We start from the raw sequence: 56,452 nt of genomic DNA, 5'->3' as shown, positions 1-56,452 counted from the left end.
TGGATTGGAATCATGATCCGAGGAATCCCTACCATGTAGCTGTCTGAAATCTGTGGTGTATGAACTGACGCCATCGCGGGCAAGCCCGGCTCCTACAGGGTTTCGTGTACGACATAGATCACTGTAGGAGCAGGGCTTGCCCGCGAAGAGGCCATCAGCAGCACCGAAAGGCTCAAGGCTCCAACCCGATCCCCCGCAAAATCACGCTGGTCACCGTCTGCACCGCCCGCTCGAACTGCATGTCCGACAGCGGTTGGTGATCATTCAAGATATTCACCTGATGATCAAAGTCAGCGTAGTGTTGGGTCGAAGCCCAGATCATGTACAGCAGGCTCGAAGGCTCCACCGGCAAGATGCGTTTGTCGTCCACCCACTGGCGAATTTTCGCTTCCTTCATCTTCGCCCAGTCGTACAGGCTGGCGTCCAGCGCAGTACCTAGAGTCGGTGCACCGTGAATGATTTCGTTGGCCCAGACTTTTGAGCCGTAAGGCCGGCTGCGAGAGTGGTTCATCTTGGCGCGGATGTAACTGCTGAGCACCACGCGCGGATCGTCGAACATCTCGAAGCACAGCGCGTCCTGCTTCCAGACTTCCAGCAGATCAAACAATACTGCGCTGTATAGCTCGGTCTTGGTGCTGAAGTAGTAATGCAGATTGGAGCGCGGCAGTTGCACCTCGGCGGCGATGTCGGCCATGGCGGTACCGCCAAAGCCTTTTTCGGCGAAGACCTTTTCCGCCCCGAGCAGAATTTTCTCGACGTTACTGCGACGAATCCCGATCTTGTGATTGCCCATGAGGGCTCCCTGACACCCGCGTTGACCAAGACTAGCATCCGGCTCTACTTCGCGGCGACAGGCTAAAACGAAACTTCGACACTAAGCTTGCGGCAGGTAAACTGGCGCCACTTCGAACCTGCCCAAAAGGTATTCACGATGCTCAAGAAAGCCCTGACCACCGCCGCCCTCCTCGGCTCGCTGCTTGCCGCTTCGTCGGTATGGGCCCACGCCCATCTGAAAAGCCAGACCCCGGCGGCGGACAGCACCGTGAGCGCACCTGCGGAACTGCGTCTGGTGTTTTCTGAAGGCATTGAAGCGGCTTTCACCAAGGTCACGATCAGCAAGGACGGGGGTCCTGTACCCGTGAAGAGCCTCGCCACCGAAGGCAGCGACAAAAAAATCCTGATCGTTACACCTGCCGAGCCTCTGACGGCGGGTACGTATAAAGTCGAATGGCACGCGGTGTCCGTCGACACCCACAAAAGCGAAGGCGCCTACGGCTTCAAGGTTGGCCAGTAATTCATGACGAGCGCAATGGTGCTATGTCGCTTTGTGCATTTCACCGTGGTGTTGATGCTGTTTGGGGCCTGGGCGTTCAGGCCCTTGCTGCTCAACGGCAGCGCCGCACAGCTCGATCGCCGGCTGGCGCTGACAACCCGCTGGCTCGCGGCCGTGGCGCTGTTCAGCGGTGTTGCCTGGTTGCTGCTGATCACTGCGAACATGGCCGGGGCCTGGGAGGCGGCATTTGATCCGTCGACGCTGCACTTGGTGCTCAGTAATACGTTTTTCGGTCAGGTCTGGCGCTGGCATTTGCTGCTCAATACGTTGTTGGTTGCGTTGCTGATGAGCCGGTGGCGTGCGTACAAACCCCTGCGAATCGGCCTCGCCAGCCTTTTGCTGATGACCCTCGCCCCAGTCGGTCACGGCGCTATGCTAGACGGCCGGAGCGGCCAATTGCTGATGCTCAACCAAGTCGTGCACCTGACCTGTGTGGGCGCCTGGCTCGGTGGGTTGCTGCTGTTGGTGATGATATTGCGGGACCCGAAAACGCAGCCCATCAAAGCGATAATGCTGCGTTTCAGTGGTGTCGGTTACGCCATGGTGGCGGGGCTGCTGATCACCGGGCTGATCAACGTTCGGGTACTCACTGGGGTGTATTGGCCGACGCCATTGTTCAGCGGTTTCGCACTTATTCTGTTGATCAAAGTCGCGCTGATTGCGGCGATGTTGGGCCTGGCGCTATTCAATCGCCTGCGCATAAATCACTGCGAACAGCGTCTGTCGACACTGAGAAACAGCGTGATTCTTGAATGGATGCTGGGGATTGGCGCTGTGGCAGCGGTTTCCCTGCTGGGCACTATGCCTCCCATGATTTCCAACTGACACCCCCCGCCCACTGTGGGAGCGAGCCGGCTCCGGGCGGCGTTCCGACGATAGCTACCTCACATTCAACCTTGATGCTGACTGATAGTCCGCTATCGCGAGCAGGCTCGCTCCCACAGGTTTCTTCGACATCCGCACTGGCAGCGTCAGGTCATCGTATAACTTCTGATTGACAAGCCCTCAGACCCTCGCAAATAATCGCCGCACATGTTGTACGACGACGTATGACAAATAAAAACAACAAGAAGCAAGGGAGCGTCACAGTGAGCAAGCTCGTCCGCAATTCGTCCGCCCACACTCCACATCCAATGTTCAAACGCCGTCATACCCTGAGCCTCATTGGTTGCAGCGGCCTGGCCCTTGCCCTGCCGATGATCAGCCATGCCGAAGGTTTCACCGACGACGCCAAGGCCACGCTGAACCTGCGCAACGCCTATTTCAACCGCAACTTCGTCAACCCGGCCTTCCCCCAAGGCAAGGCTGAAGAGTGGACGCAGAACTTTATTTTCGACGCCAAGTCCGGTTTCACCCAAGGCCCGGTGGGATTCGGTGCGGATGTGCTCGGACTGCTGTCGGTCAAGCTCGATGGCGGCAAAGGCACCGGCGGCACGCAGTTGTTGCCAATTGGCAGTGACGGTCGCCCTGCCGACAGCTTCGGCCGTCTGGGAGTAGCCGGGAAGATGAAAGTGAGTAAAACCGAAGTGAAGGTCGGTGAATGGATGCCAGTACTGCCCATCCTGCGTTCAGACGATGGCCGCTCGCTGCCACAAACCTTCCAGGGTGGCCAGTTGACGTCCACCGAAATCAACGGCCTGACGATCTACGGCGGCCAGTTCCGCCAGAACAGTCCGCGTAACGATGCGAGCATGCAAGACATGTTCATGAACGGCAAATCCGCTGCCATCACTTCGGACCGTTTCAACTTTGGTGGCGGTGAATACACCTTCAACGACAAACGCACCCAGGTGGGTGCCTGGTACGCAGAACTCAGCGACATCTACCAGCAACAGTATTACAACCTGAACCACAGCCAGCCGATTGGCGACTGGGTCCTCGGCGCCAACCTTGGTTATTTCATCGGCAAGGAAAACGGCAGCGCCCTGGACGGCGATCTCGACAACAAAACCGGGTTCGCCATGCTCTCGGCCAAATACGGTGGCAGCACCTTCTACGTCGGCCTGCAAAAACTCACCGGTGACGATCAATGGATGCGCGTCAACGGCACCAGCGGCGGTACCCTGGCCAACGACAGCTACAACTCCAGCTACGACAACGCCCAGGAAAAATCCTGGCAGGTGCGCCACGACTACAACTTCGTCGCCCTCGGCGTGCCGGGCCTGACGCTGATGAACCGCTACATCAGCGGCGATAATGTGCACATCGGCACCGTCACCGACGGCACAGAATGGGGCCGCGAATCGGAGCTGGCCTACACGATACAAAGCGGGCCGCTGAAAAACCTCAACGTCAAATGGCGCAACGCGAGCATCCGCAAGAGCTTCAGCACTAACGAATTCGATGAAAACCGTATTTTCATCAACTACCCGATTTCGCTGTTGTAACACCGACATTTTCACGGATTACCACAATTCCCTGTGAGAGCGAGCCTGCTCGCGAAAGCGGTTTCCCAGCCAGTAATTTTGCTGTCTGATCCACCGCCATCGCGAGCAGGCTCGCTCCCACAATGGCGCTTTCCAGTCTGAAGGTTTACCGCTGTCGATGTATGAAATGACCCTCCGTCCATTTCAACCAATGTCGCGTTGACAAGACCCGGATTGCCTTACGATACTTCAACGAAGTCGTACGACAACTTACAACGATTTTAAAACAACAACTGTTTGTCCAGGATTCCCATGACTACTACAACCACCCGCCTCCCTTTCAATCGCCTGCTGCTGACCGGTGCCGCCGGTGGCCTGGGTAAAGTCTTGCGCGAAACCCTGCGCCCCTATGCCAATGTCATTCGCCTGTCGGACATCGCCGAACTCGCTCCAGCAATCGATGACCGCGAAGAAATCGTCCCGTGCGATCTGGCAGACAAACAAGCCGTGCATCAACTGGTCGAAGGCGTGGACGCCATCCTGCACTTTGGCGGCGTGTCGACCGAGCACTCGTTCGAGCAGATCCTCGGTGCCAACATCTGCGGCGTGTTCCACATTTACGAAGCCGCACGTCGGCATGGCGTCAAGCGGGTAATCTTTGCCAGCTCCAACCACGTGATCGGTTTCTACAAGCAGGACGAATTCATCGACGCCCACTCCCCACGTCGCCCGGACAGCTACTACGGTTTGTCCAAATCCTACGGCGAAGACATGGCCAGTTTTTACTTCGATCGCTACGGCATCGAGACCGTCAGCGTGCGTATCGGCTCCTCGTTCCGGGAACCGCAAAACCGCCGCATGATGAGCACGTGGCTGAGCTTCGGCGATCTGACCCAATTGCTGGAATGCGCGTTGTACGCCCCGAACGTCGGCCACACTGTGGTTTATGGCGTGTCCGACAACAAAAACGTTTGGTGGGACAACCGTTTCGCATCCGGCCTGGGTTATCAACCACAGGACAACTCCGAAGTATTCCGCGAAAAAGTCGAGACCCAACCGATGCCGGCGGCTGATGACCCGGCGATGGTTTACCAAGGTGGGGCGTTTGTCGCATCGGGCCCGTTCGGCGACTGACCCCCAACAACAAAAAACCAAGGGAATGAGTGGCCATGCAAGCCGAATTGATTGTCGATGCCCGTAACGCTGTCGGTGAATGCCCGGTATGGGTCCCCGAGGAAAACGCCCTGTACTGGGTCGATATTCCTGCGGGGAACCTGCAACGCTGGAGTGCCGACAGCGCTCATGTCCATTCGTGGAAAGCGCCGCAAATGCTCGCGTGCATCACCCGCCACCGTGACGGTGGTTGGGTGGCGGGGATGGAAAGCGGTTTTTTCCATTTGCATCCGCACAATGACGGCAGCCTCGACAGTCAATTGCTGGCAAACGTCGACCACGCCCGCAGTGACATGCGACTGAACGATGGCCGTTGTGACCGTCAGGGGCGTTTCTGGGCGAGCAGCATGGTGTTGAACATGGGCGCCAACGTCGCCGACGGCGCCCTTTACCGTTACAATGCCGGTCTACGCGGGCCACTTGAGGCACAACTGGGCGGGTTTATCGTCCCGAACGGTTTGGGCTTCAGCCCGGATGGCCGCACGATGTACCTGTCCGACTCGCACCCCTTGGTCCAGCAGATCTGGGCCTTTGACTACGACGTCGATAGCGGCACGCCATCGAATCGGCGGCTGTTCGTCGACATGAATCAGTTCCCCGGCCGCCCCGACGGTGCGGCTGTCGATGCCGAAGGTTGCTACTGGATCTGCGGCAATGACGCCGGGCTGATTCACCGCTTTACTCCCGATGGCCGACTGGACCGTTCTCTCGCCGTCCCGGTGAAAAAACCAACCATGTGCGCCTTCGGTGGCAGTCGACTGGACACGCTGTTCGTAACCTCGATCCGCCCCGGCGATGACCATGACGAACAGTCCCTGGCCGGCGGCGTATTCGCCCTCAATCCTGGCGTCACCGGGATGTCGGAACCCAAGTTCAACGCTTGAAATGTCGCCGAACATCTGTAGCAGCTGGCGGTTTTCTAATATTGGAGCCAACTTGAATGACGGCAACACTTCTCGAACTCGAAGACGAACTGACCCACCTCACCCTCGCCCCTGAACTCGGTGGCAGTATCGTCAACTGGACCGTTCTCAGCACCGGTCAACCGCTGCTACGCCACAATGATTCCCATGCACTGAACACCGGTCTACCGGGCAAACTCGGTTGCTATCCCCTGGCCCCCTGGTCCAACCGCATCGCCGAAGGTGGCTTCGATTGCCCCGATGGCTGGCTGGCCCTGACGCCCAACAGCCTCACCGACCCCCTGCCCATCCACGGCAGCGCCTGGCAACAACCGTGGCAAGTGGTGTCGCAATCAGCCAACGAAGTGGTCCTGCAACTCGACAGCACCACACCGTTCGCTTATCGCGCCCGGCAACGCTTCCATCTAAACAAGGGGCAATTGAGCATCGAGTTGCAGGTCACTCACTTGGCCGATCGCGCCGCGTGGCATGGGCTCGGTTTGCACCCCTACTTTCCGCGCACCGCGAACACGCAGCTACAAGCCAAGGCCGCGCAAGTCTGGCTGTGCGATGGCTCAAAACTGCCCACTGAGTTGATTGCGCTACCGGCTGACCGGGACTTTCGTCAATTGGGCGCCTTACCCGCTTCTATGGTCGATAACGGTTTCTGCCACTGGGACGGCCATTGCCTGATCCAGCAACCGGACCTCGGGTATGCGTTGGAATGCCAGGCCACCGGCAGCGATTATTACCTGCTCTACTGCCCGGTCGGTCTGGAGTTTTTCTGCATCGAACCGGTCAGCCACCCGGTCAACGCGCATCACTTGCCTGGTCGACCGGGGTTGCGATTACTGGAGCAAGGTCAGTCGGCTGAGCTCGGGTTCAGCTTGCAGTATCAAGGGCTGTAACGCTCAGGCGCGCACCAGCATGTACACGGCGACGATCAGGCAGACACTGGCAAAGCCCACCTGCAATGCCCGCGCCGGTATGAGCGCACAGATTTTCCGGCCAATAATCATGCCGACGATGCTGGCGACGATGAAACTGGCGCCGAGGCTATCGATGCGCACACCGGCGTGAAACGCGCCGATCACGCCGATGGCGGAAATCAGACTAATCACCATCAGGGACGTGGCGACGATCCCGCGCATCTGTACGTCGGTCAGTTGCTTGAACGCCGGGACGATCAGAAATCCGCCGCCCACGCCCAGCAGTCCGGACACCACGCCCGTTACCGCGCCGAGCGCAGCCAAGGTCGCGGTACATTTGGCGGTCCAGGAAAAACGCCCGGTCTGCTGATCGAGCATGCAGTTTTTCTGCCCCCAGTTGGCGTGACCGTGATCACTCGGCCCTGCTTCCTGCCGCTCACGGCGCAGCATCCGCCAGGCGACCATGACCATCAGCAGGCTGAACAGAATCATCAGGATTTTTTCCGGCAATTGATGGGCGAAGTAGATGCCCACCGGAGAGAACACCGCGCCCAGCAACGCGATCAGCAACGCCGCACGGTACCGCACCAGGCCATGCCGCAACCCGTCAATCGCCCCGACCGCCGCCGCACTGCCCACCGCAAACAAGGCGACAGGTGCCGCTTGGGTCATAGTCAAACCCAACCCCAGCACCAGGGCTGGCACCGCAAGAATGCCGCCACCGGCCCCGGTCAACCCGAGGACCAGGCCCATGACCACTCCAAAAAAACTTGCCAGCAACATAAACCACTCGTGATCTGCGGAAAAAGGCCGGGAACGCCCGGTATCGATGACTGACAGGATAAAGCCCGCGCAGATTTTTTCATCAATTGAATTGATTCGGGGCTGGCTAATGTTGGGAGAATGAATCTACGCTCGGTACTTGTTCAAATAGAAATGTCCACCATGTCCGCCTTGATTGAAGCTTTCCTCGACCCCGCCTCGTCGACCTACAGTTACGTGATCTACGAAGCCGATGGCGGCCTGTGCGCCATCGTTGACCCGGTGCTCGACTACAATCCGGCAGCCGGAAGAACCTGCACCGTTCAGGCCGACAAAATCATCGCTTTCGTGCGCGATCATCAGTTGCAAGTGCAATGGTTGCTGGAAACCCACGCCCACGCCGATCACCTGTCTGCCGCGCCTTATCTGCGCCGCGAGCTGGGCGGCAAAATATCGATTGGTGAGTCGATCAGCAAGGTTCAAGGCGTGTTCAAAAGCCTGTTCAACCTTGAGCCGGAATTTCGCATCGATGGTTCGCAGTTCGATCACCTGTTCGCGCCGGACGAGTCGTTCATGATCGGCAACCTCAAGGCCACTGCCCTGCACGTGCCCGGCCACACGCCGGCGGACATGGCCTATCTGATTGACGATGAGCAGATCCTGGTTGGCGACACGCTGTTCATGCCCGATGTCGGCACTGCACGTTGCGACTTTCCTGGCGGTAACGCCAATCAGCTGTACACCTCGATTCGCAAACTGCTGGCCTTCCCGGCCAGCGTCAGTCTGTACGTCTGCCACGATTACCCGCCCGAAGGCCGCGAAGCCCAGTGCATGACTACGGTCGGTGAGCAGCGCAAAAGCAACATTCACGTGCATGACGGTATTGATGAGGCAGCGTTTGTCGAAATGCGCACGCGGCGTGATGCCGGGTTGGGCATGCCGAATCTGTTGCTGCCAGCGATTCAGGTAAATGTGCGGGCCGGGAACTTGCCCCCGGCCGAGAGTAACGGCGTGACTTACCTGAAAATCCCCATCAACAAACTCTGACTCCCTACCCCTTGATCGTTCCCACGCTCCGCGTGGGAATGCCGCCAGGGACGCTCCGCGTTCCGCTTCAATTGGGGCTAGCTCGAGAGGGTCAGGCCATTGGCCGGCAATGGCAGTGCGGTTTTGTAACGCACCTGCTTGAGCGCAAAGCTCGATCGAATGTTGGCCACGCCGGGGACTTTGGTGAGGAAGTCCATCATGAAGCGCTCCAGCGACTGGATGGTCGGCACCAATACCCGAATCAAATAGTCCGGGTCGCCGGCCATCAAATAGCACTCCATCACTTCAGGACGATCCGAGATCGCTTCCTCGAAATGCTGCAACGCCTCTTCCACCTGTTTCTCCAGACTGACGTGAATGAACACATTCACGTGCAGCCCCAACAGGTCCGCATCCAGTAGCGTCACTTGCTCACGAATCAGGCCCAACTCTTCCATGGCCTTGACCCGGTTGAAGCACGGCGTCGGCGACAGGTTGACCGAACGTGCGAGGTCGGCGTTGGTGATTCGCGCGTTCTCCTGAAGGCTGTTCAAAATGCCAATATCGGTACGGTCCAGTTTGCGCATGAGACAAAATCACCTGTTTTTTATGCTCGTGCAGATTTTTTATCCTCAAATGATCTTCAGCGCAACGAAACAGAGATAAATATTCTTCTTCGCCGGGCCTATGATTGTTGTAGGACAAGAATTCTTCCACAGAGGAATGACGGTCAGCTCACTACAAGAAATTCACAAGATCGAGCGTAGAAGCCATGAAACAAGCGTACGAACCGCTGCAACTGCACGTTCCCGAACCCTCGGGCCGTCCTGGCTGCAAAACCGACTTCTCCTACCTGCGTCTGACCGATGCCGGCACGGTGCGCAAACCTTCCATTGACGTTGAACCCGCCGACACTGCCGACCTGGCCAAAGGCCTGATTCGCGTGCTCGACGACCAGGGCAATGCCCTCGGTCCGTGGGCTGAAGACGTACCGGTCGAGATCCTGCGCAAAGGCATGCGCGCCATGCTCAAGACGCGGATCTACGACAACCGCATGGTGGTCGCCCAGCGTCAGAAAAAAATGTCGTTCTACATGCAGAGCCTCGGCGAAGAAGCCATTGGCACCGGCCAGGCCCTGGCCTTGAACATCGACGACATGTGCTTCCCGACCTACCGCCAGCAAAGCATCCTGATGGCCCGCGATGTGCCACTGGTGGGCCTGATCTGCCAACTGCTTTCCAACGAGCGCGATCCGCTCAAAGGCCGCCAGTTGCCGATCATGTACTCGGTGAAAGACGCCGGTTTTTTCACCATCTCCGGCAACCTCGCCACCCAATTCGTACAAGGTGTGGGCTGGGGCATGGCCTCGGCGATCAAGGGCGACACCAAAATCGCCTCGGCCTGGATCGGCGACGGTGCCACCGCTGAATCGGACTTCCATACCGCCCTCACCTTCGCCCACGTCTACCGTGCGCCGGTGATCCTCAACGTGGTCAACAACCAGTGGGCGATCTCCACCTTCCAGGCAATTGCTGGCGGTGAAGCCACCACGTTTGCCGGTCGTGGCGTCGGTTGCGGCATTGCCTCCCTGCGGGTTGATGGCAACGATTTCGTCGCGGTCTACGCCGCCTCTGCCTGGGCCGCCGAACGTGCGCGCCGCAACCTCGGCCCGACCATGATCGAATGGGTCACCTACCGCGCCGGTCCACACTCCACCTCCGATGATCCGTCCAAGTACCGTCCTGCCGACGACTGGAGTTACTTCCCGTTGGGCGACCCGATTGCGCGCCTCAAGCAGCACCTGATCAAGATCGGTCACTGGTCCGACGAGGAACACACCGCCGTCAGCGCCGAGCTGGAAGCCGAAGTCATCGCCGCACAGAAAGAAGCCGAACAGTACGGCACCCTCGCCGGCGGCCAGATTCCAAGCGCCGCGACCATGTTCGAAGACGTCTACAAAGAGATGCCGGAGCACTTGAAGCGCCAGCGTCAAGAGTTGGGGATCTGACATGAACGACCACAACAACACTATCGAGCTGAACACGGAAACCGCCATGACTACGACCACCATGACCATGATCCAGGCCCTGCGCTCGGCCATGGATGTGATGCTCGAGCGTGACGACAACGTCGTGGTGTTCGGCCAGGACGTGGGCTACTTCGGCGGCGTGTTCCGTTGCACCGAAGGCCTGCAGACCAAGTACGGCACCTCCCGCGTGTTCGACGCGCCGATCTCCGAAAGCGGCATCGTCGGCGTCGCCGTGGGCATGGGCGCTTACGGCCTGCGCCCGGTGGCCGAGATCCAGTTCGCCGACTACGTGTACCCGGCGTCGGACCAGATCATTTCCGAAGCCGCCCGCCTGCGTTATCGCTCGGCCGGCGAATTCACCGCCCCGATGACCCTGCGCATGCCTTGCGGCGGCGGCATTTATGGCGGCCAGACCCACAGCCAGAGCATCGAGGCGATGTTCACTCAGGTCTGCGGTCTGCGCACGGTCATGCCATCCAATCCTTACGACGCCAAAGGCTTGCTGATTGCCTCCATCGAAAACGATGACCCGGTGATCTTCCTGGAGCCAAAACGCCTGTACAACGGTCCGTTCGACGGCCATCACGACCGCCCGGTAACCCCGTGGTCGAAACACCCGGCCGCCCAAGTGCCGGACGGTTACTACACCGTGCCGCTGGACGTCGCCGCCATCGCTCGTCCGGGCAAGGACGTGACCATCCTGACTTACGGCACCACCGTTTACGTGTCGCAAGTCGCCGCTGAAGAAACCGGCATCGACGCTGAAGTCATCGACCTGCGCAGCCTGTGGCCGCTGGACCTGGACACCATTGTCAAGTCCGTGAAAAAAACCGGCCGTTGCGTAATCGTTCATGAAGCGACCCGTACCTGTGGCTTCGGCGCCGAACTGGTCGCACTGGTGCAAGAGCACTGCTTCCACTACCTGGAAGCGCCTATCGAACGCGTCACCGGTTGGGACACTCCCTACCCGCACGCACAAGAGTGGGCGTATTTCCCTGGCCCGTCCCGAGTGGGCGCGGCTTTGCATCGGGTTATGGAGGTCTGAATGGGCACGCACGTTATTAAAATGCCGGACATTGGTGAAGGCATTGCAGAAGTTGAATTGTCGGTGTGGCACGTCAAAGTCGGCGACATGGTCGTCGAAGATCAGGTGCTGGCCGATGTGATGACCGACAAGGCGATGGTCGACATCCCTTCGCCGGTCCACGGAAAGGTGATTGCGCTGGGCGGTGTGCCGGGCGAAGTCATGGCCGTTGGCAGCATCCTGATCAGTATTGAAGTGGAAGGCGCGGGCAACGTTAAAGAGTCGGCGCAGCCTGCTCCCGTTAAAGAAGCGCCGGTTGCAGCGCCTACAGTTGCAGCCGTTGTCGAAAGCAAACCGGTCGCTGCCGCAGCGCCGCGAGTGGCGGTTTGCCAAGGCCCGATGGTGGCTCGCGAGGCCGACGAACGTCCGCTGGCCTCCCCGGCCGTGCGAAAACACGCGCTAGACCTCGGCATTCAATTGCGCCTGGTACGTGGCAGCGGCCCAGCCGGCCGTGTGTTGCACGAAGACCTCGACGCCTATCTGGCGCAAGGTCAGTCGAATGCATCGACCGTGACCTCCGCTTACGCCCAGCGTAACGACGAAGAGCAAATCCCGGTCATCGGCATGCGCCGTAAAATTGCCCAGCGCATGCAGGACGCTACACAGCGCGCCGCACACTTCAGTTACGTCGAAGAAATCGACGTGACAGCCGTCGAAGAACTGCGCGCGCACCTGAACGAAAAACACGGCGCAACCCGTGGCAAGTTGACCTTGCTGCCGTTCCTGGTCCGCGCCCTGGTGGTTGCCCTGCGCGACTTCCCGCAGATCAACGCCCGTTACGACGACGAAGCCCAGGTCATCACCCGCCTCGGCGCGGTGCATGTGGGCATCGCCACCCAGGCCGACATCGGCTTGATGGTGCCGGTGGTCCGTCATGCCGAAGCCCGCAGCCTGTGGGACAACGCCAGCGAAATCTCCCGTTTGGCTACCGCTGCACGCAACGGCAAGGCCAACCGCGATGAATTGTCCGGTTCGAGCATTACCCTGACCAGCCTCGGAGCCTTGGGCGGCATCGTCAGCACCCCCGTGCTGAACCTGCCGGAAGTGGCGATCGTCGGCGTCAACAAAATCGTCGAACGCCCGATGGTGGTCAAAGGCCAGATCGTGATCCGCAAGATGATGAACCTCTCCAGCTCCTTCGATCACCGCGTGGTCGACGGCATGGACGCGGCGCAATTCATCCAGGCCGTTCGTGGCCTGCTCGAACAACCCGCCACCTTGTTTGTGGACTGATTTTTGTTGGAGAGCACAATGCAAACTTTGAACACCACGCTGCTGATCATCGGCGGTGGCCCTGGCGGTTATGTGACGGCAATTCGTGCCGGTCAACTGGGCATTGCAACCATTCTGGTGGAAGGCGAATCGCTGGGCGGCACCTGCCTGAACATCGGCTGCATTCCGTCCAAGGCGTTGATCCACGTGGCTGAGCAGTTCCACCAGACGCAACACCACAGCCAGCATTCGCCCTTGGGCATCAGCGTTTCTGCGCCGACCCTCGACATCAGCAAGAGCGTTGAATGGAAGGATGGCATTGTCGATCGCCTGACCACTGGCGTCGCAGCGCTTCTGAAAAAGAACAAAGTCCAGGTGATTCAAGGCTGGGCCAAGGTCGTCGACGGTAAAACCATCGACGTCGGCGACACTCGCATTCAGTGTGAACACCTGGTGCTGGCCACCGGGTCGAAAAGCGTAAACCTGCCAATGCTGCCGATTGGCGGCCCGATCATTTCCTCCACCGAAGCCTTGGCACCGACGTCCGTGCCAAAGCGGCTGGCCGTGGTCGGTGGCGGTTATATCGGTCTGGAACTGGGGATTGCCTATCGCAAACTCGGCGCCGACGTCAGCGTGGTCGAGGCGCAGGAACGCATCCTGCCCGCCTATGATGCCGAACTGACTCAGCCGGTACACGACGAACTGAAAAAGCTCGGCGTGAAGCTTTACTTGAAACATAGCGTTCAAGGCTTTGATTCAACAAGCAATTTGCTGCAAGTACTGGGTCCTGATGGCGACACCCTGAACCTGGAAACCGACCAGGTCTTGGTGGCCGTCGGTCGCAAACCTAACACCCAGGGCTGGAACCTCGAAGCGCTGAACCTGGACATGAACGGCTCGGCGATCAAGATCGATCACCGTTGCCAGACCAGCATGCGCAACGTGTACGCCATCGGCGACTTGAGCGGCGAACCGATGCTCGCGCACCGAGCCATGGCTCAGGGCGAGATGGTGGCCGAACTGATCAGCGGTAAAACCCGTGAATTCAACCCCACCGCTATTGCGGCCGTGTGCTTTACCGACCCGGAACTGGTGGTGGTCGGCAAGACCCCGGATGAGGCCAAGACCGCCGGTCTGGACTGCATCGTTTCGAGCTTCCCGTTCGCGGCCAATGGCCGGGCGATGACGCTGGAATCGAAAAGCGGCTTCGTGCGGGTGGTCGCTCGTCGGGACAATCATGTGATTGTCGGCTGGCAGGCAGTGGGCGTCGGGGTTTCCGAGCTGTCCACGGCCTTCGCCCAAAGCCTGGAAGTGGGCGCGCGGCTGGAAGACATCGGCGGCACCATCCATGCGCATCCGACCTTGGGCGAGGCTGTTCAAGAAGCGGCGTTGCGTGCGTTGGGGCATGCATTGCACCTGTAACTAGCGCAATTGATGGCGGCAGTGATTGCCTCTTCGCGAGCAGGCTCGCTCCCACATTGGATTTGTGGCGTTCACATAACCCTGTGGGAGCGAGCCTGCTCGCGAATTCTCAAGGACAACACAATTTATCTGTCAGTCAGCCGATAGTCTGGACTGCGATTTCGCTCCGGAATGAAGTATTGTTGTCCCCATCCAAAAAACGTCAGAAGCCTTGAACCGTTTCGGCGGTTGTTCAGTGATAGAGGGTGTCATGGGTAACGAAAGCATCAATTGGGACAAGCTGGGTTTTGACTACATCAAGACAGACAAGCGTTTCTTGTCGTACTGGCGCAATGGCGAGTGGGACAAAGGCACCCTGACCGAAGACAACGTGCTGCACATCAGCGAAGGCTCCACCGCCCTTCACTATGGCCAGCAGTGCTTCGAAGGCATGAAGGCCTATCGTTGCAAGGACGGTTCGATCAACCTGTTCCGCCCGGACCAGAACGCCCTGCGCATGCAGCGCAGCTGTGCACGCCTGCTGATGCCGTTCGTCGAAACCGAACAGTTCATCGAAGCCTGCAAAGCAGTGGTCCGCGCCAACGAGCGTTTCATCCCGCCTTACGGCACCGGCGGCGCGCTGTATCTGCGTCCGTTCGTGATCGGCGTGGGTGACAACATCGGCGTGCGTACCGCCCCCGAGTTCATCTTCTCGATCTTCGCCATTCCGGTCGGTGCCTACTTCAAGGGCGGCCTGACTCCGCACAACTTCCTGATCTCCAGCTTCGACCGTGCCGCCCCACAAGGCACCGGCGCGGCCAAGGTCGGTGGCAACTACGCCGCCAGCCTGATGCCAGGCTCCCAGGCCAAGAAAGCGCACTACGCCGACTGCATCTACCTGGACCCGATGACCCACACCAAGATCGAAGAAGTCGGCTCGGCCAACTTCTTCGGGATCACCCACGACAATAAGTTCGTCACCCCGAACTCGCCGTCGGTCCTGCCAGGCATCACCCGCCTGTCGCTGATCGAGCTGGCCAAATCGCGTCTGGGCATGGAAGTGATCGAAGGCGACGTGTTCATCGACAAGCTCTCGGACTTCAAGGAAGCCGGCGCTTGCGGTACCGCGGCCGTGATCACCCCGATCGGCGGCATCAACTACAACGACCACTTGCACGTGTTCCACAGCGAAACCGAAGTCGGCCCGGTCACCCAGAAGCTCTACAAAGAGTTGACCGGTGTACAGACCGGCGACATCGAAGCGCCAGCGGGCTGGATCGTCAAGGTTTGATCTGAAGCGGCTGTTCGCTTGAGCAAAAAAGCCCGGCTATCAATTGGATAGCCGGGCTTTTTTTCGCCTTCTATTTTTTAGCGTTACCCTTCAAATTCAATGGGTAACGGAAATATCTTGATGCCTTTTATCAATAGATATCGATGATCCGCTTGAAGACGGCAGCGCCAGGTCAAACTGCGCACCAAGCGCCTTGCGCCCCATCGGCGTCAACGTCAACGCCCGGCTGTCCAGGTCCTGCGTCACCCACTTGCGTTTGATCGCGGATTGCAGCAACTCCGCCCCCAACGAGCCACCCAGATGTGGCCGACGCATGCTCCAGTCCAGACACGGACAGGCGAAACGGCGACGCAGCGTACTCAGGTCCTTGACCTCAATGCCCAATCCTTCAAACAGCGCCTCGCCGCTGTCGCTCAACCGATAAGCCTGCTCATCGGTTTCCAGCAACCAGCCTTTTTCCAGCATCCGGTCATGCAGCAGCACCGCCAACGTGCCGGCCATGTGGTCGTAGCAGGTGCGAGCGAATTGCAAGCGATCCGGCGTGCGCGAGTTGAACGTCGGCGCGGTGTTCTGGCCGATCACCATCAGCGCTTCCAGTGCCTGGGCCACGCGCTTGTCCGCCAGGCTGTAATAACGATGGCGGCCTTGTACGTGCAGCCGCACCAATGCCAATTCCTTGAGTTTGGCCAAATGCGCACTGGCGGTGGAGGCGCTGACTTCGGCAATCGCCGCCAGTTCGGTGCTGGTGCGGGCGTGGCCATCCATCAGCGAACAGAGGATTTTCGTCCGGGCCGGCTCCGCAATGGCTGCCGCTACCTGAGAGACGCCGATGTCGTGTTGTTTTGCGTTCATATTTCGCTCCCGGACGAATCAAGGGCCCTTAGGACTGGAGATAGTAGCAACACTTTCCCCGCCACAAACAAGGCTGCGACCCATGGACCCAATCATCGCTGCGACTCATACCGACCCTTATCCCTATTACGCGCAATTGCGTGCCCAAGGAGGACTGATTTTTCACGAAGGACTAAAAATGTGGGTGGCCAGTACTGCCCGAGCGGTCGCCGCCGTGCTCGCCCATCCTGATTGCCATGTACGGCCGACCGCTGAACCGGTGCCCAGGGCGATTGCCGACGGTATGGCGGGCAAGGTATTCGGGCAGTTGATGCGGATGAATGAAGGCGAACGGCAGCGCTGCCCGAGGACGGCGATTGAGCCGGGGTTGGCGTTGATCGATAGAAACGAAGTCAATGCATTGGTGGCGGCGCGATTGATCACGCCCGACGCCGACGGTTTGTACAACGCCATGTTTCGCGGGCCGGTGTGCGTGGTGGCGGCTTTGCTGGGGTTCACGCCGGCCCAGGGTCGGTCGATCAGCGAGCTGACAGCAGATTTCGTGGCATGCCTGTCGCCGCTCAGCGATCAGGCGCAACTCGACGCTGCGCAGGCTGGCGCTGAACATTTACGGGGTTACTTCATTGAATTGCTCGACGACCCGGACAATAAAAGCCCGCTGCTCGCCGGAATTGGCGGGCGCTTCGCTGGTGACCACGAAACGCTGATCGCCAATCTGATTGGTCTGTTTTCCCAAACGTTTGAAGCCACTGCGGGGCTGATCGGCAATGCGCTGTTGGCGGTGATTCGACATCCATCGCTTCAGCAGACCTGCGTAGATGATTTGATTGCCGAAACCCAGCGTTTTGACCCGTCGGTGCAGAACACTCGCCGGTTTGTCGCCGAGCCCTGTGAAATCGAGGGCGTGCGCCTGCATGCGGGCGATGTGGTTCTGTTGCTGTTGGCGTCGGCCAATCGCGATCCGCAGCTGAATGACAGCCCGGACGTCTTTCGTCTGGATCGCTCGCAGCGCCGCAGTTTTACCTTTGGCGCGGGGCGGCATCAGTGTCCGGCGCAAATATTGGCGCTGGGGATTGCCAGTGCGACGTTGAGGGAGATTCTGGCGCACCAGCCTGCGCTGGAGCGATTGGCCTGGGCATACCGGCCTTCGTTGAATGGGCGGATTCCGGTGTTTCGGGATGTGCCGTGAGATCGCGAAGACGCCATGACAAAGGACGCATCATTCAAAACCTGTCAATCAATTACACCAACGCGCGCTCTATCCGGCCAGAACAATGCTGCCTGTCCCCGATGTTCGCCGTGCTGATCGATCAGGGTCCAGACTTTGCCTTCGTAAATCATGAAGGCATTGCCGTCCCTGTCCACTCGCCAGCCGCTATAGCCATGAGCAATCCCGTTGGCCGTGACCTGTTCCAGCAGTGTCTGGCGTATGGCTCGGTCCAACGGCGAAGCGCTGAACCGTGACGGCATACCAAGGAACTGCGAGCGATCGTATTTGAAACAGGCCAGCGTCTGTTCATTGGCATAGAAGAAACAAGGATCGTCTTCAGTGCCATGGGCTAACAGGCTGTACGGCGCGTGCTCGTGCAACCAGTGCAAGCGTTCCGTTCCGGTCAGTGATTCAGGGGCCGGCAGACCCTGGCCGGTCCAGTGCCGAAAAGCCTCGTCCAGCAGTTGAACAGCTGCATATTCGTTGATTGGCGACACGCGCCCTCCCAAAACACGGCGTTGGTGATAGGACGCGCCATAGCCTATCTAAACCGATCAGACAAATCCTTTGCCATCTCACCCCAATCGACAACTGCTCATTCTACTCAGGGACACTCAAACCGCTGGGTTAACATATTCCCCGCACGCATTGGACAGAACATTAGCAACAAAGGTATTGCAGTTATACAAACCATCTGATCCGCCGCCGTATATTTGTTGTGTATTTTTTAGCATTTCCCCTTCCAAGCCGAGCGCAAACGCAACCCTGCTAAAAGTATTTAATTTATCAGATTGCAACTTTTGGCCGGTGCTTGGGAGGTGTATTTTATATGTATCTCCATGCAGAAAAAAATTATCTGGCTTTGTATCAATTCGCTCGCTAAGGCGTAGCCCCATGTGGTACCTATCACTATGCCATACCAAACAATCCATTCTGCCAGCCTCAACCATCTCTATCCTGTTAAATGTACACTCACCTCCGCCGACGTCTTTTACAATCAGCATTGAGCTATGCACCAAAAGATCATCGTGATGGTATTGGCTTAGGCTATTTTTGATACTGGACGTTCTAATGAGCACGTCGTTTTCTGAAATGAAGTCAATACTATCGATCTTCGTTGCAAACAACGCATTACTCAAAATTCTATGCATTCTACTTATAGAGCACTCATGACAAGGAATGGCATTGACCGCATCCAGATCCATCTGCAACCCTTGCGCCGCATCGAGTGGTCTAACATTGCCTATATGTTGTGCTATTGGATTTGTTTGTTGCGTATTGTTTGAGTGGATACACATAGTCCGCTCCTATCGCAATACCTGATCAAGCAGGCTTGCTGGATTCATTTGATCCTAATTTCGTAAACAAGGTTGTGCAACATAAAAAATCAGCGACGCCCGCTCCATTACGACGATACAAAACGAAGGATGGCCGCATTTAATTGCACAAGGAGACAATAGCATCCACATTTTGTTGCAATCTATCTGGATCATATTCTTGAACTTGAAATTTACTGGGCTTTCCCAACCGCAGGCGTTCTGCATTGAGGATGAGAGGGTTACCGTCAATATCAAACGGCTTCGCTATGCACCCCAGATCGATATTGCCCGAAGCCATGTTGTCGAAGTGCTCACAAACATCGTTCATGTCAATTAGGATATGTGCCTTTTCCCGCATCCAGTCAGTGAGCGAGACACTTCGGGTTACACCGCCACCGAGATCCGATTGATAGAGAAAAGCCGGACGTATTTTTTCATCACCGGCAGGGATATCAACTATATAAGCGTGACCGAGCCCACCATCCTGCACTCTAAGCAAAAAGTGCTTATCAATAGGCAAAGAGCTCAGTTTTGACTTCAACATTGATAAATCCAGATTTTCCGCCTTCGAATAACTGTAGCTATTTTCTTCGCCGTCCAGAAACAGCTTCATGATGTTATTCGCAGAAAGTCCGCATACAGGGTCGCGAAAAGTGCTGGCGCCGCCTACCATCGCCTCTACCTCATGCAGTGGCATGCCCCATTCAGCAGCTATTTGCTTGTTACCCTCATTGATAATTGCCATGGTTTTTTTGGGATCTCTTTGGAAGATCGGTACGCCATCGTCACTCTCATTAAAAAGGATATTTGCCTCAATATTGCTCCCCGCGAGGAGGGCGAAGTTCTGTAATAATTTCGTGGATATATTTTGAGGGAAGACGCTTTTTATTGCCGCAGCCTGTACCGTATGTGGTACTGCTGGTTGAGTCAAAGAGCTCGCTGGAATATTCGTAGCTGAAATTATAATTTTGTTTCACCTTTGTCTGGTTGTAGCGGTGTTTAAACAGCAGCATCCCAAAACAGGGACGGATCCATGCCTAATGCTCGCCCAGCGAGGGCCACTGTTTTGCTGCGAATCTTTCCGATAGGAAAATGGCAGCGCTACCAAGTTATTCTGAACGAGCCAGGAGCGGGTCGGCTGTCCTTTTTCGCTCATCCGAAGGGAAGAATTGGCGCTGATCGAAGCGCTGCATGCAGGGGGCGAGGCTGGATGCGTTTAAACGTTAGCCACTGAACAAGAATTCGCCGCTGTTGACGTTGAACAACGTGATGGCGACGCCGCACATGGGGTCGGCGACGCATGAGACGCGGGAGACGATGGCCACGAGTGCGGTGGATTCACTGATGGCGTTAGCTGTGGAGCGGACGAAGAGTTTGGCGAATGCCGGGGCGTGGCAAGGCTGAGTCTTTCGGCGTTTGTAAGCCAGCCTGCTCGCGAAGGGGCCATCAAATTCGACGAACATATTCAGGCTCGCCGCGGCTCATTTGTAACTAATCCCCGACTTGTAACAACGGCCAGAGTTTCAGAACGGTCATACACGTTTGCCGACATTGACCTATTCACGTGACCCGCCGAGGGATCGAAGGCAAAGCCATTGTGGTGAAGGGGCTTGCCCCTCGCCACAGGCTCCGATCAGGCCTGCGTCAATCATCCCGAGTCAGCACTTCCAGCAGTTCAATCTCGAAAATCAGGTTCGAATTCGGCGTGATTTTGCCCATCGTCCGTTCGCCATACGCCAGATGCGCCGGCACCAGCAATTTGCGCTTGCCGCCCACCTGCATCCCCATAATCCCCTGATCCCACCCTTTGATAACCCGGCCAGTGCCAATCACGCACTGGAAAGGTTTACCACGGCTGTAGGACGAGTCGAATTCAGTGCCGTCTTCCAGCCAGCCACGGTATTGGGTGGTGATCAGCGCGCCTTTGACGGCGGCTTTACCGTCGCCTGGCTGGAGGTCGATGATTTGCAGTTCTTCATTCATGACGATGATGGTCTGTTTGCGGTATTCGAGGGACGTGGTTTTCCCAGAAAATCATTCTGCTTGCAACTCTTCAGGTGCCCTTATCGGGGTGGGACAACATTTCCACGACTTTTTTGTCTTCCTTCTGCTTCGCATCGACCGCGAAGTCCTTGCCGAAGATCGCTTCCGGAAGGATCCATTTGCCCACACTACTTTTCTGGTCGGTCACAATGCCGATCTGATCTCCTTTGGCGAAATCAAACCAATGCAGATCCGGGAATTGTTTCAAGTCGAGGGTCTGGACCGTATTCCCCTCCATGACCTCAATTTTTTTGGCGGTCGGGTCCACGCTAACCACCTCCAGCGGTGAGCGAGTAATCAACGACGGCGCCATGACAACGATGACATTGTTGGTCGTACATCGTTGGCTCGTCGGCTGGATCTTTCCGTCCGCCGAACTATGTGGCCGCTTTTCGCAATCCACAAAAATCCCCGAATGGTCCACGGTTTCGTTGCCAAGGTACTGTTCGCCACTGGGCATTATCAATATCTGTTCGCCCTGCGCCGCGCTCACAAACAGAGCGAGGGTCAGGGCAATCGTCAGTCTGGTCATAGCGCACCTGCCATTGGTCCAGTCCCGCGTCGTGACTTACAGGAACTCGTCGAAAAATAATGTCCAAGTCATTCTCGGGATGTTGGGCACATCTATTTCAACGTAGGTCACCTGCTTTTTTGGCACTTGATACACCGTGCCGAATGAATCGTAACGTTGCGGCTGCTTTTCGGTTTTCATCAGCACCTTTTGAACCAGCACGTAGTACGTCTCGCCCGTTTCAATCAGCAGCACGGCTTCTTTAATCCCGCCATCCTTGCTGGCCGTTGCCATCATCAGTTCCGGCGGAAAGTTTTTGACCTGTTTGTCGTCGAAGTGCAGGCGAATCGGGTGCAATACGCCGCCGTCGCGAACTTGCTGGGCCTGCAGCGTTCCGAAATACTCGGCCAGTAATGAGGTGCCCCCCAGGCCGCAAACCAAAAAAATCGCGAACAAGGCCTTGTGCAGGAAGTAAGGAAACAACTTGCGATCCGAAGACCAGGCACCATTAAGTGCGACATAACCGATGGCACCACCGCCCAGAATGATCAGGATCCAGACGCCGAGCTGTTTCGCCACAGTCCAGGCAAACGCCAGATAGAAATACAGAGAGATATCCAGCGACACCAGCGGTATGCCGAACGTCTTGAAGTAATAAAACAAATGCAGCCAGGAATAGAAAAACAGGTAAGCCGCAAACAGCAACGTCGGTCCACCAAAATGCGCCGACAACTGTGAACTCTCCGGTGCAGGTGGTGGGGGCGTCGGGCCAGACGCGTTTACCTGAGACATGCTGAGGATCTCCTGCCAGACGGACGATCACGAAGCTGATGGCGTGCACAGAAAGTCTAGCGCTCGCTAGATAGAAAGCGACTGCAACCAAGCAGTCCGGTGAACTAACATAAGCACCAACGTTTCCCTCGGTTTAATACCCAATGACTCTCCCTGAATGAATTTGGTCTGGACCAGCGCAGCCATCGGCTCAGTCATGCTTGCCCTGCTCATCGCGATGTTCTATCGAGAGCGCTCGCTGAAAAAACAATTGGGCGAGTGTCGTGCACTGATTGCCAGCCTGTCCGAAGGACCGTCCATACGCCAGGATGGCGACGCAGAACGCTTCAAACGCAGCCAATACTTCGCCCGTATCGGCACCTGGGATTGGGACGTCGACACCGACAAGCTCTACTGGTCGGACGCGATCTACGGCATGTTCGGCTTCAAGATCGGCGAAGTAACGCCCTCCTACGCGCTGTTTTGCTCCTGCGTACACCCGGAGGACCGCGCCAGCGTGCGCGCCGGGGAATTGCGGTGCCTGGAAACCGGGGAAAACCATGACGAGGAATACCGCGTCGTCTGGCCCGACGGCAGCATTCACTGGCTGCGAGAGACCGGCAACGTGGTCAAGAACGACCACGACGCCACCATCAAAATGATGGGCGTAGTACGCGACATTACCGAGGAAAAAGCCTCCGCCCGCTACCTGCAACACCTGGCTCATTACGATCCACTGACCGGGCTGCCCAATCGGCTCGTGCTGGAAGAACGCCTGTCCGAGGCACTGGAACAAGCGCGTATTGGCGCCACACGGGTTGCGCTGGTGTTTGTCGACCTCAACGGTTTCAAAGCCATCAACGATCACTACGGCCATGCGGCCGGCGACCGCGTCCTGATCGCCACCGCCACGCGGTTAAAGAAAATATTGCGCTCAACCGACACCGTCGCCCGGATCGGCGGCGACGAATTTGTGGTCATTCTCCAAGGATTGCCTCAGGGCATTAGCCTGCAGGATGAAGCGCGCAGTATCTGCCAGAAAATTTTCGTCGAACTGTCACCGCCGATCAGCATCGGCAACGACCAGCGCCACATCGGCACCAGCCTTGGGGTCGCGGTGTACCCGGACCATGCGCCGAGCATGGACCGGCTGATTCATATTGCGGATCTGGCGATGTATGAGGCCAAGCGCAGTGGGAATAATCAGTATCGGTTGGGCACCGAGAGCCCGGTGCGAGCGCCTAATTAATTAGGCTTTAACGCCCTACTGTGTTTGCGAAGAATCATTCCTTACTGTTGCGATGATTCTGCACCTTACTGTACCGGGGGTTGCGCCTCGGGTCGGCGTAGGCTGCGTGAACACACTCAGGACTAGCCGCCATGCACATTGCCATTCTGACCTTCGACGGTTTCAACGAACTGGATTCCCTGATCGCTTACGGCATGCTTAGCCGGGTGTCGCTGCAGGGTGACAAGGACTGGCGTGTGAGCATCGCTTCGCCGACACCGCGAGTCACGTCCATGAATGGATTGACCATCGATGCGCAGATTGATCTTGCCCAGGCTTGTCAGGCGGATGCTGTGCTGGTCGGCAGCGGACGCCAGACCCGTGAAGTGGCTGAAAATCCGGCGATTATGGATCAACTGCGTTTCGACCCAAACCGCCAGTTACTGGCCGCGCAATGTTCTGGCACCTTTTTGCTGGCAAAGCTCGGCTTGCTCGGCGACGCCCCCGCTTGCACCGATGCCATCAGCAAGCCTTGGGTGCAGGCGGCTGGTGTAAATGTCGTCAATCAGGCGTTTTACGCCAATGGGAATGTCGCGACGGCGGGTGGATGTTTGTCGGCGCAATATTTGGCGGTGTGGTTTTTGGCTCGACTGAAAGGCACTGAAGCGGCGCGGGAGGTGCTGCACAACTTCGCGCCAGTGGGTGAGAAGGAAGAGTATGTGGCTCGGGGGATGGCGCATATCGAGGCGTTTATCTGATTGCTCGGTTGTTTGGTTCGGCGTCTCCGCTGGCAAGCCAGCTCCTACCGATGAGCGCGTTCCTCTGTGGGAGCTAGCTTGCCAGCGATAGCGGTTTGTCAGTCAACACGGCTGACGCATCCCGCCACAGCCTTTATCCTTGGCGCTCCGCCGTATCGAGTTCTGGAGTAAGCCATGCCCCATGAAGGGAACCTGTTGCAAGCCGCTGTCGTGTTTCTGTTCGCGGCGGTGCTCACCGTGCCCTTGGCCAAGCGTCTGCAATTGGGAGCCGTGCTGGGTTATCTGTTTGCCGGCGTCCTCATCGGGCCGTCGGTGCTGGGGTTGATCAGCGACCCGCAGCGTGTCAGCCACATCTCTGAACTTGGCGTTGTATTGCTGTTGTTCGTCATTGGCCTGGAACTGTCGCCGCGACGCTTGTGGGTGATGCGCAAATCGGTGTTCGGCGTTGGCCTGGCGCAGGTGCTGCTGACGGGCTCGGTGATGGGTGGGCTGGCGCTGTTCGTCTTTGGTCAGCCACTGAACAGCGCCATCGTGCTCGGTCTTGGCCTTGCCTTGTCGTCCACCGCGTTTGGCTTGCAAAGCCTGGCCGAACGCAAGGAGTTGACCAGCCCTCACGGTCGGTTAGCATTTGCGATTCTGCTGTTTCAGGACATCGCCGCGATCCCGCTGATCGCCATGGTGCCGCTGCTGGCGGGTGGAGATCACGCCAGCACAGAGGCCGACAATGTGAATCATGGCCTGAGGGTGTTGGGCAGCATTGCGGTGGTAGTGATCGGCGGACGCTATCTGCTACGCCCGGTGTTTCGCGTAGTGGCCAAGACCCGTTTGCCGGAAGTGTCTACTGCGACGGCGCTGCTGGTGGTGATCGGTACGGCGTGGTTGATGGACCTGGTCGGCGTGTCCATGGCGCTTGGCGCGTTCCTCGCCGGGTTGCTGTTGGCGGACTCTGAATACCGTCATGAACTGGAAGCGCAGATCGAACCGTTCAAAGGCCTGCTGCTGGGGCTGTTCTTTATCAGCGTCGGTATGGGGGCCAACCTGAGCCTGCTGCTCAGCGCGCCAATTGCAGTGCTCGGGTTGACGCTACTGCTGATCGCAATCAAGTTGCCGCTGCTGTTTATCGTGGGCCGATTGGCCGGCGGCTTGAGCAAAGTCAATGCGTTGCGTTTGGGCATCGTGTTGGCGGCCGGTGGTGAATTCGCGTTTGTGGTGTTCAAGATCGGCCGCGATCAGGGCTTGTTCGAGCCGCACCTGTACGATTTGCTGGTGCTAACCATAACCCTGTCCATGGCGGTGACGCCGCTGCTGTTGCTGCTGTGCGCACGGCTGTATTCGCCCAAGGTGCAACCCGTCGTGGTGCCGGAAACATTCCGCCAAATCGACACCGATGCGCCGCGTGTGGTGATTGCCGGCATGGGCCGGATGGGTCAGATCGTGTCGCGGATTCTGCGGGCGCAAAACATCAAGTTCGTAGCGCTCGACACCTCCGTGGAAACCATTGAACTGTCCCGCAGTTTCGGCGGTGTGCCGGTGTTTTATGGTGACCCGATGCGCCCGGAAATCCTCAGCGCGGCCAAGGTCGAACAGGCCGAATATTTCATCATTGCTACCGATGATCCGGACACCAATATCAAGACCGCCGAGGTGGTGCATCGGTTGTATCCGCACATCAAAATCATCGCTCGGGCGCGTAACCGCCAGCATGTGCATCGCCTGGTGGACCTTGGCGCCGAGGCGATTCGCGAAACTTATTATTCGAGCCTCGAAATGAGTCGCCGCACGCTGGTTGGCCTGGGGCTGACTCAGGCTCAGGCCGATGCGCGGATCAAGCGCTTCCAGCATCACGATGAGCAGGTGCTGGAAGCGCAGCATGCCGTGTATGACGATGCGGCGAAGGTGTTGCAGACCGCGCAGGAAGCGCGGGCTGAGCTGGCTAAATTGTTTGAGTCGGATCAGTTGGAGGAGCAGGAGGCGGGTAAGGTTTAAGCGGTATGGCGACTGTTATGACGTCATCGCGGGCAAACCACGCTCCCACAGTGTGACAGTGTTCCCCTGTGGGAGCGCGGCTTGCCCGCGATGAACGATAACGCGGTTTAACGTCAGGCCCGAGCTTCAGCTATTAATGCATGAACAAGGCGATCAGGATGATGATCGGGATGGGCACGCCGAGAAAGAACAGCAGTAATGAGCGCATGATGATTCTCCTGGGTTAGCGAACAGGTGGCAGTGATGCAGTGGTGAGGTAAGCGTCGGTTTCCACATACACCACGGCGTCCCGACGACGACCGCCATAGGTGGCGGCAAGGCTGGCGAAAAACGCACCAATCAGCAGGGCGATGAACATCCACAGCGATGTCCAGGCAGCGACTTTGGCGGCGGTGTCAGCAGCTTGCTGGGCCGCGAGTTTGGCGTCGGCAATGGCTTTTTGAGTGCGGGCGTAGACGTCATCGACACGACGTTCGGCGTCTGCCTGGCTCAGGTTGGTGCGTTGGGCAACCATTTGCGCGAGATAGGTCCGGTCCTCGGCTGACAATTGGCCATTGCTCAGGCTGCGCGCGAAGATGCGGGTCACCGTGCTACGGGCGGCGTCATCGCTGACGTTGGCCGGACTATCGGAACGGAACAGGCTGTCGACGAAGTAACCGAACTGATCGCTGTCGGTTTTTCCGGCAGCAGTGCCTGCGGCTTGAGTCGCCACACTGGCCGCCCCGCCGACAACATTCGCCCCGGCCTGTACACCACCGCTGACGATACTGCTGACCGAGCCGACCACCAGGGTCGCAGTCACCAATGTCGCCACGCACCAGGCGAGGAAGCCATGGGCGGTATCACGGAAATACACTTCATCCCCATGCATGTTGGCCCACTTGACCCGCAAACGGCCGGCAATGTAGCCACCGAGCCCGGATGCCACGATCTGCGTCACCGCCAGCCAAACGATGGTTGAGATGCCCAGGCCCTTGGCGCTCACGCCTTCATTGGCCCACGGCGAGACCGCCGAAAAACCCAGGCCGAAACCGAGCAGCACGAGGATCAGCGACAACGCCGCCGCAGCAGCGGCCCCGGCGAAGATCGCCCCCCAAGACACACCCGAGAGCGTGCTTGTTTCTTCAGCGACGGGATAGAAACCATCAGAAGATCTATTCATTGTTGTATCGCTCCAGGCAGGAAAGATGGTGTTACAACTCTTCAAATGCACCATTGCAGCCACCGTGCCAGTCGCGATTGTTAAATATTTCTTTATTTTTCAAATACCTATAAAGATTGAACTTCCTTTTCTCATGCAATTTGCAAGGAATGCCTCAACGCAGCGGGTTTTCTGCATTGATTAAAATAATGAGCGCATGAAGTTTTATTTAGAAAGCCTTCGATCATTTCTTGGCAAAATGCTGCACATTGAGAACCGCTATTCAGGCCCGCCCTATGACCCGCATCTTGACCATCGAAGACGACGCCGTGACCGCCCGGGAAATCGTCGCCGAATTGAGCAGCCACGGCCTCGATGTCGATTGGGTCGACAATGGCCGTGAAGGCCTGGAGCGTGCGGTCAGTGGCGACTACGACCTGATCACGCTCGACCGCATGCTGCCAGAGCTCGATGGCCTGGCGATTGTCACTACACTGCGGACCATGGGCGTGGCCACGCCGATCCTGATGATCAGTGCCCTCTCCGACGTCGATGAGAGGGTGCGCGGTTTGCGCGCGGGCGGTGACGATTATCTGACCAAGCCGTTCGCCACCGATGAAATGGCCGCCCGTGTTGAAGTGCTGCTGCGCCGAAAGAACACCGTCACCGCCCAGGCCACCACACTGCGAGTGGCGGATTTGGAGCTCAACCTGATCAGCCACGAAGCCAGCCGCGCCGGCCTGCTGCTGACGCTGCTGCCAACCGAATACAAATTGCTCGAATTCCTGATGCGCAACACCGGGCAGATTCTGTCGCGCATGATGATTTTCGAAGAAGTCTGGGGTTACCACTTCGACCCCGGCACCAACCTGATCGACGTGCACATTGGCCGTCTGCGCAAGAAAATCGACTCGCAAGGCCAGGTACCACTGATTCGGACCGTGCGAGGCTCGGGTTATGTCATTGCCGAACCCGTCTAACGGCTGGCGTTCCTCCAGCAGCCGCTTGCTGGCGCTCTACAGCTCGCTGTTTGTGATCTGGAGCGCGATCCTCATGGGCGTCATGTACTACGAGGTGTCCGCTTACCTCGACAACCTGGCCAAACACTCGCTGATGCAACGTCAGCATTTGTTTTCGCACTTTCAGGGCGAACAATTGGCGGACGCCCTCGCCGTCAGCATGACCTTCGACATTCGCGGCATCGACGCTTATGGCCTGTTCGATGCTCAGCACCGCTACCTCAGCGGTGCCCTGCGCCACATGCCCGAAGGCCTGCCGCTGGACGGCAAGATCCACATGCTCAGCGACTGCACCGACTCCGACGACCCGACCCTGCCCGCCGACAGTTGCGACGCGGTCGCGACCCAGACCCAGGACGGTCACTGGCTGGTGCTGGTGCGCGACAACGGTTCGTTGTTCGCCGTTACCCGGATCATCCTTCATGCGCTGCTCTGGGGCGTCACGCTGACGATCATTCCTGGCATCGCCGGTTGGCACCTGTTGCGGCGCCGGCCAATGCGGCGTATCCGCGCCATCCAGGCCAGCGCCGAAGCCATCGTTGCCGGTGATTTGACCCGACGCCTGCCCTTGTCCAATCGCCGCGATGAACTGGACATGCTCGCCGCCATCGTCAACGCCATGCTGGAACGCATCGAGCGTTTGATGCACGAGGTCAAGGGTGTCTGCGACAACATCGCCCACGACCTGCGCACCCCGTTGACGCGTCTGCGGGCGCAGCTGTACCGGATTCAGCAGCAGGCTGAAGACGGCTCGACGCTGGCCGTGCAACTGGATTCCGTGCTTGGTGAAGCGGACACCTTGATGGCGCGCTTTCGCGGGTTGCTGCGAATTTCCGAGCTGGAGGATCGCCAGCGCCGCTCGGGTTTTGTGCAAGTGGACCCGGTGCCGTTGCTGCAAGAGCTGCACGACTTTTACCTGCCGCTGGCGGAGGAAGGCGAACTGATTTTCAAACTGCAATTACCTGCGACCTTGCCGGCGCTGAACGGAGATCGGGCACTGTTGTTTGAAGCCGTGGCGAATCTGCTGAGCAACTCGATCAAGTTCACGCCGCCGGGGGGCGAGGTGGTTTTGCGCGGGGTCAGCGAGGGAGGGTTTACCCGAATCGAAGTGCTTGACTCCGGGCCGGGCATTCCAGAGGCCGAGCGCGAGGCAGTGTTTCAACGCTTCTATCGTGCTGAAGGGGGTCATCAGAAAAGCGGGTTTGGGTTGGGATTGTCGATTGTTGCGGCGATTGCCAGCCTGCATGGGTTTGCGCTTGAAGTGGGCAGCAGCGAACTCGGTGGCGCGCGGTTGGTGCTGGATTGTCGGCAGAGCCTGATTCCGCAGACCTGACTCGAATCCCCCGGATTGACACAAAACCTGTGGGAGCGGGCTTGCCCGCGATGGCGGCCTGACAGAGAAATTTATGTCGTCTGACACTCCGCTATCGCGGGCAAGCCCGCTCCCACAGGGATTTATGCTGTTTGCTAAACAGGTATCAGGCTGGGTAATTGGCCCGCAGTGCTTTGAGCCCACCCTGATAAATCCCGCTAAACAACGCCACCACTTCTTCCTCACTCACCCCCACAGGCGTAAACCGCCCCGACCACGTCACACGAGTCCCCTGCCCCTGCGCTTCAACCTTGATCGTCGCCAAATACGCAGTGGCCGGAAACGGCGCTTGCTCAATCGAATAGCTGTACGTCTTCGCGGCGTTATCAAACGCCTCAAGCCGCTCAACGATCACCGCGCCGTCGGCAGTTTGCAGGCTGCGCACTCGCCCGCCTTCGCTCAGTTCGCTCTTCGGAATAAACGGCAGCCAGTCCGGCAGCGAGTTGAAGCCGCCGATCAAATGCCACACGTCATCGGCCGAAGCCGGGATATCAACAAACGCTGATGCAGTTGCCATGTAACCCTCTCTCTTAATCAAAAAAATCAAATCGCCATGCTGTCGACAACACCACCATCAACACGCAATGCCGCGCCGGTCGTGGCCGAGGACAGCGGCGAAGCGATGTAGGCCACCAGGTTCGCCACCTCCTCGACATCCGCCACGCGCTGGATAATCGACGTCGGCCGCGCCTTGAGCACAAACGCATCGGCTTCTTCTCGAACGCTGCGGCCGGAGGCGGCGGTGGCGTCCTTGAGCATCTGCTCAAGGCCATCGGTCAGCGTCGGGCCAGGCAGGATCGCATTGACCGTGACACCCGTGCCCGCCAGCCGCTTGGCCAGCCCATGGGACACCGCCAGGTTGGCGCTTTTGGTCACGCCATAGTTGAGCATGTCGGCCGGGATCGAGATGCCAGATTCCGAGGACACGAAGATCACCCGGCCCCAACCCTGCTTGACCATGTCCGGCACGTAATGCCGTGACAGGCGCACACCAGAGATCACGTTGACCTCATAAAACCGCGCCCACTCGCTGTCCGGCGTGTCGAAGAAATCCACGTCGTTAAAGATCCCGAGGTTGTTCACCAGAATGTCCGCACGCGGTTCGGCAGCGAACAACACGTCGGCACCTTCGGCAGTGCCCAAATCGGCGGTCAGGCCACGCAGCTGCGCGCCCGGCACGCTTTGACGAATGCTCGCCAGTGCCTGATCGACCTTGGCCGTCTCGCGGCCGATCACTACCACCGTGGCGCCGGACTCGGCCAACGCCTTGCTGATGCCCAAGCCAATGCCGGCGGTGCTGCCGCTGACAATGGCGAGTTTCCCAGTCAGATCAATTTTCATGCTCAAACTCCTGTGATCGGCAATGGCGCACGTTCGGACACCAGTTTTGCCTCACGCATCGCCTGCCAGAATGCTGGGGGAATCGCCGCCGACAGCGCGGCAACGTCTTCAGCAATCCGCTCTGGACGGCTGGAACCTGGAATCACCGCCGCCACCGCCGGGTTGGCTAACGAGAACTGCAAGGCTGCCGCTTTGATGTCGACCCCATGCGCGGCGGCGATGCGTTTGATGTGCTCGACTTTGTTGATGATCGCCGGGCTGGCTTTCTGGTACTCGAAGTGCGCACCACCCGCCAGAATGCCCGAGCTGTAAGGGCCACCGACTACGATCTCGACGTTCTGTGCCAGTGCGGCATCCATCAAACGTTGCAACGCGCGGTCGTGGTCGAGAAGAGTGTAGCGACCCGCCAGCAGAAAGCCGTCCGGTTGCGCTTCGGTCAGATCAAGGGTCAGTTCGCACGGCTCGACCTTGTTCACGCCCAGGCCCCAGCCCTTGATCACGCCTTCTTCGCGCAAACGGGTCAACACTTTGAACGCGCCGGTGCGGGCCTGGTTGAAGTACTCCAGCCATTGATCGCCGTAGAAGTCCTGCGCAATGTCATGCACCCAGACGATATCCAGACGATCGGTTTGCAGACGCTTGAGGCTGTCTTCGATGGAGCGCATCGTCGCGTCGGCGCTGTAGTCGTTGACGATCTTGTTCGGGCGACCGTGTTCGAACACCCCGCTCTTCTCGCCCAGGTCACGGGCCGCCGTGTCTTCGACTTCATCCAGAATGACCCGGCCGACTTTGCTGCTCAGCACGTAGTCGTCACGGTTGTATCGGGACAGCGCGGCGCCCAAACGGAGTTCCGACAGGCCCGAACCGTAGAACGGCGCGGTGTCGAAGTAACGCACGCCAGCATCCCAGGCGGCGTGCACGGTAGCGAGCGCCTCGTCTTCAGGAATGGCGCGGAACATGTTGCCCAAGGGTGCGGTGCCGAAACCCAGCGCGCCGGGCAGTTTGTCTTTCAAGCTCATGATTCAATCCTCATCAGTTTCAGTGGCCAGTTGCCTGACCGTTGAGCAGATCCTAGATTGCGACGGTCGGACCGTCCAAGACATAATGTGCAGAACTTGAGTCCTAAGAGGTCTGACATGATCGACATCCGCCAGTTGCGCTACTTCGTCGCCGTCGCCGAAGAAGAACACGTCGGTCGCGCCGCCGAACGCCTGCACATTTCCCAGTCGCCGCTGAGCCGGCAGATCGCACAGCTTGAAGAACGGCTGGGGCTGACCCTGTTCGAACGCAGCCAACAACGCATTCGCCTGACCCGCGATGGCCAGACCTTCCTCGCCGAAACCCGCGCCCTGCTGACTCACGCCAGTCGCCTGGAATCCCTTGGCAAACGCCTCGGTCGCGGCGAAGAAGGCGGGCTCTGCATCGGCTACATCGAAAACGCCATGCACGCCGGCGTGTTACCGAATGCTCTGCGCGTGTTGCGCGTCGAGCGACCGAACGTGCATGTTGCGTTGTACAACCTGCGCTCCACTGAACAGCTTGAAGGCCTGCGCCAGCGCAGCCTCGACATCGCACTGGTCAGCGAACCGCCGGCCAAAAACGATCCGGATCTGCTGGGCTTTCAGGTACTGGACGACCCGATGTTGCTGGCATTACCTGAACACCATCCACTGGCTAACCAGACAACATTGACCCCGACCGACCTCGCCGATCAAGAGTGGATCGGCGTACAGCACCACCAGAATGTCACTAACCGCGAAGACTTCGTCAGCGCCTGCATCCGCGCCGGCTTCACCCCGGACATCCGCATGGAAGCCACCGGCCCCTTCACTGCCATGGCGCTGGTGGCCTCGGGACTGGGCATCGCCATGATTCAGAAAGGCTTGAGCCGCAACGCACCGCCGGGTGTGGTGCTGCGGGAAGTGCCGTGGATTTCCTTCACCAGACCCCTGTGGGCAGCATGGCACCGGATCAATTTGCGGCCGTTGGTGGAGACGTTCCGCAAGGTACTGACAGAGCCGAGCTCCGTGTAGGAGCGAGCCTGCTCGCGATGGCTGTGTGTCATGCGACATCATTTTTGCCTGATAAATCGCCTATCAGACATGCAGTTGTGGCATTAGCTTTGCGGATCGACTTTATCCAGCATCCGGTTCACCGCCAGTTCGCCCAACATGCCGGAGTTTTAAATGCTCAGCAGGGTATGGCGCTGCGGGCCGTTCAGTTGCCCCGCGAAGTCGCTCAACATCACACTCGCTGATGCCAACGTCTCAAAGGCGTTGACCAGCAACGTTTCGTTATCGGTGGTAGACCCGATGAAGTAGATGGTGCTGGGTTTGCGCGGTGTGTCTTTGGAGATGACCGGTTTAAGGTAGTAGTCGAGGGCGCGGTCGGCGGCGGTGTTGAGTTTTTTGGAATCGGTGGAATCGTAGGGGGAAACGTCGTCGGTATCGGTTTCTGGTGGGTTGGGTGTGATCTTGAACACTGTGAAACTGTTTGATTTGTGGCGCCGCCACCGTCCGCGGTCAAACGAATCAAGGTGGCAACTGTACGCGGGTTGACCGACCGGAAATCAAGGTATCCGGCACACCCGAAGGTGTCCCGCACACAGCCACCGCAAAAAGCCTGAAGCTTTTCTTAAACACTGGTACGCCTTGATTGAGTCGGACGGTCAAATCCGATCGCTGATTTGTCAGCGACCCGCAAACGATAAAGTCCCGGCCCAGGGCGCACAAGCCGGCGGATTCTGGCGCAGTCGTAGGCAACGGCGCAAGGTTGTGTAGCCTCGCAGAGTGTCTGGAGATGTGTGTTAAACATCGCCGTTTAATGATCCGCTCGGGCTTGAGCAACGGTATCGGCGTCAACGATAACGATCCGGCAGAACGCTGGTTGCGTTCGAAAATTGCACAGCACATGGCGGTTCCACTGCCCGGGCATGCGGCGACGTGAACGCTGTCGATTGGGTCTCGCGCAGGTACACCGGCAGGTCCGTGACCGGTGGCATGGCCGGGATTTCGAAGTACATCTGGATCACCCAGCCACGGTGATAGCTGGCGTGATTGACCACGTGCATCAGTATCGCGCCGGCGCTCATGGTGCCGCTTTCGCCCGAAACAAACGAAAACTCGACGGGTTTATCCAGCGACGCCTCGGTCTGCCGTTCGCTCCAGTCGCAGTACCAGTGATCGATCTCCCGTTGCGCCATGCGCAGTTCGGCAAGGTCGGCATGCAACAGATCATGGGAAGTTTTGAAGCCGTGCCCTCGGCCTTCGAGGTGAGCTTGCCAGATGCAGTCCACCACGTAGATGTGATTCAGGGTGCCGATCATGTTTTTGAACACCGACACGCGTTCTTTACTGACCTCCCCCCCCGGCAATGCGGCCAGGCTGTCAAAGAGGCGCTGGTCGGCCCAGTTCATGTAATCGGCAAGCATGCGGGCAGTGCGTACGTTGATCATGAGAGATCTCCCATGGTGATGGGGCGCACTGCAAAGCATAGCCCTATCGGTGGGCCGCATCGCAAAGGCTGATAACCGGCACCCTCGCCAGCGGCTACAAGGAATGCGGTGTCAGGCGCTCTACCACCCGATCCGCCAGCGCCAGGCAACTGGTCAGGCCCGGTGATTCGATGCCGAACAGGTTCACCAGCCCCGGCACGCCATGCTCGGCCGGGCCGCTAATAGTGAAGTCGGCAGCGGGTTCGGTCGGGCCGTTGATTTTCGGGCGGATGCCACTGTAGGCAGGTTGCAGACTGTTATCGGGCAGACCGGGCCAGTAACGTCGAATGGCCTCGTAAAAACCCTCGGACCGGCGCGGGTCGACACGGTAATCGATGTGATCGACCCATTCGACGTCCGGGCCGAAGCGCGCTTGACCGCCAAGGTCGAGGGTCATGTGCACACCCAGCCCGGCACTTTCCGGCGCCGGATAGACCAGATGCCGGAACGGCGCCCGGCCGCTGTAGCTGAAATAGCTGCCTTTACATAACCGGACCGTTGGAACGTGCTGTGACGGCAAGCCCTCGATCCGGCTCGCCACCTCAGGCGCGGACAATCCGGCGCAATTGATCAACTCGCGGCAGCTCAAAGTCATCGGCTGCGCGCCACCCGTGTGCAATTCGAATCCTTGTCCGGTGCAACATGCGGACGCCAGCGGTGTGTGAAAGGCAACCGAAGTGCCCGACGCTTCAGCATCGGCCTGAAGCGCCAGCATCAGGGCATGGGAATCGACAATCCCGGTGGTGGGCGACCAGAGCGCAGCGATGCAGGACAGCGCCGGTTCAAGCGTCTGGGCTTGCAACCCGTCCAGCCATTGCAAATCACCGACGCCATTACGCCGCCCCTGCTCCAGCAACGCTTGCAAAGCCGCGCACTGGCTGTCATCCGTGGCCACAATCAGCTTGCCCAGGCACTGGTAACCGACGCCGCGCTCAGCGCAAAAGGCGTAGAGGCGTTGCTTGCCCTCCACGCACAATTGCGCTTTCAGACTGCCGGTCGGGTAATAGATGCCGGCATGGATCACCTCTGAATTGCGCGAACTGATGCCCACGCCGATTCCCTCACCGGCTTCGATCAGAATCACTTCGCGCCCGCTCCGGGCCAACGCCCTGGCAACCGCCAGCCCGATCACACCAGCCCCGACCACCACGCATTCGATATCGACGCTCACCTGCCCTGCGCTCCTTTCACGTCTGACGGCCTCTCAAAACGTACCGGGATAACTGCCGCCATCCAACAACAGATTTTGCCCGGTCAGAAAACCGGCCTGGGCACTGCAAATGAATGCGCAGTACGCGCCGAACTCATCGGGATTACCAAAACGCTGAGCCGGAACGTTTTTGCGGCGCAGCTCGCTGATCTGCTCGATATCAATCCCATTGGCCTGAGCGGCGGCGCTCAATGTTTTATGCAAGCGCTCGGTCTCGAACGGGCCGGGCAGCAGGTTGTTGAGCGTCACATTGTGCCCAGCCAATCGTGACTGCCGCGCAAGCCCGGCGATAAAACCGGTCAGCCCGCTGCGGGCACCGTTGGACAACCCGAGCACATCGATAGGCGCCTTCACCGCACCGGACGTGATGTTGACGACGCGCCCGAAACCACGTTCAGCCATGCCATCGACGCAGGCCTTGATCAACTCGATAGGCGTGAGCATGTTGGCATCGAGCGCCTTCAGCCAATCCTCGCGCTGCCAGTCACGGAAGTCTCCGGGCGGAGGACCACCCGCGTTGTTGATCAGAATGTCCACCTGCGGACACGCCGCCAGCACTTGCTCACGCACCGTTGCCTCGCTGATGTCCCCTGCCACCGCCCGCACTTCAATGGTCGGAGCCAAGGTGCGCAGCTCATCGGCGGCGATCTGCAACGTTTCGTTGCCGCGGGCGTTGATCACCAGGTTGACGCCCTCTTTCGCCAAGGCCCTTGCGCACGCCAGCCCCAAACCTTTGCTGGACGCGCAGACAATTGCCCAGCGACCCGCTATTCCCAATTCCATGACGATGCTCCTTACCGTTCGAATGCCTTAGGCAAAATTGCGCCAATTATTACGAAACTGACTCCCTTCAAATACCGCGTCTGCCGCAAATCAAATTTGCCTGAATTGCACGAATGCTCACCTCAAGACGCAGGCACTATCCCGACCGCCTGTTGCACCCGACTGGGGTCAAGCGAGATTCAACAACGCTTGCCGCAACAGCCGAGCTGCCGGGGAATCAGGTACGCCTTTGCGTGATACCAGCTCATAGGGTTCGCTGCGCGAGGTAATGGGCAGCGGCAGCGTGGTGGTAAAGCCGTAACCGGAGCAGAACTTCGCCACGTCGGTCGACACCAGCGCAACAAGGGTCGGGTTTTCCTGGAGCAGCGACAGTGTGGCAAACGCCGAAGTGGTTTCCAGCAAGTGCACCGGGAACCGCAGGTCCGCCTCGTGAAATTCCCGCTCCAGCAATAACCGCATGGGCATGTTGGCGCGATAGACCACCCAGCGGTAGTCCACCAGGTCCTTGAGGGTCAATTGCCTGGCATAGGCGAATGGATGCTGGATGCTGGCGATCACCGCCAGGGTTTCTTCCACGAAGATCGAGCTTTCATACAAATAGGGGGTGGTGCTGATGGTGGTACGGCAGATCGCAAGGTCCAGGCGCCCGGCGTCGAGCTGGCTCAGCAGTGCGGCGCTGGTGTCTTCGACAATCTCGATCGACAGATTCGGATGGTCGGCAATCACGCGGCTGATTGCGGTGGTCAGCAGCGGTACGGCGCCCATGATGGTGCCGACCGACACACGCCCACCCTCCCCGCGCATGATGCCGATGATCTCTTCGCGCAGGTGCGCAAGGTCGGTCTGGATCAAGCGAGCGTAGCGGATGACGGAGCGTCCGGCGTCGTTCGGTTCAAGCCCGCGGTTGGTGCGCGTGAACAACGAAGTACCAAAGGTGGTTTCAATTTCCTGCAGCGCCTTGCTCGCGCCTGGCTGTGTCAGCGCGACCTGTTTGGCCGCCCCCAGCAACGAGCCGTGTTCATCAAGAGCGATCAACAAGCGAAGCTGCTTGATGTGCAGGCGGGACATGATCGAGTTCAGTGATGGCGTCATCTGGATTAACTAAAAGTTATAGAGGTATCGAAAGTTGTCAGTATCGAGGCTAGCCACGACGACCCTATAGTCCACCCCACAACCAGGCAATGCAATGGGTTTGACCCGACAGCGAGAGTTCTCCTGCCCCCAACCGATTGCAACAACAACAATCCTGTATAACTTGTGGTGAATCATGTCCCTCATCAATTACGTCACTAAAATCCAGTTTGGCTACGACAGCCTTGCTCATCTGGCCGCCGAAGCCGAGCGCGCGGGTATTACCCGGCCATTGATTGTGACTGACATCGGCGTGCGCAATGCCGGCATCGTCGACAAGGTCGTCGCGGCCCTCGGCGCTGCACGTACGCCAACGATTTTCGATGCGACTCCGCCCAACCCGAACGAACACGCGGTGCGTGAAGCCGTTGCGCACTACCACCTTGGCGAGTGCAACGGGATCATCGCGGTCGGCGGTGGCTCCTCGATTGACCTGGCCAAAGGCGTCGCGGTTTGCGCCACTCATGACGGCCCTCTGCAAAGCTTTGCAGTGATCGAAGGCGGGCTGGATCGCATCACCGCGGCCACCGCGCCACTGATCGCCATCCCCACCACCGCGGGCACCGGCAGCGAAGTCGGCCGCGGCGCCATCCTGATCCTCGATGATGGCCGCAAGGTGGGTGTGATCTCACCGTATGTGGTGCCTCGCGTGGCCATCTGCGACCCGGAACTGACCCTCGGTTTGCCACCGATGCTCACTGCCGCAACCGGCATGGACGCGATCGCGCATTGCATCGAGACGTTCATGGCGCCGGCCTTTAATCCTGCGGCCGACGGCATTGCCCTTGATGGTTTGTGGCGCGCCTGGGAACACATCGAGCGCGCCACCACCGAACCGGGTGATCGGGAAGCCCGGATGAACATGATGAGTGCGTCGATGCAGGGCGCGCTGGCCTTTCAGAAAGGACTGGGCTGCGTGCACAGCTTGTCCCATGCCTTGGGCGGGATTAATCCGAAGCTGCACCACGGCACTTTGAACGCGATTTTTCTACCCGCCGTCGTGGACTTCAACGCCAACGCGCCCACCGTTCGCGACGAACGCAAGCTGGAACGCCTGCGGCACGCCATGGGCCTGGAAGCCGGCGCCAATATCGGTACGGCCATCGAAGACATGACCCGACGCCTGGGCTTGCCCACCCGCCTGAGCGAGATCGGTGTCGACGAAAGCCTGTTTGCCAGCATCGTTGAAGGTGCATTGCACGACCACAGCCACAAGACCAATCCCCGCGAAGCATCGCCCGCGGATTACCTGTCGATGCTCGAACAATCGCTGTAAGCAACCGCAGTCCAACAACAATAAATCAGGAGGCATCCGCATCGTCGGCCTAGCCGACGCTTGCGGAACAATCATGAAGCCCACCGTCCTTATCGAACGGCAAGACGCCATTGCCATCGTCACCCTCAGCCACCCTGGAAAAATGAACGCCCTGACCCTGTCCATGTGGCAGGACCTGGGTGACGTCATGACCGAATTGTCCGCCGACCTCAGCGTGCGCTGCGTAGTGTTGCGCGGCGCAGGTGAACAGGCCTTTGCCGCCGGTGCCGATGTCGGCGAGTTTGCGAGCGTGCGCGCCAATCAGGCGCAAGCCCGGGACTATGCCGGGGTCACCTCGGCGGCGATGCGCGCGGTCGCCGACTGCCCACACCCAGTGATCGCGATGATCCACGGCGTGTGCGTCGGCGGTGGCCTGGAAATCGCTGCGCTATGCGATCTGCGCATCTGCGGCACCTCCAGCCGCTTCGGTGCGCCAGTCGGCAAACTCGGGCTGGTCATGTCGTATGACGAAATGGCTGGTCTGGTGGCGTTGGCTGGACGCTCGACCACCCTGGAGATCCTTCTCGAAGGCCGCATTCTCGACGCCAATGATGCCTACGTGAAAAACCTCGTCACCCGCGTCGTGGCAGATACCGAAGTCGAATCCGAAACCCTTGCCACCGCCAAACGCATCATCAACGGCGCGCCCCTCGTTGCCCGCTGGCATCGCCAGGCCGCACGTCAGCTTGAGGCCGGCATGGCACCCACCGCCTTGCAGGTCGACACCAGTTACTTCTGCTACGACACCGAAGATTTTCAGATCGGCCTGAACGCTTTCATCGAGAAAGCCAAACCACAATTCAAGGGGAAATGACATGGGACCGCTGACAGGAATGCGCGTGGTAGAACTGGCTCACATCATGTCCGGACCGGTGTGCGGCATGATGCTGGCCGACATGGGTGCTGATGTGGTGAAGGTCGAGAAAGTCCCGGACGGCGATGATTCACGCCGCTTCTCGCCAATCATGGCCAGTGGCGAATCCGCCTCGTTCATGGTGGTCAATCGCAATAAGCGCGGCATCGGCCTGAACCTCAAAACCGAGGGCGGACGCGACGTGTTGCGCCGCCTGTTGATGGACGCCGATGTGGTCACGGAAAACTACCGCGCCGGCACCATGGAGAAATTCGGCCTGGGCTATGAAACCCTGAAAACCCTCAACCCAGGGCTGATTTACTGCGCGATTTCCGGCTTCGGACGCAGCGGGCCGTTCGGCGACAAAGGCGGCTTCGACCTGATCGCCCAGGGCATGAGCGGCATGATGAGCATGACTGGTGAAGCCGGGCGCGAGCCGGTCAAGGCCGGTTCGCCGGTGGCCGACATCAACTCCGGCATCCTCGCGGCGCTTGGCATTTGCGCGGCCTACGCCGCCAAACAGAAAACCGGTCTCGGGCAGATGGTCGATACCTCGCTGTTTGAAGCTGGTCTGCAACAAATGTACTGGCCGGCGGCTGCATATTTTGCCGATGGCACCCTCCTGCCAAAAATGGGTTCGGCCAACTCCACCAGCGCGCCGTATCAGGTGTTCCGCACGGCGGACGGCTGGATCAACATCGGTGCCGCCAACCAGGCCAACTACGAACGACTGGTCGAGGCACTCGCCGTTCCACAACTCAAAGCCGACCCACGCTTCGCCAGCAACGCGTTGCGCATGGAGCACCGTCTGGCCCTGGTGGAAATCCTCAATGAAGTGCTGGTCGCGCGCACCACGGATGAATGGATGGTGCTGTTCGACAACCTCGGCCTGCCTGCCGGGCCGGTCCTCGATGTAGCGGCAGCACTGGATCACCCGCAAACCAAGGCGCGCGGCATGGTCGTGGAAACCGAACACCCCACCGAAGGCCGGGTGCGTGGCATGGGACTGCCGATTCACTTCTCCGACATGGACAACGCTGCGCCATCCGCCAGTCGCCCGGCTCCCCTGCTAGGCGAACACACCCGCGAAGTGCTGAAAGAAAGCGGTTACGCGGACGATGAAATCGACGAGTTGATTCGATCCCAGGCCGTCGTGGCACTGGCGTAACGCAAACCTGTGGGAGCGAGCCTGCTCGCGAATGCGGTGGGTCAGTCAACAAAGATATCGAGTCTGACGACCTCATCGCGAGCAGGCTCGCTCCCACAAGGAGCAGCGTTCACTTAACTGATTCGCTGTTTTTTATTAAAACAAAAACAAGAAGGTAAACATCATGAGCCGTATCTTGACCGAGGCTGTCAGCCGCCGATCATTTCTAGTGTCCGCCGGCGTCACCGTGGGCGGCGCATTTGCTGCCAACCTGCTGCCTTCCGGCGTCTTCGCCGCGACCAAACCCATTGTGTTGCGCTACACCAGCAGCTTGCCCGACACCCATCCGTTGAACAAACAGATGAAGGCCGCTTCCGAAGCCATCAAGGCCGAAACCAACGGTGCGGTGGATCTGCAGGTGTACGCCAACGGCGCCATGGGCGGCGATACCGACATGCTGTCCCAGGTGCGCGCCGGAGCCATTGATTTCATTCCATTGCCAGGTGCGATTCTCTCCACGCTGGTGCCGGCCATGTCCATTGAAAGCATGCCGTTCGCGTTCAAGGACTACGACAGTGTCTGGGCTGCGCTGGACGGTAAGCTCGGCGAACACGTGCGCGCCAAGACCGAGAAAGTCGGCCTGATCCCGATGGAGAAAGTCTGGAACAACGGCTTCCGCCAGATCACCAGTTCGACGCGACCGATCAATACCCCGCAAGACTTGGCCGGCTTCAAATTGCGTGTATTGGTCAGCCCGCTATGGACCTCCATGTTCAGCGCACTCGGCGCCTCCCCGACCGGCATCAGCATCAACGAGACCTACTCGGCCTTGCAGACCAAAGTCGTCGATGGCCAGGAAAACCCATTGGTGGTGGTCGAGTCCGCGCGCTTCTATGAAGTGCAGAAATACTGCTCCATGACCGACCACATTTGGGGTGGCTTCTGGATCGTCGCGTCGGGCAAGACCTTCCCAAAACTGCCGGCGGACGTGCAGGAAATCGTCTCCCGGCATATCAACGCTGCCGCGCTGGTCCAGCGTCAGCAGGTCATCGACCTCAACTCCAGCCTGGAGCCATCCCTGACTGCCCATGGCATCACCTTCAACAAAGTCGACCGTTCATTATTCAGGGCAGATCTGCAATCCAAGGGCTTCTACACCCAGTGGAAGGAAAAATACGGCGCCGAAGCCTGGGGCTTGCTCGAGCAGTACGCGGGTCAACTGTCCTAAGCCGGAGACAAGGTCATGAAAAGCGAACTCCCAATGACGGATGTTTCTCCCGCTGAAGGATTCAGCCCCCATCAAGCCTCGTTTCGCCTGGGTCGTGCTTTGGACACGGGGCTGCGCCGGCTGACCGAAGGCAGCGCAGCATTGCTGGTGGTCATCGAGGTCACGTTGCTGTTTTGCAACGTGTTCTCCCGTTACGTGCTCAATCAGCCCATCGTCTGGGGTGATGAACTCGCCTCGCTGCTGTTTCTGTGGCTGGCGATGCTCGGTGCAGTGGTGGCGATGCGTCGGGGCGAGCACATGCGCCTGACCTCGTTCATCGGGCATCTGCCTGCGGTAAAACGCGCCTTTGTCGACACCTTGGGCGCGGTGATTGTGATCACGTTCATCGGGCTGTTGTTCACGCCGGCCTGGGAGTACGTCAGCGATGAGTGGATCATCACGACGGCCGCCCTCGAAATCCCCAATGCGTTTCGTGTGTCGGCCATCGCGATCGGTCTGAGCCTGATGCTGATGACCTGTATCGCGCGACTGTTAACCCATGCTCGGCTGATCGACTTTACGGTGTCAGTGGCAATGCTGGCCTCCCTGGCCGCGCTGTTATGGGTGGCCGAAGGCTGGATGCTGCTGATGGGCAACTGGAATCTGGTGATCTTTTTCATGATTGGCGTGATGGCGATGATCGTCATTGGCGTGCCGATCATGGTCGCGTTCGGCCTGGCGACGGTGGCCTACCTGTCGACCATGACCAGCACGCCGATGACCCTGGTCGTCGGGCGGATGGACGAAGGCATGGCGAGCCTGATTCTGCTGGCCATTCCTTTGTTCGTGTTTTTGGGTGCGTTGATCGAGGCGATGGGCATGGCCCGCGCAATGATCCGCTTTCTGTGCTCGTTGATCGGCCATGTGCGTGGCGGTCTGTCCTATGTGCTGATCGGCGCCATTTACCTGATTTCCGGGATTTCCGGTTCCAAGGCTGCCGACATGGCGGCCATCGCCCCGGCGCTGTTTCCGGAAATGAAGAAACGCGGTGAGGATGAACACGAACTGGTCGCCATGCTCAATGCATCCGGGGCGATGTCGGAAACCATTCCGCCCAGCCTGGTACTGATCACCATCGGCTCGGTGACGGGCGTATCGATCTCCGCGTTATTCACCGGCGGTTTCATGCCGGCAGTCGTCGGGGCGATTGCCATGGCGGCCGTGGTCTGGTGGAAAAACCGCAAGCGTGACGCCTCGACCGGCAAGCGCGCGTCAGGCAAGGAAATCGGCCACTCGTTGCTGGTCGCGTTACCCGCACTGGCCCTGCCTTTCGTGATCCGCGCCGCCGTGGTTGAAGGTGTCGCGACCGCTACGGAAGTCGCCGCCATCGGTGTGGCCTACACCTTCATCGTTGGTTTGTTGTGCTACCGCTGCTTTGACTGGCGGCGCCTTTACCCGATTTTGGTCAGCACCGCTTCGCTGTCCGGCGCGATCCTGATCATCATCGGCAGCGCGACTGCCATGGCCTGGGCGCTGACCCAGTCCGGCTTCTCCCATCAATTGGCGCAGGTGATGTCGACGGTGCCGGGCGGCGCAATGGGTTTCCTGATCATCTCCGCCGTGGCGTTCATTCTCCTCGGCAGCTTCCTGGAGGGCATCCCGGCCATCGTGTTGTTCGGGCCGCTGCTGTTTCCGATTGCCAAGGCCATGGGCATCAACGACGTGCACTACGCGATGGTCGCGATTTTCTCCATGGGCCTGGGTTTGTTCGCGCCGCCGTTTGGCGTGGGCTTCTATGCCGCGTGCGCGATCGCCAAGGTCGACCCCAGCGGCGCCATGCGCCGGGTCTGGCCGTATCTCGGCGCGTTGGTTGTGGCGTTGGCAGTGCTGATCGCCGTGCCTTGGGTCTCCATTGGTTTCCTGCCTACTCGCTGATCACCCTTTGACTCAACACACACTCAATCACGAGGTTGTTATGAATTTCTCGACACTGGAAACAGGCAACGCCACCAAACGCCAACTGATCGTCGACAAGGAACGCACCATTTCCTTTCTGGGAGAGGATTTGCGCATCTATGCCACGCCCCGGCTGGTGGACGACATCGAGCAGACTTGCCTCGATTACTTGCTGACCTACCTTGATGACGGTGAAAACACCGTGGGCGCGGCGGTTGATATCCGCCACGTCGGTGCCACGTTGCTGGGCATGTCGGTGAGCATTGTCGCCGCCATTACCCGGGTTGAGGGGCGCAGCGTTACCTTCAATGTCGAAGTGCGCGATGACGTCGAGCTAGTGGCCACCGCGGCCCATACCCGGGTCGTGGTGAACGTCGCCAAATTGCGCAGCCGCGTTCAGGCCAAAGCCGAGGCCGCCGTCGCCGGAGAAGTCGAAGACAGCGTGCTCAGCCCCTCCCAATTCGCCGCGTCGCGCTGAGCAGGGACGCCGTCATGATCACGCTGCACGAACGCAACGGCTTGCCCAACCTTGCTGCCGAAAATGCGCTGCCGATTGTCGATGCTCACCACCACCTGTGGGACTTGGGCAATGGTCGTTATCCCTGGCTGCAGGACGAGTATCACGAGGATTTTTTCCTCGGTGACTATCGCAGCCTTTGCCAGGACTTCTTGCCGGAAAACTTTCTCGCCCTGACCGACAGACAACGGTTGGTGGGCACGGTGCATGTCGAGGCTGAACGTGCTCGCGATGAACAGGTTGCCGAGACCCGCTGGCTGGAGCAGGTCAACGCCCGTTTCGGCTTCCCGAATGCCATCGTTGCGCATGCCTGGTTCGATCGTGAGGACAGCGCGGAGATTCTCGCGGCACAGGCTGCCCGGCCGCTAGTGAAAGGCATACGTTCCAAACCGGTGACCTCAGTATCGCCGCAGGTTTCGATAGCCGGTGCCAAGGGCACCATGCAAGACCCGAAATGGCTGGAAGGCTTTTCGTGCCTGGCCAGGCACGGCCTGTCGTGGGATCTGCGCGTGCCGCCGTGGCATCTGGTCGAGGCCGCTGAAGTCGCGGCCATGTTTCCTCAAGTCCAGATCGCGCTCAATCACACCGGTTTCGCCTGGGATCGCAGTCCGCAGGGCATGACCCGCTGGCGTCAAGGTCTGGAAGCCCTGGCCATGCAACCCAACGTGCACATCAAGCTCTCGGAGTTCGGGCTGAAAGACTCGCCCTGGAACTACACCGATAACCGAATCGTGGTGCTGAGCGCATTGGAAATCTTCGGCCCCGAGCGCTGCATGTTCGCCAGCAACTTCCCGGTCGCCGGATTGCGCGCGTCCTACGACACGATTGCCGATGGCGTCGCCGCGATGCTGGCGCCACACGGACGGGCCGTGCAGGAAGCCGTGTTGGCGGGCAATGCAAGCCGTTTCTATCGCCTGGAGCAACCCCATGAATAACGTCTATGCCATCGATTGGCGTGCGCGCTTTCTGGCCAGCGGCGAAGACGCGGATTTACCCATCGTCGACGCCCACCAGCATTATTTCGATATCGAACAGCATTACTACCCGTGGCTGAACGATCGCCCGTTGCGGCCCTTTCGGTACGGCGATTACTCGTCGATCTGCCGCAACTTTCTGCCCCATGACTATCGTCGGCTGATGGGCAACCATCGCATTGTGCAAACGGTGGTCATCGAGGGCGAATGGGACCCGGCAACGCCGGCCGACGAAGTGAGTTTTGTCGAGACCCTGGCGCGCACCGAACCGACGCTGGCCGCCATGGTGGCGCAGGCCTGGCTGGATCGCGACGACGCTTCAACCCTGTTGCAGCAGTACGCCACGCATCCGCTGGTTCGCGGCGTGCGCCACAAACCTGTAGTGACCAGTCGTGAGGCATGGCAGGAAGATTTTGCGGCGCCCGGCTCGATGCGCGATCCATGCTGGCGTGAGGGGTATGCACAACTGGCAGAAAACGGCCTGCATTTCGAGTTGCAGGCGCCCTGGTGGCATCTACCGGAAGCCGCCGAGCTGGCCAGGGACTTTGCCGACGTGCCCATTGTGGTCAATCACACCGGGTTGCCGGCCGATCGCTCGGTGGACGGTCTGGCCGGCTGGCGCAAAAACCTCGCGCTACTGGCACGGGAGCCGAACGTCGCCCTGAAGATTTCCGGTATTTGCATCCCCGGCCAGGCATGGCCCGTCGAGGCAAACCGGCGGGTGGTGAACGACGCGATTTCGATCTTCGAGGCCAGCCGTTGCATGTTTGCCAGCAATTACCCGGTCGATGGCGTGGTGAACAGCCTGAGCGAAGTGTTCGACGGTTTCAAAACCATCGTCCGCGACCGTTCCCGCGCCAATCGGTTGGCCTTGTTTCATGACAACGCCCGACGAATCTACCGCCTCACTTGATCCGATTTGAACCGCTCAACAGGAGTCAATCATGTTTGAAGTATCAGGCCACAACTACATCGCCGGCGCACGCTCGGCAAAAGGTACAAATACGCTGCAAAGCCATGACGCCAGCACCGGCGAAGCATTGCCCTACCTGTTTCATCAAGCAACGCTGGATGAAGTGGACGGCGCCGCAGTAGCTGCCGCCAGCGCTTACCCGACTTTTCGCAACCTGTCCGCTGCCCGACGCGCGCAGTTCCTGGACGCTATCGCCACCGAACTTGAGGCGCTGGACGACGACTTCATTGCTCTCGTATGCCGGGAAACAGCCCTGCCCACCGGGCGCATTCAAGGAGAGCGAGCCCGCACCAGCGGCCAGATGCGCCTGTTCGCCACGATGCTGCGCCGCGGCGATTTCTATGGCGCTCGCATCGACCGAGCCCTGCCGGATCGCCAACCCCTTCCCCGCCCCGACCTGCGCCAGTACCGCACCGGTCTCGGCCCGGTTGCCGTGTTCGGTGCCAGCAACTTCCCGCTGGCGTTTTCCACTGCGGGTGGCGACACCGCATCAGCATTCGCTGCAGGCTGCCCCGTGGTGTTCAAGGCCCACAGCGGCCACATGGCCACCGCCGATTACGTTGCCGATGCGATCACCCGCGCGGCGAAAAAAACCGGTATGCCCGATGGCGTGTTCAGCCTGCTTTACGGCAGCGTCGGTGAAGCACTGGTCAAACACCCGTCGATTCAGGCCGTCGGATTCACTGGCTCCTTGCGCGGCGGTCGGGCCTTGTGCGACATGGCAGCGGCGCGGCCACAGCCGATCCCGGTCTTCGCCGAGATGAGCAGCATCAACCCGGTGCTGTTGATGCCCGAAGCGCTCAAGGTGCGCGGTGACAAAATCGCTGCCGAGCTGAGCGCCTCCGTGGTGCTGGGTGCGGGCCAGTTCTGCACCAACCCCGGCCTGGTCGTGGGCATTCGTTCGCCTGAATTCAGCGCATTCCTCGAACGCTTTGCCGCACTGATGGGCGAACAACCCGCGCAAACCATGCTCAATGCCGACGCGCTAAAAAGTTACTGCCACGGCCTGGAAAACCTTCACGCCAATCCGGGGATGACCCACGTGGCCGGCACAACACAAACCGGCAATCAGGCGCAGCCGCAAGTGTTCAAAGCCGATGTCAGTCTGTTGATCAACGGCGACGAGCTGCTTCAGGAAGAGGTTTTCGGGCCCGCCACCCTCGTCGTCGAAGTCGCCGATCACGCCCAATTGCTCCAGGCCTTGCACGGTTTGCGCGGCCAGCTCACCGCCACACTGATTGTCGAAGACACCGAACTCGACACCTTGGGCGAGGTTCTGGCGCTGCTGGAACAAAAAGTCGGACGCGTGCTGTTCAACGGCTATCCCACCGGCGTTGAAGTCTGCGACGCGATGGTGCACGGCGGGCCGTACCCGGCCACTTCGGATGCGCGCGGCACCTCGGTGGGGACGCTGGCGATCGATCGTTTCCTGCGCCCCGTGTGTTACCAGAATTGCCCCGATAGTTTGTTGCCGGAAGCACTCAGGAATGCCAATCCGCTGGGCATCAACCGACTGATTGACGGTGTCAGTAGTCGTGAAGCGCTGTAACTAACACCCACTGTTAACAACAACTCTGCCGCCTATCACCGATAGGCGTTGGACACGCTCGTCCCAAAAAACGCTGTAACCCACAACAACAAAAAACCCAGGAAGTCCCATGCACGTTCAACTTCACCCTAAACACTGCTTGTCGAAATTGATGTTGGCGGTGACTACCGCCGTGATGCTCAACACCGCGGCCATTGCCGAAACCCAGCCAACTGCGACGACAACACCCATGCAATGCGCAACTGAAGCCACCCCGCGCTACACCAAAACCGCGACCGGTTACCTCATGGTGCTGCGTATGGGCGACAACGCATTCAAGGAACTGACCAAACTGGCCATCGCCGAAAAAATCCCGAGCGCGTCCATCAGCGGTATCGGATTCGGCAACGTCAAATTCGGCTTCTGGAACAAGGACAAAAAGGAATTCGATGCCAAGACCTTCAACAGTGTCGAGATGGCCAGTGTGACCGGCTCCGTGGCCTGGAAAAACGATCAACCCTCCATCCACATGCACGGTGTTGCCGGTGACGCCACCTTTCAAGCCTACGGCGGCCACATTCTCGACTTTGACGTCACCACGGGCTCCATGGAACTTACCGTGATCGTTCACCCGCGTCGTCTGGAGCGCGGGATCGACCCGTGCATCGGCGCCAATGTGCTGGGGATCTGACCCAAGAGAATCGAGCTCCCGCAGGCATTGCGGGAGCCCTTGAGTCTGATCGACAGCATGCGCGGACACGTCCGCTCCCACATTCAAACGACAAAAAACGGGGCGATTTACATGAGCAGCAAAAAAACGGCTGTCACCATTGCAGTGGGCGCCATTGCACTGAGCACCCAGGCACACGCTGACTTCCTCAGTGACAGCAAAGCCACCTTGGGCCTGAGAAATTACTACTTCAACAACGACAATCGTGACGGCACGGCCCCGCCTTCGAAAACCGAGGAGTGGGCGCAGGGTTTCATGCTTGATTACAAGTCGGGCTACACCGACGGCATGATCGGTGTTGGCGTCGATGCCTTGGGACTGTTGGGGATCACGCTGGACAGTGGCAAAGGTCGGCATATCGGCAGCTCCATGATTCCTTCCGACACGGATAACCGCGCTGTCGGCGAGTGGAGCCGGCTTGGGGTGACCGGCAAGGCCAGGGTTTCGAAAACCGAATTGCGCTTGGGCACGCTGATGCCGAAGCTGCCCATCCTGGTGTTCAACGACGGACGCTTGCTGCCGCAAACCTTTGAAGGCGGTCAGATCACCTCGGGCGAATTCAAGGATCTGACCTTCACCGGAGGGCGAATCGAACACGCCACCGGTCGGGGCTCAACCGATCAGACGGGGTTGGCCGCTACCGGCGGCACCCGTGAAAGCAATGCATTCGACTTCGCTGGCGGCGACTGGAAAATCACCAACGACCTGACCGCCCAGTATTACTACGCCCACCTGGACAACTACTATACCCAGCAGTTTTTCGGCCTGATCCACACACTGGCTATTTCGGACGGTCAATCGCTGAAGACCGACTTGCGCTACTTCAACACCGATTCATCCGGTGCAAACAGCTCGGGCACTCCAGGCTACAAAATCAGTGGCTATACCCAAGGCAATGATGGCGAGATCGACAACAAGACCTGGAGCGCCGCGCTGATTTACACCCTGGGTGGCCACGCCGTCACCGCCGGTTACCAAAGCGTGTCGAGCGCCAGCAACTTCACGCAGCTCAATCAGGGCAGCCTGGTAAACAAGGGTGCCGGCGGTGCCAGTCTTTATCTGTACACTGACCGCCTGATTCAAACTTTCACCCGCGCGGGCGAACGCACTGCCTTCGGTCAATACGCCTATGACTTCGCCGCCCAGGGAGTGCCCGGTTTGAAAGCGTCCGTCATGTACCTCAGCGGGGACGATATCAAGACCACCTCCGGCGCTACCCAGAAGGAGTGGGAACGGGACATTGCGCTGGACTACGTGATTCAGTCCGGCGCGTTGAAAAATATCGGATTCGGATGGCGTAATGGTAAATCCAACAGCGAGGCGTCCCGCGATCAGGACCAGAACCGCTTGATTGTGAGCTACAGCATTCCCTTGCTTTAACAGAGCAGCCCGCAGTCTCGGCAGCTATCACAGAGCACTGCATTTTGAGGATAGTGCGGCGAACGGAACTCTTGGCGATCGCCGCGCATCCTAACCTTAGAGGTACTTCCTAATTGCTTCACGCTTTCAGAGGACACCGTCATGCGCCGTCTGATTATTATCTCCTCCCTGATGCTGTGTTTACCTTTCGGGTCAGCTATGGCCAAAGTGGATGCGGAAGATGTTGCCACTTCAGCCGGGGTCTCAGCCTCGCTGTACTCGACGTTCAAAGATAAGAAACTGATGATTCCCGCTCAGGATGACGCCTCCAGCTTCGTTGCCAGTGGCGGGGAAATTCGCGGGGTTTATCTGGAGTCGGTGTTGAAGAAAATTCGTCAGGACAACCCTGGCCTCAACGCCAGCGACGAAGAGCTGGCTCGGGCCATATTGATCCAGCAAGGCGATGCCGCCGGCCGATGAATGAAAGTCGAAAAAACAGCGCTGGGGCTGTGACATGTGGATAGCGTGTCCAGCCCTACTTCGCTCGCCTACCGGCCAGGCGTGCCCAGCCGGCGACTAGTTGTGCACTGACACTCACCCCGCCACACACCACGATGACCACGTCGTGTGCATCCGCTATGGCGCAATGGTCCAGGTACGCCACCGCCAGTGAAACTCCGCACGCCGGCTCCACCAACTGGCGCATGTCACTGGCGAAACGAACCACGCCCATAATTGCATCCTCATCGCTGAGCACCACGCACTGGTGCGTAAATTCGCGGATGTGCTGCACCGGCCAGGCCGCGACTTGTGCCGCGCCCAGCGAGGTCGCCACGGTATCGATGCGCGGCAGCCTGACGGGATGCCCGGCCTCCACAGCAGCTGTAAACGACGCGGCACCTTCGGTTTCGCAGGCTATGATCCGGCAGTCTGTGCGGCCATGGCGAATCAACCCTGTGAGGATGCCCGCCAGCAAACCGCCGCCGCCCACTGATGTCACTATCACGTCGACTTGAGGACAGACTTCCAGGACTTCATCCACCAGCGTGCTGTGCCCTTCCCACAACACCGGGTGATCGAAGGCTGGCACGTATTCGGTGTCCGCGTCCTGCGAGAGTTCTTTTGCCCGTTGATTGGCTTCGTCCCAAACCTTGCCGTGAACAATCACCTCGGCCCCGGTTTTGCGGATCCGGGCGCGGGTCGTCTCAGGGGTCGTGTGCGGCACCACAATGCAGGCGCTCAGCCCCAGGTGGGCAGCGGCAATAGCGGTGGCAAAACCGGCATTGCCACCCGACGGACAGACGACTCGGCGTTTGCCCTGCGCCTTGGCCTGACTGCACAGCAGCCCCATGCCACGCAGCTTGAACGAGCCACTGGGTTGCAGGTTTTCCATCTTGAGCCAGATCCGTCGGGTCGGGGTCGACAGACCCCAATGCAGAATCAACGGCGTTTTGATGTGCAGCATCGCGGGTGTCCCAAAGGTGAACCCTTCTTATCCAAGCTTAGTTCACCCTGCCCCTCGGCCCCCGTTTTAGCGATAGCGCGGAGCGGCACTGGAGTTCCCGAACAACCCGAAAAGGGTCTGACGCTGAGCTTCGTAACGGTCCCACTGTTCACCGTCGTGCAGACTCGGAACGGTCACCACTTCGCCTTTCGCCAAGCCCACCAGCGCCGCGTCGACCATGTCCTGCGCCGACATCACGATCTCTTGCGGCAGGTTTTCCACCGGGTTGCCGGCCTCGTTCCAGAAATCGGTCGCCGTCGCACCGGGCAGTACCGCCTGGACACGAATGCCTTTATCCGCCAGTTCGCGGTGCATCGATTGGCTCAGGCCCAGCACAAAAGCCTTGGTCCCGCCGTACACACCGTTGAGGACTTCCGGTGCAAACGCAACAATCGACGAAATGTTGATCACGGTGCCGGTGCCACGCGCAACGAAACCTGGCACCGCCGCGTACGCCAGTCGCATCAGCGCGGTGACGTTGAGGGTGATCATCTCTTCCATCTCATCGACCGGACTGCCAAGCAGCGGCATGACCGCGCCCACACCGGCGTTGTTGACCAGCAAGGAGATGCTGGCGTCGTTACGTAGAATTTGCTCGACCCGCAGCACATCGGCTTTGACTTTTAAATCGGCCGCGACCACTTCCACCGCTCGTCCGGTTTCGTTGCTCAGGTGGTTCGCCAGTGCGTTCAGTTTGGCCTGGCTGCGGGCGACCAGAATCAGGTCGTAACCTTGTCGGGCGAGACGGTCGGCATACACCGCGCCGATGCCCGAAGAAGCGCCAGTGATCAGTGCAGTGCCTTTGGATGAGAGAGCCATGATTGAGTTTCCTTCACAGTGAGGCGAACAGTTCGCCCGGTGTGAACCGTTATAAAGGCGCTTACGCTTGTCTCAAATGACGTTTAAAGTACGTTTTCAGGACATGTCCTTTTGAGGGTCTGGCAATGACTAGCGTGGCATTTGTGGTGTTCGAGGGTTTCCAGTCCATGGCGCTGGCCGCCATGCCGGTGTTCGAGTACGCCAACTTTAGCGCCGGTGAGGCGCTGTATGACGTCAGCGTGATCTCCGAGGATGGCAGCACACTGCGCGCCTCCGGGGGGTTAAGTGTCGGGACCCAGGCGTTCGGTGCACAAGTGTTCGATACCGTCATCGTGGTCGGCGGCGATTGCATCATCGAACAGGCGCCCGACAGCGTGCTGTCCTACCTGCGCGACAGCGTGAGCACAGCACGGCGGATGGCATCGATTTGTTCCGGGGCGTTCGTGTTGGCCCAGGCCGGCCTGCTTGATGGACGGCGGGCCACCACACATTGGGCCTATGCTCGGGAGTTGCAAGCGCGGTTTCCCTTGATCAAAGTGGAGGAAGACCGCATTTACGTGGTCGACGGCTCGATCTGGACCTCGGCCGGCATGACCGCCGGCATCGACCTGGCGCTGGCCATGGTCGAGAAGGATCACGGCGCCGAACTGGCGCGTTCCGTGGCGCAGAAACTGGTGATGTATCAGCGACGTGCGGGTGGCCAGTCCCAGCATTCAGCGTTGCTCGAACTGGCGCCAAAATCTGACCGCATCCAGACCGTTCTCGGCTATGCCCGCGAACATTTGGCCTCGCCCCTATCGGTGGAACAACTGGCAGACGTGGCACGCCTGAGCCCGCGGCAATTCAGCCGCAGTTTCCGCGCCGAGACCGGACAGACGCCGGCCAAGGCCGTCGAAAACCTGCGACTGGAGGTGGCGCGGCAGATGCTCGAACGCGGGCGCCTGACCCTCGATCAGATCGCCACCGAGGCCGGTTTCATTGACCGGCGCCGCATGCGCGAAGCCTTCCTCCGGGCGTTCGGCCAACCGCCGCAGGTGATTCGGCGCAATGCCAGGTCTGAGTTGAACGCGTGAGCAACACCAGGCCTCTAAACTGAAAAGGGTCATTGTTCATCACGAGGTGCTCATGAAAATCTCGCCCAAACTGGCGTTTTTCGCCATCGTCGGCACCCTCGCCTACCTCGGTCTTGCGGTGTGGGGATTGGGCGGGTTTGCGGCATTTTTTGCACATGCGCCGCTGGTGGTAGTTGCCTTGGCGACCGTGGTGATGACCGTCGCGTCGCTATTCAGCGAGGTCAATCTCAGTTCCGGCGAGCGTGAAGACCGGGCCAATCGCTGGGTGCTTCCGGCGTTCGGGGTGATTGGATTACTCAGCGGGTTCCTGCCCGCCTACACCGACCGGATTGACGTCTGGACCTTCGGCGGTGAAGGCCTGCGCTGGATCGGCGCATTACTGTTCATCGCTGGCGGCGCGCTACGCTTGTGGCCCGTGTTTGTGCTGGGCAAGCGTTTCAGCGGGTTGGTGGCGATTCAACCGGGGCACAGGCTGGTCACTGACGGGATTTATCGACGCCTGCGCAACCCCAGCTACCTGGGAATGTTGGTAATTGCCGTGGGTTGGGCGCTGGCGTTTCGTTCGGGTGTCGGGCTGTTACTGGCGGCTTTGACAGTGATGCCATTGATTGCGCGGATTCACGCGGAAGAAGCGTTGTTGAGGGCGCAGTTTGGCGGTGAGTACGACAGTTATTGCGCCAATACCTGGCGGCTGATTCCCGGACTCTATTAGCCACTCCTACATTAGATTTGCATTAGGCGCAGATGGTGGTCGGGATCGACGGATGTGGTCACCGACTGATAACTGGCCAGCGTGGCATGCGGCGTCTGAATCGCATGCTCATGCGTCTCGGTGATAATCACCAAATCCGCCCCCGCCGCTTCCGCCGCCAGAATCCCCGCCGCGGCATCTTCAAATATCAAACACTCCGTCACCTCAACACCCAACCGTTTCGCCGCTAGCCGATACCCCGCAGGATCGGGTTTACCGGCGCTGACATCTTCGGCTGTCACCATGACAGCAGGTTCGGGAATCCCTGCCGCCGCCATCCGGCGCAAGGCCAATGCCCTAGGTGCGGAAGTAACGATTGCCCAATGACCGGTCGGCAAGGACTGTAGGAAAGCCGCCGCACCACGGACCTCGACGACGCCTTCCACGTCCTCGATTTCCGCCTGGGTAATCCACGCCGCTTCAGCTTCGGCATCAAGCCCCGACAACCCCTGGCGATTGACCGTATCGATGGCGCGGACGCCGTGAATGGTCGGCAGGAAGGACGCGACTTCCACCCCGTGGCGCAATGCCCAGAGGGTCCAGATCCGCTCGGCGGCGGCGATCGAATTGAGCACGGTGCCGTCCATATCGAACAGGAAGGCGCGGTAGGGTCTGTTGAACACCAATGGATGAGCAGACACGGATCAGCTTCCTCTCGCAGGGACCAGGCAGGTAGGCCGGCAATGTAGCATTCACCAGCGATGGGTTCAGACTAGATATCGGATAATTTACTTTGAGCTCTGGGTTATATTGCTCAGAGTTTTGTGCAAATGCGTTGAATCCAAATCGCCATTCCCATTCAAGAAGCCAACCATCTTTTGATTAAGATTCGACGTTTTCTCGCGGGACTCCACCACGGTATACAGTTGCGACTTTTGGAGGAAGTTTGGGATGGAGTACCAATCCTCTTGAGTGGTTTGCATGGAAAGTCCTGGTTGGCCCATTTTTTCCAGATCAAATTTTCTGCTGGCTATTCCCTTCGAAACCCATTCGTTGAGTCCATTCTCTTTCATCTTGGCAACTATCTCCGTCATGAGTGTGGCTTTATCTTTCGTGCCGGGTAGTTGCAGTGCGAGCTTAAGAATGTCATTGGAGTCGGCCACACCACAGCCGACGAAGGATGAATTCCCCTTGAAGTGGGCGCCAAAGCTATCTTTGCCCCATTCGGCTTTCTCATTGGGGCCGAAGAAGTTTATGAGGTGCATAAACGCAGCGAGACGAATACCCTCGGATTGAGGGGCGTAAGCCTCAAGTGGGCCACCTTTCCCCGTGAGACATTGTTCTATGCAGATGGCACCTAACAGCAAATCCCTTGTGCGCTGCCGTTTTTCGGGATCACCGATCAGCAACTCGACTGTTTGAATGCGTGTTTCTTTTGCGTCGCTGAGGAGCTTGCCTACGGCAACCCCCATGGTGGTCTGTAGACTGCCGGAGGCCTTGGTCATGTTGCTCTTGCCCCAGCGCGTGGAGGCTGTCATTTGCGCCGCATTAAAATCATCGCTGGAGTCCAGGCGAGGATCATGCAGGACAGCGTCTTGTGTACGGCCTCGCATTGGGCTATCGCCACTACTTAAAGCTTTCTTCACGGAGTTACGCAGGTGATTCAGGCTGGATATATCAAATAAGTGCGGGGCCGAAACCAGCTCTGCGGGCCCAAAAGTGCCGTAAGTTTTATCAACGTCCTCAGGAACAATATAAACGCCACGACTGACGCTGCCCTCGAAGCTATTCGAACGAACCAGGGGCGTGCGCTTGAACACATCATGAAAGTTCTCTTCCTTGTCCTTCACCATCATCCTTTCATGCGATTTCTTCCCCCACGTCGTCTGCACGGTGCCTACACCCTCCAACTCTATACCAATGCGCACGGGCTCCGCTTTAGGAGCGAACTCTGCATCAATAGCTCTGGCACGGGAAGAAGTGGCTGCACCTGCTACAGCTGCCTGACCATGAACTGACCCGGTGACATGAGATGCAGGTGCTTGTACAGACGTATGGGGCATTGTTTCGGTATGGTTGAGTTTTATTTTTTCCTGCGCAAGGTAACGATCCATGACCTGACTTACGCCG

At 58.9% G+C, this 56,452-nt stretch carries 57 protein-coding genes and 1 pseudogene (2 of these 58 running past the window's edge); 34 read left to right on the top strand and 24 right to left on the bottom strand.

Annotated features, from left to right (window positions below):
• A protein-coding gene (preA, locus tag AC3ISI_RS11760; RefSeq protein WP_489337104.1) for an NAD-dependent dihydropyrimidine dehydrogenase subunit PreA crosses the window boundary here: on the top strand, positions 1-47 show its 3' portion. 1,228 nt of this gene lie to the left of the window's left edge; only the last 47 of its 1,275 coding nucleotides appear in the window; its start codon lies off the left edge, out of view; the stop codon is at positions 45-47.
• Between the two features lie 125 nt (positions 48-172).
• Here preA and AC3ISI_RS11755 read toward each other — a convergent pair whose 3' ends face one another.
• The gene (locus AC3ISI_RS11755; protein ID WP_452626122.1) at positions 173-793 is read right to left on the bottom strand and encodes a TetR/AcrR family transcriptional regulator; all 621 of its coding nucleotides are present in this window, start codon (positions 791-793) and stop codon (positions 173-175) included.
• 138 nt (positions 794-931) lie between these two features.
• Here AC3ISI_RS11755 and copC point away from each other — a divergent pair, with 138 nt between their 5' ends.
• The 6 genes from copC to AC3ISI_RS11725 all read left to right on the top strand — a co-directional run bounded on the left by copC (position 932) and on the right by AC3ISI_RS11725 (position 6,682).
• Complete coding sequence (gene copC, locus AC3ISI_RS11750; protein ID WP_489337103.1) at positions 932-1,294, top strand: copper homeostasis periplasmic binding protein CopC; 363 nt, start codon at positions 932-934, stop codon at positions 1,292-1,294.
• A 3-nt stretch (positions 1,295-1,297) separates the two neighbouring features.
• On the top strand, positions 1,298-2,158 hold the full coding sequence (gene copD, locus AC3ISI_RS11745; RefSeq protein ID WP_489337102.1) for a copper homeostasis membrane protein CopD: 861 nt from the start codon (positions 1,298-1,300) through the stop codon (positions 2,156-2,158).
• A 263-nt stretch (positions 2,159-2,421) separates the two neighbouring features.
• Positions 2,422-3,720 (top strand): OprD family porin, encoded by a 1,299-nt coding sequence (locus AC3ISI_RS11740; RefSeq protein ID WP_489337101.1) that lies wholly within the window; start codon positions 2,422-2,424, stop codon positions 3,718-3,720.
• A 291-nt stretch (positions 3,721-4,011) separates the two neighbouring features.
• Positions 4,012-4,833 carry an NAD-dependent epimerase/dehydratase family protein gene (locus AC3ISI_RS11735; protein ID WP_489337100.1) on the top strand — a complete coding sequence of 274 codons (822 nt, stop codon included), beginning with the start codon at positions 4,012-4,014 and terminating at the stop codon, positions 4,831-4,833.
• Between the two features lie 35 nt (positions 4,834-4,868).
• Complete coding sequence (locus tag AC3ISI_RS11730) at positions 4,869-5,756, top strand: SMP-30/gluconolactonase/LRE family protein (RefSeq protein WP_489337099.1); 888 nt, start codon at positions 4,869-4,871, stop codon at positions 5,754-5,756.
• A gap of 56 nt (positions 5,757-5,812) precedes the next feature.
• Entirely contained in the window at positions 5,813-6,682 is an 870-nt protein-coding gene (locus AC3ISI_RS11725; RefSeq protein WP_489337098.1) for an aldose 1-epimerase, read from the top strand.
• Between the two features lie 3 nt (positions 6,683-6,685).
• On the opposite strand, the gene AC3ISI_RS11720 is transcribed toward AC3ISI_RS11725, so the two are convergent.
• Positions 6,686-7,486, bottom strand: coding sequence for a sulfite exporter TauE/SafE family protein (locus tag AC3ISI_RS11720; RefSeq protein ID WP_489337097.1), 801 nt, complete (start codon positions 7,484-7,486; stop codon positions 6,686-6,688).
• Between the two features lie 162 nt (positions 7,487-7,648).
• Between AC3ISI_RS11720 and AC3ISI_RS11715 the strand changes: the two genes are divergently transcribed.
• On the top strand, positions 7,649-8,512 hold the full coding sequence (locus AC3ISI_RS11715; RefSeq protein ID WP_489337096.1) for an MBL fold metallo-hydrolase: 864 nt from the start codon (positions 7,649-7,651) through the stop codon (positions 8,510-8,512).
• A 77-nt stretch (positions 8,513-8,589) separates the two neighbouring features.
• Here AC3ISI_RS11715 and bkdR read toward each other — a convergent pair whose 3' ends face one another.
• Entirely contained in the window at positions 8,590-9,078 is a 489-nt protein-coding gene (gene bkdR / locus AC3ISI_RS11710; RefSeq protein ID WP_027923281.1) for a Bkd operon transcriptional regulator BkdR, read from the bottom strand.
• Between the two features lie 185 nt (positions 9,079-9,263).
• Here bkdR and AC3ISI_RS11705 point away from each other — a divergent pair, with 185 nt between their 5' ends.
• From AC3ISI_RS11705 to AC3ISI_RS11685, 5 genes are all read left to right on the top strand, one after another.
• A complete protein-coding gene (locus AC3ISI_RS11705; protein WP_489337095.1) occupies positions 9,264-10,499 on the top strand; it encodes a 3-methyl-2-oxobutanoate dehydrogenase (2-methylpropanoyl-transferring) subunit alpha in 1,236 nt (411 codons plus the stop codon).
• A gap of 1 nt (position 10,500) precedes the next feature.
• Positions 10,501-11,565, top strand: coding sequence for an alpha-ketoacid dehydrogenase subunit beta (locus AC3ISI_RS11700; RefSeq protein WP_489337094.1), 1,065 nt, complete (start codon positions 10,501-10,503; stop codon positions 11,563-11,565).
• On the top strand, positions 11,566-12,837 hold the full coding sequence (locus tag AC3ISI_RS11695) for a dihydrolipoamide acetyltransferase family protein (protein ID WP_489337093.1): 1,272 nt from the start codon (positions 11,566-11,568) through the stop codon (positions 12,835-12,837).
• An 18-nt stretch (positions 12,838-12,855) separates the two neighbouring features.
• On the top strand, positions 12,856-14,238 hold the full coding sequence (gene lpdA / locus AC3ISI_RS11690) for a dihydrolipoyl dehydrogenase (RefSeq protein WP_489337092.1): 1,383 nt from the start codon (positions 12,856-12,858) through the stop codon (positions 14,236-14,238).
• Positions 14,239-14,488: 250 nt separating this feature from the next.
• Positions 14,489-15,508, top strand: a complete 1,020-nt coding sequence (locus AC3ISI_RS11685; RefSeq protein WP_489337091.1) for a branched-chain amino acid aminotransferase — start codon at positions 14,489-14,491, stop codon at positions 15,506-15,508.
• Between the two features lie 96 nt (positions 15,509-15,604).
• Here AC3ISI_RS11685 and AC3ISI_RS11680 read toward each other — a convergent pair whose 3' ends face one another.
• A complete protein-coding gene (locus tag AC3ISI_RS11680) occupies positions 15,605-16,360 on the bottom strand; it encodes an ArsR/SmtB family transcription factor (protein ID WP_489337090.1) in 756 nt (251 codons plus the stop codon).
• 82 nt (positions 16,361-16,442) lie between these two features.
• Here AC3ISI_RS11680 and AC3ISI_RS11675 point away from each other — a divergent pair, with 82 nt between their 5' ends.
• The gene (locus AC3ISI_RS11675; protein ID WP_489337089.1) at positions 16,443-17,549 is read left to right on the top strand and encodes a cytochrome P450; all 1,107 of its coding nucleotides are present in this window, start codon (positions 16,443-16,445) and stop codon (positions 17,547-17,549) included.
• A gap of 44 nt (positions 17,550-17,593) precedes the next feature.
• Here the strand turns inward: AC3ISI_RS11675 and AC3ISI_RS11670 are convergent, their stop codons facing one another.
• From AC3ISI_RS11670 to AC3ISI_RS11640, 7 genes are all read right to left on the bottom strand, one after another.
• Positions 17,594-18,067, bottom strand: coding sequence for an MEKHLA domain-containing protein (locus AC3ISI_RS11670; protein WP_489337088.1), 474 nt, complete (start codon positions 18,065-18,067; stop codon positions 17,594-17,596).
• 117 nt (positions 18,068-18,184) lie between these two features.
• On the bottom strand, positions 18,185-18,868 hold the full coding sequence (locus AC3ISI_RS11665; protein ID WP_489337087.1) for a hypothetical protein: 684 nt from the start codon (positions 18,866-18,868) through the stop codon (positions 18,185-18,187).
• Between the two features lie 139 nt (positions 18,869-19,007).
• The gene (locus tag AC3ISI_RS11660; protein WP_489337086.1) at positions 19,008-19,820 is read right to left on the bottom strand and encodes a cycle-inhibiting factor; all 813 of its coding nucleotides are present in this window, start codon (positions 19,818-19,820) and stop codon (positions 19,008-19,010) included.
• A gap of 292 nt (positions 19,821-20,112) precedes the next feature.
• Entirely contained in the window at positions 20,113-20,352 is a 240-nt protein-coding gene (locus tag AC3ISI_RS11655; protein WP_489337085.1) for a hypothetical protein, read from the bottom strand.
• A gap of 181 nt (positions 20,353-20,533) precedes the next feature.
• Positions 20,534-20,872 carry an FKBP-type peptidyl-prolyl cis-trans isomerase gene (locus tag AC3ISI_RS11650; protein WP_223525169.1) on the bottom strand — a complete coding sequence of 113 codons (339 nt, stop codon included), beginning with the start codon at positions 20,870-20,872 and terminating at the stop codon, positions 20,534-20,536.
• A 70-nt stretch (positions 20,873-20,942) separates the two neighbouring features.
• Positions 20,943-21,464: a hypothetical protein gene (locus AC3ISI_RS11645; protein WP_489337084.1), complete on the bottom strand. Its 522-nt coding sequence runs from the start codon at positions 21,462-21,464 to the stop codon at positions 20,943-20,945.
• Between the two features lie 36 nt (positions 21,465-21,500).
• On the bottom strand, positions 21,501-22,235 hold the full coding sequence (locus AC3ISI_RS11640; RefSeq protein WP_489337083.1) for a hypothetical protein: 735 nt from the start codon (positions 22,233-22,235) through the stop codon (positions 21,501-21,503).
• A gap of 157 nt (positions 22,236-22,392) precedes the next feature.
• On the opposite strand from AC3ISI_RS11640, the gene AC3ISI_RS11635 reads away from it, so the two are divergent.
• From AC3ISI_RS11635 to AC3ISI_RS11625, 3 genes are all read left to right on the top strand, one after another.
• A complete protein-coding gene (locus AC3ISI_RS11635; protein WP_489337082.1) occupies positions 22,393-23,463 on the top strand; it encodes a diguanylate cyclase domain-containing protein in 1,071 nt (356 codons plus the stop codon).
• 131 nt (positions 23,464-23,594) lie between these two features.
• The gene (locus AC3ISI_RS11630) at positions 23,595-24,200 is read left to right on the top strand and encodes a DJ-1/PfpI family protein (protein WP_489337081.1); all 606 of its coding nucleotides are present in this window, start codon (positions 23,595-23,597) and stop codon (positions 24,198-24,200) included.
• A gap of 174 nt (positions 24,201-24,374) precedes the next feature.
• Positions 24,375-26,186 (top strand): monovalent cation:proton antiporter-2 (CPA2) family protein, encoded by a 1,812-nt coding sequence (locus AC3ISI_RS11625; protein WP_489337080.1) that lies wholly within the window; start codon positions 24,375-24,377, stop codon positions 26,184-26,186.
• A 223-nt stretch (positions 26,187-26,409) separates the two neighbouring features.
• Here the strand turns inward: AC3ISI_RS11625 and AC3ISI_RS11620 are convergent, their stop codons facing one another.
• Positions 26,410-27,348: a hypothetical protein gene (locus AC3ISI_RS11620; protein WP_489337079.1), complete on the bottom strand. Its 939-nt coding sequence runs from the start codon at positions 27,346-27,348 to the stop codon at positions 26,410-26,412.
• A 275-nt stretch (positions 27,349-27,623) separates the two neighbouring features.
• Between AC3ISI_RS11620 and AC3ISI_RS11615 the strand changes: the two genes are divergently transcribed.
• Together AC3ISI_RS11615 and AC3ISI_RS11610 are read left to right on the top strand one after the other, a co-directional pair.
• Entirely contained in the window at positions 27,624-28,307 is a 684-nt protein-coding gene (locus AC3ISI_RS11615) for a response regulator transcription factor (protein WP_489337078.1), read from the top strand.
• Positions 28,285-29,679 (top strand): sensor histidine kinase, encoded by a 1,395-nt coding sequence (locus AC3ISI_RS11610; protein ID WP_489337077.1) that lies wholly within the window; start codon positions 28,285-28,287, stop codon positions 29,677-29,679. The genes AC3ISI_RS11615 and AC3ISI_RS11610 overlap by 23 nt, the downstream gene beginning before the upstream one ends.
• 145 nt (positions 29,680-29,824) lie before the next feature.
• On the opposite strand, the gene AC3ISI_RS11605 is transcribed toward AC3ISI_RS11610, so the two are convergent.
• From AC3ISI_RS11605 to AC3ISI_RS11595, 3 genes are read right to left on the bottom strand one after another with little or no spacing between them, the layout of a single operon-like run.
• The gene (locus tag AC3ISI_RS11605) at positions 29,825-30,235 is read right to left on the bottom strand and encodes an SRPBCC family protein (protein ID WP_489337076.1); all 411 of its coding nucleotides are present in this window, start codon (positions 30,233-30,235) and stop codon (positions 29,825-29,827) included.
• Between the two features lie 26 nt (positions 30,236-30,261).
• A complete protein-coding gene (locus tag AC3ISI_RS11600; RefSeq protein ID WP_489337075.1) occupies positions 30,262-31,059 on the bottom strand; it encodes an SDR family NAD(P)-dependent oxidoreductase in 798 nt (265 codons plus the stop codon).
• A 2-nt stretch (positions 31,060-31,061) separates the two neighbouring features.
• On the bottom strand, positions 31,062-32,078 hold the full coding sequence (locus AC3ISI_RS11595) for an aldo/keto reductase (RefSeq protein WP_489337074.1): 1,017 nt from the start codon (positions 32,076-32,078) through the stop codon (positions 31,062-31,064).
• A gap of 117 nt (positions 32,079-32,195) precedes the next feature.
• On the opposite strand from AC3ISI_RS11595, the gene AC3ISI_RS11590 reads away from it, so the two are divergent.
• Positions 32,196-33,092: a LysR substrate-binding domain-containing protein gene (locus tag AC3ISI_RS11590; RefSeq protein ID WP_489337073.1), complete on the top strand. Its 897-nt coding sequence runs from the start codon at positions 32,196-32,198 to the stop codon at positions 33,090-33,092.
• Positions 33,093-33,175: 83 nt separating this feature from the next.
• On the opposite strand, the pseudogene AC3ISI_RS11585 reads toward AC3ISI_RS11590, so the two are convergent.
• From AC3ISI_RS11585 to AC3ISI_RS11565, 5 genes and pseudogenes are all read right to left on the bottom strand, one after another.
• Positions 33,176-33,541, bottom strand: a pseudogene (locus AC3ISI_RS11585) (DUF6124 family protein).
• Positions 33,542-33,916: 375 nt separating this feature from the next.
• Positions 33,917-34,513, bottom strand: a complete 597-nt coding sequence (locus tag AC3ISI_RS11580) for a DinB family protein (protein WP_489337072.1) — start codon at positions 34,511-34,513, stop codon at positions 33,917-33,919.
• 94 nt (positions 34,514-34,607) lie between these two features.
• Entirely contained in the window at positions 34,608-35,723 is a 1,116-nt protein-coding gene (locus AC3ISI_RS11575; protein WP_489337071.1) for an NAD(P)/FAD-dependent oxidoreductase, read from the bottom strand.
• A 33-nt stretch (positions 35,724-35,756) separates the two neighbouring features.
• The gene (locus AC3ISI_RS11570; RefSeq protein WP_489337070.1) at positions 35,757-36,545 is read right to left on the bottom strand and encodes an SDR family oxidoreductase; all 789 of its coding nucleotides are present in this window, start codon (positions 36,543-36,545) and stop codon (positions 35,757-35,759) included.
• Positions 36,546-36,713: 168 nt separating this feature from the next.
• The gene (locus AC3ISI_RS11565) at positions 36,714-37,637 is read right to left on the bottom strand and encodes a LysR family transcriptional regulator (RefSeq protein WP_489337069.1); all 924 of its coding nucleotides are present in this window, start codon (positions 37,635-37,637) and stop codon (positions 36,714-36,716) included.
• 175 nt (positions 37,638-37,812) lie between these two features.
• On the opposite strand from AC3ISI_RS11565, the gene AC3ISI_RS11560 reads away from it, so the two are divergent.
• The 12 genes from AC3ISI_RS11560 to AC3ISI_RS11505 all read left to right on the top strand — a co-directional run bounded on the left by AC3ISI_RS11560 (position 37,813) and on the right by AC3ISI_RS11505 (position 50,715).
• Positions 37,813-38,952, top strand: a complete 1,140-nt coding sequence (locus tag AC3ISI_RS11560) for an iron-containing alcohol dehydrogenase (protein WP_489337068.1) — start codon at positions 37,813-37,815, stop codon at positions 38,950-38,952.
• Between the two features lie 73 nt (positions 38,953-39,025).
• Positions 39,026-39,805 carry an enoyl-CoA hydratase-related protein gene (locus tag AC3ISI_RS11555; RefSeq protein WP_489337066.1) on the top strand — a complete coding sequence of 260 codons (780 nt, stop codon included), beginning with the start codon at positions 39,026-39,028 and terminating at the stop codon, positions 39,803-39,805.
• Position 39,806: 1 nt separating this feature from the next.
• The gene (locus AC3ISI_RS11550; protein ID WP_489337064.1) at positions 39,807-41,012 is read left to right on the top strand and encodes a CaiB/BaiF CoA transferase family protein; all 1,206 of its coding nucleotides are present in this window, start codon (positions 39,807-39,809) and stop codon (positions 41,010-41,012) included.
• A gap of 163 nt (positions 41,013-41,175) precedes the next feature.
• Positions 41,176-42,219, top strand: a complete 1,044-nt coding sequence (locus AC3ISI_RS11545) for a TRAP transporter substrate-binding protein (protein ID WP_489337062.1) — start codon at positions 41,176-41,178, stop codon at positions 42,217-42,219.
• Positions 42,220-42,234: 15 nt separating this feature from the next.
• Entirely contained in the window at positions 42,235-44,133 is a 1,899-nt protein-coding gene (locus AC3ISI_RS11540) for a TRAP transporter large permease (protein WP_489337060.1), read from the top strand.
• Between the two features lie 40 nt (positions 44,134-44,173).
• Positions 44,174-44,632, top strand: a complete 459-nt coding sequence (locus AC3ISI_RS11535) for a thioesterase family protein (RefSeq protein ID WP_489337059.1) — start codon at positions 44,174-44,176, stop codon at positions 44,630-44,632.
• 14 nt (positions 44,633-44,646) lie between these two features.
• Positions 44,647-45,606: an amidohydrolase family protein gene (locus tag AC3ISI_RS11530; protein ID WP_489337058.1), complete on the top strand. Its 960-nt coding sequence runs from the start codon at positions 44,647-44,649 to the stop codon at positions 45,604-45,606.
• Positions 45,599-46,558, top strand: coding sequence for an amidohydrolase family protein (locus tag AC3ISI_RS11525; protein WP_489337056.1), 960 nt, complete (start codon positions 45,599-45,601; stop codon positions 46,556-46,558). The genes AC3ISI_RS11530 and AC3ISI_RS11525 overlap by 8 nt, the downstream gene beginning before the upstream one ends.
• A gap of 31 nt (positions 46,559-46,589) precedes the next feature.
• Positions 46,590-48,167, top strand: coding sequence for an aldehyde dehydrogenase (NADP(+)) (locus AC3ISI_RS11520; RefSeq protein ID WP_489337055.1), 1,578 nt, complete (start codon positions 46,590-46,592; stop codon positions 48,165-48,167).
• 109 nt (positions 48,168-48,276) lie between these two features.
• The gene (locus AC3ISI_RS11515) at positions 48,277-48,837 is read left to right on the top strand and encodes a PPC domain-containing DNA-binding protein (protein WP_489337054.1); all 561 of its coding nucleotides are present in this window, start codon (positions 48,277-48,279) and stop codon (positions 48,835-48,837) included.
• 111 nt (positions 48,838-48,948) lie between these two features.
• A complete protein-coding gene (locus tag AC3ISI_RS11510) occupies positions 48,949-50,256 on the top strand; it encodes an OprD family porin (RefSeq protein ID WP_489337053.1) in 1,308 nt (435 codons plus the stop codon).
• Positions 50,257-50,397: 141 nt separating this feature from the next.
• Positions 50,398-50,715 (top strand): DUF2388 domain-containing protein, encoded by a 318-nt coding sequence (locus AC3ISI_RS11505; protein ID WP_489337052.1) that lies wholly within the window; start codon positions 50,398-50,400, stop codon positions 50,713-50,715.
• A gap of 55 nt (positions 50,716-50,770) precedes the next feature.
• On the opposite strand, the gene AC3ISI_RS11500 is transcribed toward AC3ISI_RS11505, so the two are convergent.
• Both AC3ISI_RS11500 and AC3ISI_RS11495 read right to left on the bottom strand, forming a co-directional pair.
• The gene (locus tag AC3ISI_RS11500; protein WP_489337050.1) at positions 50,771-51,700 is read right to left on the bottom strand and encodes a pyridoxal-phosphate dependent enzyme; all 930 of its coding nucleotides are present in this window, start codon (positions 51,698-51,700) and stop codon (positions 50,771-50,773) included.
• A 66-nt stretch (positions 51,701-51,766) separates the two neighbouring features.
• Entirely contained in the window at positions 51,767-52,558 is a 792-nt protein-coding gene (locus tag AC3ISI_RS11495) for an SDR family NAD(P)-dependent oxidoreductase (RefSeq protein WP_489337049.1), read from the bottom strand.
• A 125-nt stretch (positions 52,559-52,683) separates the two neighbouring features.
• Between AC3ISI_RS11495 and AC3ISI_RS11490 the strand changes: the two genes are divergently transcribed.
• Positions 52,684-53,631 (top strand): GlxA family transcriptional regulator, encoded by a 948-nt coding sequence (locus AC3ISI_RS11490; RefSeq protein WP_489337048.1) that lies wholly within the window; start codon positions 52,684-52,686, stop codon positions 53,629-53,631.
• Between the two features lie 52 nt (positions 53,632-53,683).
• Entirely contained in the window at positions 53,684-54,343 is a 660-nt protein-coding gene (locus AC3ISI_RS11485; RefSeq protein WP_489337047.1) for a methyltransferase family protein, read from the top strand.
• Positions 54,344-54,354: 11 nt separating this feature from the next.
• On the opposite strand, the gene AC3ISI_RS11480 is transcribed toward AC3ISI_RS11485, so the two are convergent.
• Positions 54,355-55,023: an HAD-IA family hydrolase gene (locus AC3ISI_RS11480; RefSeq protein ID WP_489337045.1), complete on the bottom strand. Its 669-nt coding sequence runs from the start codon at positions 55,021-55,023 to the stop codon at positions 54,355-54,357.
• An 87-nt stretch (positions 55,024-55,110) separates the two neighbouring features.
• Positions 55,111-56,452, bottom strand: partial view of a hypothetical protein gene (locus tag AC3ISI_RS11475; RefSeq protein ID WP_489337044.1) — the 3' portion only. The gene runs 167 nt beyond the window's last position; only the last 1,342 of its 1,509 coding nucleotides appear in the window; its start codon lies off the right edge, out of view; the stop codon is at positions 55,111-55,113.

The organism is Pseudomonas sp. GL_139_B, from assembly GCF_057834475.1.
The sequence above is the reverse complement of the archived record's forward strand: the minus strand, read 5'-3'. Positions and strand labels throughout refer to the sequence as shown.

Coding starts and splice junctions, on each gene's coding strand:
- AC3ISI_RS11755 (WP_452626122.1), bottom strand. CDS start 793: ATGGGCAATCACAAGATCGGGATTCGTCGCAGTAACGTCGAGAAAATT.
- copC (WP_489337103.1), top strand. CDS start 932: ATGCTCAAGAAAGCCCTGACCACCGCCGCCCTCCTCGGCTCGCTGCTT.
- copD (WP_489337102.1), top strand. CDS start 1,298: ATGACGAGCGCAATGGTGCTATGTCGCTTTGTGCATTTCACCGTGGTG.
- AC3ISI_RS11735 (WP_489337100.1), top strand. CDS start 4,012: ATGACTACTACAACCACCCGCCTCCCTTTCAATCGCCTGCTGCTGACC.
- AC3ISI_RS11730 (WP_489337099.1), top strand. CDS start 4,869: ATGCAAGCCGAATTGATTGTCGATGCCCGTAACGCTGTCGGTGAATGC.
- AC3ISI_RS11725 (WP_489337098.1), top strand. CDS start 5,813: ATGACGGCAACACTTCTCGAACTCGAAGACGAACTGACCCACCTCACC.
- AC3ISI_RS11720 (WP_489337097.1), bottom strand. CDS start 7,486: ATGTTGCTGGCAAGTTTTTTTGGAGTGGTCATGGGCCTGGTCCTCGGG.
- AC3ISI_RS11715 (WP_489337096.1), top strand. CDS start 7,649: ATGTCCGCCTTGATTGAAGCTTTCCTCGACCCCGCCTCGTCGACCTAC.
- bkdR (WP_027923281.1), bottom strand. CDS start 9,078: ATGCGCAAACTGGACCGTACCGATATTGGCATTTTGAACAGCCTTCAG.
- AC3ISI_RS11705 (WP_489337095.1), top strand. CDS start 9,264: ATGAAACAAGCGTACGAACCGCTGCAACTGCACGTTCCCGAACCCTCG.
- AC3ISI_RS11700 (WP_489337094.1), top strand. CDS start 10,501: ATGAACGACCACAACAACACTATCGAGCTGAACACGGAAACCGCCATG.
- AC3ISI_RS11695 (WP_489337093.1), top strand. CDS start 11,566: ATGGGCACGCACGTTATTAAAATGCCGGACATTGGTGAAGGCATTGCA.
- lpdA (WP_489337092.1), top strand. CDS start 12,856: ATGCAAACTTTGAACACCACGCTGCTGATCATCGGCGGTGGCCCTGGC.
- AC3ISI_RS11685 (WP_489337091.1), top strand. CDS start 14,489: ATGGGTAACGAAAGCATCAATTGGGACAAGCTGGGTTTTGACTACATC.
- AC3ISI_RS11680 (WP_489337090.1), bottom strand. CDS start 16,360: ATGAACGCAAAACAACACGACATCGGCGTCTCTCAGGTAGCGGCAGCC.
- AC3ISI_RS11675 (WP_489337089.1), top strand. CDS start 16,443: ATGGACCCAATCATCGCTGCGACTCATACCGACCCTTATCCCTATTAC.
- AC3ISI_RS11665 (WP_489337087.1), bottom strand. CDS start 18,868: ATGTGTATCCACTCAAACAATACGCAACAAACAAATCCAATAGCACAA.
- AC3ISI_RS11655 (WP_489337085.1), bottom strand. CDS start 20,352: ATGTTCGTCGAATTTGATGGCCCCTTCGCGAGCAGGCTGGCTTACAAA.
- AC3ISI_RS11650 (WP_223525169.1), bottom strand. CDS start 20,872: ATGAATGAAGAACTGCAAATCATCGACCTCCAGCCAGGCGACGGTAAA.
- AC3ISI_RS11645 (WP_489337084.1), bottom strand. CDS start 21,464: ATGACCAGACTGACGATTGCCCTGACCCTCGCTCTGTTTGTGAGCGCG.
- AC3ISI_RS11640 (WP_489337083.1), bottom strand. CDS start 22,235: ATGTCTCAGGTAAACGCGTCTGGCCCGACGCCCCCACCACCTGCACCG.
- AC3ISI_RS11635 (WP_489337082.1), top strand. CDS start 22,393: ATGAATTTGGTCTGGACCAGCGCAGCCATCGGCTCAGTCATGCTTGCC.
- AC3ISI_RS11630 (WP_489337081.1), top strand. CDS start 23,595: ATGCACATTGCCATTCTGACCTTCGACGGTTTCAACGAACTGGATTCC.
- AC3ISI_RS11625 (WP_489337080.1), top strand. CDS start 24,375: ATGCCCCATGAAGGGAACCTGTTGCAAGCCGCTGTCGTGTTTCTGTTC.
- AC3ISI_RS11620 (WP_489337079.1), bottom strand. CDS start 27,348: ATGAATAGATCTTCTGATGGTTTCTATCCCGTCGCTGAAGAAACAAGC.
- AC3ISI_RS11615 (WP_489337078.1), top strand. CDS start 27,624: ATGACCCGCATCTTGACCATCGAAGACGACGCCGTGACCGCCCGGGAA.
- AC3ISI_RS11610 (WP_489337077.1), top strand. CDS start 28,285: ATGTCATTGCCGAACCCGTCTAACGGCTGGCGTTCCTCCAGCAGCCGC.
- AC3ISI_RS11605 (WP_489337076.1), bottom strand. CDS start 30,235: ATGGCAACTGCATCAGCGTTTGTTGATATCCCGGCTTCGGCCGATGAC.
- AC3ISI_RS11600 (WP_489337075.1), bottom strand. CDS start 31,059: ATGAAAATTGATCTGACTGGGAAACTCGCCATTGTCAGCGGCAGCACC.
- AC3ISI_RS11595 (WP_489337074.1), bottom strand. CDS start 32,078: ATGAGCTTGAAAGACAAACTGCCCGGCGCGCTGGGTTTCGGCACCGCA.
- AC3ISI_RS11590 (WP_489337073.1), top strand. CDS start 32,196: ATGATCGACATCCGCCAGTTGCGCTACTTCGTCGCCGTCGCCGAAGAA.
- AC3ISI_RS11580 (WP_489337072.1), bottom strand. CDS start 34,513: ATGATCAACGTACGCACTGCCCGCATGCTTGCCGATTACATGAACTGG.
- AC3ISI_RS11570 (WP_489337070.1), bottom strand. CDS start 36,545: ATGGAATTGGGAATAGCGGGTCGCTGGGCAATTGTCTGCGCGTCCAGC.
- AC3ISI_RS11565 (WP_489337069.1), bottom strand. CDS start 37,637: ATGACGCCATCACTGAACTCGATCATGTCCCGCCTGCACATCAAGCAG.
- AC3ISI_RS11560 (WP_489337068.1), top strand. CDS start 37,813: ATGTCCCTCATCAATTACGTCACTAAAATCCAGTTTGGCTACGACAGC.
- AC3ISI_RS11555 (WP_489337066.1), top strand. CDS start 39,026: ATGAAGCCCACCGTCCTTATCGAACGGCAAGACGCCATTGCCATCGTC.
- AC3ISI_RS11550 (WP_489337064.1), top strand. CDS start 39,807: ATGGGACCGCTGACAGGAATGCGCGTGGTAGAACTGGCTCACATCATG.
- AC3ISI_RS11545 (WP_489337062.1), top strand. CDS start 41,176: ATGAGCCGTATCTTGACCGAGGCTGTCAGCCGCCGATCATTTCTAGTG.
- AC3ISI_RS11540 (WP_489337060.1), top strand. CDS start 42,235: ATGAAAAGCGAACTCCCAATGACGGATGTTTCTCCCGCTGAAGGATTC.
- AC3ISI_RS11535 (WP_489337059.1), top strand. CDS start 44,174: ATGAATTTCTCGACACTGGAAACAGGCAACGCCACCAAACGCCAACTG.
- AC3ISI_RS11530 (WP_489337058.1), top strand. CDS start 44,647: ATGATCACGCTGCACGAACGCAACGGCTTGCCCAACCTTGCTGCCGAA.
- AC3ISI_RS11525 (WP_489337056.1), top strand. CDS start 45,599: ATGAATAACGTCTATGCCATCGATTGGCGTGCGCGCTTTCTGGCCAGC.
- AC3ISI_RS11520 (WP_489337055.1), top strand. CDS start 46,590: ATGTTTGAAGTATCAGGCCACAACTACATCGCCGGCGCACGCTCGGCA.
- AC3ISI_RS11515 (WP_489337054.1), top strand. CDS start 48,277: ATGCACGTTCAACTTCACCCTAAACACTGCTTGTCGAAATTGATGTTG.
- AC3ISI_RS11510 (WP_489337053.1), top strand. CDS start 48,949: ATGAGCAGCAAAAAAACGGCTGTCACCATTGCAGTGGGCGCCATTGCA.
- AC3ISI_RS11505 (WP_489337052.1), top strand. CDS start 50,398: ATGCGCCGTCTGATTATTATCTCCTCCCTGATGCTGTGTTTACCTTTC.
- AC3ISI_RS11500 (WP_489337050.1), bottom strand. CDS start 51,700: ATGCTGCACATCAAAACGCCGTTGATTCTGCATTGGGGTCTGTCGACC.
- AC3ISI_RS11495 (WP_489337049.1), bottom strand. CDS start 52,558: ATGGCTCTCTCATCCAAAGGCACTGCACTGATCACTGGCGCTTCTTCG.
- AC3ISI_RS11490 (WP_489337048.1), top strand. CDS start 52,684: ATGACTAGCGTGGCATTTGTGGTGTTCGAGGGTTTCCAGTCCATGGCG.
- AC3ISI_RS11485 (WP_489337047.1), top strand. CDS start 53,684: ATGAAAATCTCGCCCAAACTGGCGTTTTTCGCCATCGTCGGCACCCTC.